Raw genomic sequence first — 55650 nt, 5'->3', positions numbered from 1 at the left:
ATCCGATACCAGAGACTGATATCGGATTTTGAAGCCTTAAAAAGATCGGTCAACCGATCATGAAAATTTTCTTAACTGATCGGCATTAGACGTTAAGTCGGCTTTTTTACCATTCTACTTTTTCCCAATGGTCTTCGACTTCTTCAAGACGAATTATTTTTGCAGCTTCTTCCGCTTGGGTATTTGCTAGTAAATCAAGAAAGTAACTTACGGGATTATTCTTCTCTTGGCTTTCCATGTATAAGGCTCTTAAGGCAGCATCTGTTGTCCGTGGAATTTTTGTTTGACCTTTCTCATAACGCGCAATGGTCTGTTCATCAACACCGAAACGATTCGCCAGCATTTTTTGAGAAACATTTAGTTCTACACGTAAGAATTTAAACTCATCATGAGCAAGAGGCTTGTTGGTATTAACAATTGTCTGTGCTATCGCACTATGAAGACCGTTCATATCGTCAATGCTTGTATATTCTTCACCGTCTACAACTTCAACGGTAACACCGTTTTTCAGGTATACATTTGATAACCCGCTTTCAGTGTAATGGTACATTTTACCCTCTCAACTTATCCATACAGTAATTAGAAATGACATTGGACTATCATGATGATTTTTAAGTGCAACAGTGAGTTCGATAACTTTGCCCGCAGCTAAACCTTTCAAATTAAATTTCCAATCTCCAGAAATATCAAGATATGGCCCCTCTCTAAATACTGAGTGCTTACTTTTTAATAAAGTGATCACCTGACCTGTAGTGATTCCTCGCTCATGCATGCGCTGTTTAACATGTTTAGTCCACCGAATCCGGTGAGTATAGTTTTCTGCGAGGTCATTCATTATTTTTCTGGCAGTTTCCTCTGTAAGAGGGAATTCATTAATTCCTTGGGGATTGTGATTAGCCATGAATGCCTTTTGAAATTCATCCTATCATATTGATAGGTTGTTGGGGTATTGTCAATGATTACGTAAAGGCTTCTAAACAATCGCAAATTTGTTTTGGAAACCCAATTAGCCTCTAAACGTCCTGCTTGCTACTACGAAGTCTTCACCAGCAGTGCTACCAATTTTTCTGTTATATCTAGACCGGTATCGTTCTCTACTTTTAGGAAGTAAGGGCTGGGGTTGGCCTCTAGAAAAAAGTATTTTCCCTTCGCACTTTTACGCCAGTCGATAGCACACCAGTGCATACCTAATGCTTTGCATATTTTGATAGCTAACTGCTTAACGTCGCTGGGGACTAGGATCACCGATACGCTCGCATTGTCGTCATTCCTGTAATCTAATTCACTTGAGTCGATTTGTACGCTGAGTACGTCATTGCCAAGCACATAGCTTCGTACATTCACGCCTGCAATATATTTTTGAAAGGTAACAGGGCGTTCACCTAAAAGCGCATTGAGTAACGGGCGCATGTTTGGTTGTTTATTCACAAACTGCGCAGTTCGACCGCCGCGTACGGGCTTGTAAATAACGTCTCGCATATTGTTACAAAACTGCGAAGCAACCTCGGGTGCATTGCCAACAAAGGTGTAGGGAATATGTGCTCCTAGTTTGCCAGCAATACGCGATTGATAAGGTTTACACTGGTGGCTTCGAACAGCGTCGATAGAGTTCACCCATTTAATGTCGCTATAGCTGAACCAGCAAAGTAGCGTACTTGCTCGCTCCTGCTCAACCCACCCTGCGTTTTCTAGCAAAGTAGATTCACCATCATGAGGTCTATCACCTTGTGTTTGAGCATCTGCACTGGCATCGTTTTTAGCATTATCACGAGGGGCTTTTAGCGGTATGCCAGGTAGGTACTCATGCCAATAAGCGGCCTGGGTATTCGAGAACGTAACTCTAGGTTGGTCGCAAAGTGAAGGCGAATTGAAATGAATTAGCCCGTCATCGAAGTCAGGGTCATAGCTGATCTTCCAAGTAGAACCAAAATGTTGCGTATTGGCGAAATAAAAGGGCGTGTTATTTTGGTGAAGTGCTTTGGCTATATGTTGAATTTGTGGGTCTTGCTCACTGCCTAGTAGTGCGACGTGCATTTGCGTTCCTTGCTAGCGTTTTAAGTGTTCATAGAATCTAGTAGCCCTTAAAGCAACACATGGGATACTGTCTAAACCGTATCCATGTGTTGACTTTGATAAGCGGTAAGTTACGACAAAATATCAGGTAGTTTGCCGCCGCCTTCACCAATAGCCATGGTTATGTAAACGGGCTCTTTAGGTGTTGGACCGACTACCGGCACACTTTCACTTAGGCGAGCTCGTAGTCCGCCGGATACCTCAAATAGCTGAGATTCAGCAACGGTAGCAAGCTTAGTATTTGCTGGTTGGTTCTGAGTTAATGGATGGTTTTTCATAATGTACGCTCCTTGTAGTGGCGTGGTGAGTAATGAAGTGGACACGCTTACAGCGAAGCCACTTCTTGGTAAAGGGTTCTAAAACAGCAGGCAATAAGCACAGAACGGTTGCTAATGTTGAGCTTTTTGTAAATGTTGGCGCAGTGAAATTTGACGGTCCTTTCACTGATGAATAGCTCTGAGGCAATAACCTTATTTGAGCGTCCTTCCATTATTTTGTGTGCAACTTGTAGTTCGCGTTTTGATAAACAGTCAATGGGGATAACGCTGTTCCGGGCGGTAATGCCGTTCGCATCTATTTGCATGCGTTCAGCTGCTGTCATCAATACTGCGGGTTCTCTGATTTCATGTGTTTTCATAGTGTTTCTCCGTGTTTACCTGATGTTGCGCTTCCTGTTACTTCAGTGGGAGGGCATAGATGTAAGTTGCCGTTTTCCAGACGATAAACCTTGTCTGCCATGGCAATTGATTGAGGCCGATGTGCCACAATAATTCGCGTCATATTTAGAGACTTAAGGTGATGATTTATCTGAGCCTCGTTTTCCATATCTAGGTGACTGCTTGCTTCGTCTAAAAATAAAATGTCTGGCTCTTGGTAAAGCGCTCTTGCAAGAAGCAGACGCTGTTTTTGACCACCACTTAAGCTGCTACCCATATCACCGACCAAGGAGTGGTATTGCATAGGCATCTGCATGATGTCTTCATGGATACAGGCAAGCTGAGCGACGTAAACCATTTTCTTGAGGTCGGGAGCTTCTTCAAAACAACAGATATTTTGCGCGATGGTGCCGCTTAAACAGGTATCCTCCTGAAGCACTGACGCGATGACTGGGTTTGTAGAGCTTGGGTGTTCGATATTGCCTTCAGAAACAGGGTACAGTCCCATCAGGCACTTAAGCATTGTGCTTTTTCCACAGCCGCTATCGCCAGTGATTGCGACGATCTCTCCGCTATGTACCGAGAAGATTAGATTTTTAAACACCCATGCATTGGTTTCACTGTAGCGATAACTGAGCGCCGTCGCTTTAAGCGCTATAGGGCGAGTTTTGGCATCAAGAAGCGAGGGCGTACTTGCGCCATCAGGCGTTAAAACGTTAGGTGCAAGTGAGTTGGACGTGGATGAGTTGGGAACGTCTGCATTGCTAAAATGAACGCTTTGTTTTTCAAATGTATCGTCCTTAGTTTTTAACGACAGAGGCTTCTGTTGTGATGATGTAAGTAAAATGTCGCTTAAGCGGTTGAAGTGAACACCTAACATACTAAGCTCAATCAGCTTGTTAACTACGCCATCTAATGCGCTGACAAAGCGAGCTTTGTACGCCATAAATGCCAGCAGCATCCCTATCGAAAGGGTTCCTTCCATAACCAGGCTGGCACCAATATACACAACGACCAAATTTTCAGCGCCAAACAATAGCTGATTGGTCAGTGCGCTGCCTATGTTGATCTTTCCAAGAGTGATGTCTTTGTTTAGCGTGGCGACAAGCTTGTTTTGCCACTGTCCGTGGCGCTGTACTTCTTGGCTGTATACGCGAATAGGTAGGATAGCGCGTACGCTTTCCATAAAGTGACTTTGTTCTAATGCTGCAAGCGCAATGCGTTCAGTGGTAAGACGTTTAATAAACGGCAGCAGTCCAAGACGAACGGCGAGGTAGGCAAGCATGATTGCCACTACAACCAGAGTGAGTTTGGGCGAATATAAAATCATTACTGCTAGTGTGATCACTGCCATGAGCCCGTCTAACAGCGCAGTAACCAGGCCGGTGGTTAGGAACTCACGAATACTCGCCAGTGAGCCAAAGCGGGATACCACATCGCCAATATGTCGCTTGTCGAAGTAGTCCAAGGGAAGCGATAATAAGTGCTTAAATACCGACGCCGACATTTGAAGCTGAAGGCGAGACGACACCGACAGAATAACGAACTTTCTTATCCCGCTAGTAAAAGTTTCTATTATTAGTAGCAGGGCAAACCCTATTGCCAGCGCTTTCAGTAATGCATCGTTGTTGTAAATCAATACATCATCTACGACTGTTTGCATGTAATAGGGTGAAGCAAGTGCAAATAACTGCAACACAATCGATAACGCAAAAAGGGTTAGAAGATTGCGCTTAAATCCTGTTGTTCGAGTGAAGAATTGACTAAGACCCAAACGTGGCGCGGACTTCTTGGGACTAAATGTGTCGCTAGGCGTGACTTCAAGTGCAATACCGGTAATGTACTTCGACGCCTCAGAATAAGTGAGTTTTCTTTCTCCAAGCGCGGGGTCGTGAATGGTAAGGGTTTTTCCCTTCACTTTAGTTAATACAACAAAGTGATTCATGTTCCAATGTAGAATTGCAGGGCAAGATAATTGCGCTAAGTGCTCCATTTCTATCTTGATGGCGCGGGTTTGGAAACCCAAATCACTGGCAATGTGCATTACGTCTTTTAACGTAGTGCCTCGTAGAGACACAGACATAGTCTGACGTAGAGCATTTAGATCACGTTTATCAGAATAGTACTGCGCAATCATAGTCATACAAGCAAGTCCACACTCAGCTGCTTCGCTTTGTAGTACAACGGGCACACGCTTTTTTGTATAAAGGCTTTGCGTTGAAAGTGGGTGCGTAATGTTCATCATGATTACAGCTTCCCAGTAATGCTATACAGTGGTTCCATTAACCACTCCATCAACGTACGTTGACTTAGATCTACGTCTGCAGAAAATGTCATCCCAGCTTTCAATGAAATATTGTTTCCATAAGCCATAATCTCATCGGTGGTGATCTTTGCAGTAACAAGATAGGCAGGTTCGCTTATTGAAATGGGCACATCCGTAAGCTCACCAGGTAGCACAAGCGAAGGAGAGATTTTTACTATCTCGCCAGACTGCACGCCAAACTTTTGATAGGGAAAAGCGTCATATCGAATATGTAAGGCCTGGCCCTTGCGTAAAAATCCTGCAGAACGCACCGGAACGGCGATGCGCGCTTGAATGTCGGCGTTTTTAGGAAGCAAAGTAAGAAGCGGGCGAGAACTATCAATGGTATATCCCGTCTTTACGTGAAGACCTGATATCACGCCACTATGAGGCGCATAAATTGTTTCCTCTGCGTTACTTTTATGGCTCACGATTTGTTGAGTAAGGTCGCTATAGGTGTTCTCCACGTTCGCGATTTCATTGGCCTGTTGCTGAGGCAAAGTGACAAGCTCATGATTAAGTGCTGTTATCTTTGCCCGTTCGTCATTTTGATCTTTTTGGGCTAACGTGAGTTGTTGCTCAGCGGTTAGTCGTTGGAGAGTACGGTTTTCAAAGTCTGCTTGGCTTAAGTGCCCTTGGCTTAATAAGGTTTGTGCTTTTTCCCACTGCTTAAAAGCCAATGCCCACTGAGCTTGAGACAGTTCAACAATTGCGTTTAAAGCTGATAATGTTTGCTTGGCTTGGACTAGCTGCTCTTCTAATCGTTGTTGCTGTGCATGATGTAACGCGCGAAGGCGTTGAATACTTTGATGCGTTCGACTTTGCTTCGCTTCAAGTTCCATAAGCAGTTGCGTACTAACTCTGTTACCTAATGCATCATCGCTGCTGTAGTTAATCGTTATTAACGGTGTTCCCTTATTAACTAACTGCCCTTCGCTGACTAACACCTCCAGCACTTTTCCACGTCTTGCATCTGCATAAAGCTTAAACACGCCGTGGCTTGGTTCTAGCCATCCACTTACTGACGTCTTGCGTGAATAGCTCTCGGTATTTAAATAAATTATGAGCGCCACAATCCAAACAACAAGCAATCCTGCAATGGCAGAATAAACAGGCTGCGGTGTCATCAAAAAACGCCCTTCAACTGCATTTGATTGCTCATCAATGACTTCCTTTCTAAACAGCCCTGTTCTCATTTCCATTCCTTGTGTTATTGACTTTTTTGTATTTATCTCGCTTTGGTTAAACCACGTTAAAGGTATCTGGCTGCCACTTCCGTTTAGGCTTTTTCTCCTTGGCATCACAGTCCATGACGCCTCCGTTTTGTTACTACCAGACACCTTGTGGTCAACATTACTGCGGTGACGGTGTTCACTTTAGGTGGGTTGGGAACTTGATGAATTACTGCTAAGGTCTATATTTCAGTAGCACACGGTTTCACTGGTGTTGGCGCATTTTTGAAAGCGGCTGGCTCAAATTTAGAAGTGATTCAGACACAAATAATTGCCAGTAAAATACAAAGAAGTCATAGAGCTGTATAAAGAATGTGCTATAAAAAACAAAGGAATATGAAAATAACACGGTAAAAACACACAGAAGGAAGCCTCATGTTTGTGCCCAGCATACTTTTAAAGCAACTCTATACACGCGCAAGTCTTACGAAGACAGATAAAGGCTTATCTTTTTCTCTGAAAAACAGATTGAAAGACGCAACCATTAAAGAAGTAAAGTGGATATCTCTTGATGGCGAAAAAATTCCAGAGCATAAAATTTCACTCCAGTTAACTCCCGACTCCAGTATTTCCGTAGAAGCATTAAATAAATCAGACGGAGAGCCCTTTGGCTTGCGTCAAACCATTACCGTGCATTTAGATATTGATGAAGCGCCGTGCCCAGAAAAGCGAAAACTGGGTATTTGCTTTTCTGCTTCGCCTTTTGGAAAGCTTAAATTTGAAGTGGAAGACAATATTACTGCGCCAGGACAACGCAGCGCTTTTATTCCTCGTGACGACATGGATGACTACGGCGAAAGTATTATAAAAACACGCCAAGAATATTTCGAAAGCGCCACCGGAAAGAAAATTGATCACGTAGGTAAGTACTCAATCGATCCGCAAGCACTTAAGGGGAATATTGAGCATTTTATTGGCGTGGCGCAGGTTCCTATCGGTATTGCAGGGCCGTTGAAGATAAACGGAGAGCATGCACAAGGGGAGTTTGTCGTGCCGTTAGCGACAACCGAAGGTACGCTGGTGGCATCGTATAACCGAGGCATGAAGCTGCTTAACATGAGCGGTGGCGTAACGGCAACGGTCGTCGACGATGCTATGCAGCGAGCCCCTGTATTTATTTTTGAAAATGCACGGGGTGCCCGAGATTTCGTTAAGTGGATTAAAGCAAACTTTGAGAAGATTAAAGAAGAAGCAGAAGCGACCTCAAGTATTGCTAAGCTGACGTATATCGACCATTTCCTATCGAACAAATTTGCGTTTTTGCGTTTTAACTTTAAGACCGGTGACGCAGCGGGTCAAAACATGGTTGGCCGTGCTACCTTCGCAGCATGCGGGTGGATACTCGATCATTATGAGGGGATAGAGAATTTCTACCTTGAGTCTAACTTTGCTACAGACAAAAAGGCCTCACAAATAAATATTATGCGTACCCGTGGTAAACGGGTGACAGCTGAAGCCACTATTAAACGCGAACATTTATTAGAAGTAATGCGCGTAGACCCCAAACAGATAGATTATCACGGCCGTGTAGCTGGCGTAGGATCTTTCTTGTCCGGTGTGAATAACACGGGTCTGCATTCACCAAACGGTATTACTGCTATGTTTATCGCCACAGGGCAGGATGTTGCAAATGTATCTGAATCGTCGGCGGCAATGATGTATTCAGAATTAACAGACGACGGTGACCTGTACGTGTCTATTACCATTCCATCGCTCATCGTAGCGACGTATGGCGGTGGTACAGGAATAGGTACACAGCGCGAGTGCTTAGAGTTGCTGGATTGCTACGGGCGAGATCGCGTGTATAAATTTGCAGAAATTGTGGCGTCTGTGGTGTTGGCTGGAGAGATATCACTAGCATCAGCCATAAGTTCGTCAGACTGGGTGTCGTCACACGAACAGTATGGCCGAAACAGATAAAACCTTGGCCAACGAGGCGATTCATCGGCCAATAGAGACTAAAAATATTGGCCGATGAAAGCGCCTCGGTTTCGCTTCGCTACCGCCTGCATAAATGCACTAAAGCGCTGTGCGTTTCCATTACTTCGGCTAAAGCCTACGCCGTGTATACGAATAACAGGCTGTCCATTGGCACCTTGGTTAGCTTGGGTAATCTGACTTACAATCTGATCTAAATTCGGCCTTTGATAATCATCACCAAACACGTAAAGACTCACGCGCCCTTTGGTGTTTTTATACAGCTTGATGGCTTTAAGGATCCCCGCTTCAGGCTGACTCGCCCCTCCTTTAAAGCTCTTCATTTGGCTCATTGCGGTATCTCTCATTGTTTGTCTGTCATCTAGCCATTGCCCAGCTCTACTGGAAAACATAAAGCTTCCGTCAGCAGACATAATCTGAAAACCTTTCATTTTAGGATGGTTTTTTAAAATGTCGTTTACGATGGTGATCACGCGATTCCAACCACTGCCAGAGGACATGGAACCCGAGTTATCGATAGCAAAAATAACGTACTCAGCATCGGTGGGAATTCCACCAACATCATCGTCAGGCGTATCTGTCGGATTCGGCGTATTTAACATAGCGGTTGCTTGGCGTATTTCGTTACGCAGCGACGAAGCTTTGTCCTTCAGTTGATTAATGGTTTGTTGTGCGCGTGGTATCGATGAGTCTAAATTGTCTTTCTGTTCCGTGACGGAAGCGGTTTTGCTTTGTGCTGCTTTCAGTTCTTGTAGCTTATCTGACAGTGCGCCTTTGAGCGTTTCAACATCAACTTGAGCCTGTAATACCTGGTCAATAAGAACGCTTACGTTACTAGGGCCGCGCTCGCTGTCTTCAGTACCATTTTTGGCCAGAAGCACCAGCATGACTACGGCGCCGAAAGCACAGGAAATTATGTCGAGAAAGGCAATGTTGAATACCTCAACGGGAGCTCGTTGAATTTTGCGCATTAAGGCCACTCCGGAGCAGGTGATAGGAAAGTGCCGCTTGTTGCGCGGGTCCATTCCCAGTACATAGGTGAAGCAAAAGGATCGCCCTCAATGGGCAGCAAAATCACATTGTAATGCACGCCTTTCTTAGCGCGCTTAACGGTTTCAACAAATAAGGTCTTACGGCAATCTGATGAAATTGATTTTTTACTACTAATGAAGCTTTTGCAGCTCATAGGTAGTCCGTCACCCAAGGTAGGAAGGCCATCGGTGACAATATACACATCGGTGATGTTTGGGTTAGCCTTAAATAAAATGCTTAAACCTTCTTGAAGGTTTGTTCCTCCATTGGGGACGACGGCACCGAGGTCTTTAACTATGGCGTTCATCGAGCCGCTGACTTTGGCACTATTTACATCACGAAGGCCTAGTGTGGTAGCGGTGTCTGAAAAAGTCACTACGGTGACTCTTGATTCTAAAGGGACTCGCGCGAGCATCCATTGAGCTACCCGTTTGGTGCGTATCCACTTCGGCGTAGAGACCTTCTGGTTATCACTCAACGCTAACTTGCCTAAAATATCCACCAAGTTATCGCCCATCATTGACGCACTTTTGTCAATTAGCAGACCTATTTCCGGGCCTTCTATTTTCATGCCAGTGATGTAATTCTGTTCGCCGGTACCTTGCATTTGAATGTTGGCTGACTTTTCTACTTCTTTAGACAATGCGGCTAGCTGGTTTTCAAGATCAGCCACTACTGCCATTTCTGTAGAGATATCTTGCAGTAGTTTTGACTGGTCTTGCGTTGTATCTGCTTGCGCTTGCTGAGCATCGTCTTGTTTCGCTGACTCAAGGGCAATTTTATCGTTTAACTCGTCAATCGACTTTTTGAGTTTTTGTTGTTCTTGCTCTGCTGCGGCGAGTTCCTGCTCTAATTTTTCTTTCTCTTCAGTTGGTGTAGGTGTAAACGCTTTAAAGTCGACCAGAATGAAAATAAGAATAACCGCGCCAAGGCCACAGGCCATAACGTCTAAAAACGCCAGGTTAAATCCGTCTTCGGCTTTACGCACTTTAGGCATTACTGTCTCGCCTAATTAGTTGTGAAGGTGTGACAGAAGGTGGTGTTCACAAGACTCTTGTGTGCGAATTACCATAGTGTCTTGGCGACCATTTAACAGGTGCATTAACAACATTAGAATAAGCGATATAAAAAGCGCGACGAGCGTAGAGTTGAACGCAACGCCCAGCGAAGCCGTCATTCCCGCGATATCACCATCCAGGGCTGCGTCTGCTTGCGCAAGGGCTGCGCCAATACCGCGAACAGTGCCAACGAAACCAATCGAAGGAATAGCCCAGATTATGTAGCGAATCACGTTATTACCACTTTCAAGCTGGGCAGCAATATTTTCTACCGAAGCGTGGATTGCATCGGCAGCATGCTGCACGTTCTGTGTGTTTTTAAAGCGTCTAATGCAGTTTATCCACGTGCTGTATGCGGGGGTGTCGCTATAAGATGAAGACGAAAGCTCATCTAACGCTTTATCTACATTTAGTGGCGTATCTTTGTTGTGCTCAGGCAGTAAGTCTCGTGAGTAAATCTCTTCTTCATCCAGCAGCTTCCAAAGTTTGTAAACCATTAGGAAAATGCAAAACAGCATCAGCGAGATACAAACCTGTTGCTCGATATCTTTAAGAATAACCCAGAAAGAGGATAGGGACGCTGTGCCAGCCGTTGCCATGACTTTTTCGGCCGCGGGGCGAATGACACCGGCAAATAGGAAATGTACCAAGGCAAATATAAATAGAAAGACCCCGCCACTTACAAGAAAGCTGGGGTTCATTGACAACGTATTCTCTTTATTCATCATCATTCCTTGATAGTTAAATGTTAGTTGGAAAGTCTTGCGGCGAATCTAACGATACAAAGTACGCACTTGCGGTGCCCGCAATGGCCAACAATACTGCAGCAATGATCAGTTTCTTTTTCATATTAATTCTCGTATCTCGCTATGCGAAAGCCTATATCGTCAGCAGGTTCAGTCTCACCGCTGCGCGCGCTTGCGCGAATATTTTTAAGCCGACCCGTTTGAAACGACGCGCCTTTTACTACGTGTTTACCTTGTCCAACAGGGCCTAGGTAGTCGTCAAAAGTACCAGACTGGTTTGATGGTGAATTCTGGTAAACATCGTGGACCCACTCACGCACATTGCCATCTAAATCGTAGAATCCACCGCGTTCAGCTTTGAACGAACCAACAGGGGCTTTGTCGACAAATCCGTCATCGTAGTCTTTTAAAATGAAGGTCTGTTTCCCACTTAGCGATGCATCAGCGAAGTTACCTTGTTTATCGCGAAGCCTAAACTGATTACCCCAAACAAAGATTGTTGGTGATGCTCGGCGATTCATTTTTGCAACGAATTCCCACTCGGCTTCCGTAGGTAAACGATAGCCTTTCGAGGTTTTATCAATACCCGTTACTCTGCCATTTTGAACAACATAAAACGGTGTTAGTCCTTCCTTCTCGCTTAGCCAATTTGTAAACGCAACCGCATCACTCCACGAAACATTCGTGATCGGTAGCTTGCTGCTAGGCCCTTTCCCTGCGAACGCGGCGAACTGCGCCTGAGTAACCTCGTGATTAGACATCCAGAATTTACGCGAAAAAGATACGTCTCTTTGCGTTTCATTGCGCTGGCGATCCTTTTCGTTTGCAGGAGAGCCCATAGTGAAGGCTTTGGGTGTAACAAGCGAAAGTTGAATACCCAGTGTATTTGCAAAAAGCGGCTTACCTTCACGCCGTCTTGCTTCAAACTCTGTAAGCATATCAGCGTGTACTTTCACCGGCTTGTTTGCACTAGGTGTAATAGTCTTGGTAACACTGCGATATCCTTCACGTTCGAATGTTACTGTGTGCGGTAAAGCTTGAAGCGTTAAATTAAGCGGCGTTTGACCTTTAGGTGAACCGTCGATGAAAACTTTTGCACTTAACGACGCGCTTATATTCACTTGTCCTCGCTCTTCTTGAAGGTTGAAGGTAAGCGCTTTGTTCTCGCCGGGAGCTAGCGTGATCCGCTGGCTTTGTGAAATGAATCCGGTTTTTTCATACTTGACGATATGTGGCGTATTCGCATCCACACGAGATCTTGTATCAGTCGGTTTATTATTTACTGTAAGTACGCCGCCTTGAGGGTCTGTCGAAACTGTTATCTGTGCTTGAAGGGGTTGAAGGTTATAGTTTCTTGTCGGGTTAGGGCGTTGGCTAGTGACTTCAATGGTGTCTTCCAATGGCTCTAGCCCTGACTTCGTCACGACAATTTCGTACTTACCGCCATTCATATTAATAGAAAGTGGCGTGACACCCATATCTTTACCGTCAAGGGAAACATTGGCACCAGAAGGGCTTGAGTTTATGCTAATTGCGCCCTTAACTGGAGAAAGTGAAATAACTTGTTCAATTTCCTGCGCGATATCTGCATCAAATTGGATCTCACCCGTTTCATAATGCGGATGACTGGCGCTCGCTCTGTAGCTGCCCTTTTTTAATTCCGTTACGTAGGTTCTCGATACCGCTACTTTCTCAGCGTTTAAATGCCAGGTTATTTCACTCAACGAAGGGGAGGTTGATAGGGTGATTTTTGCGGGTAAAGGAACGAGCGTAACATTAATAGTGCTTGGCGAGTTGTTGTTAATAACAACCGTGGCGTCTTGATATTTTGGGGCCGAAACCTGGACTTTGGCATGGCTACCAAACACGTAAAGCTTGTCACTGATGAACATCGCACTACCACTTAAAACAGCAAATTGCGGATTTTGTGCTGCACGTTCTGGAGAAACCGCAAAGGCATAACCTTTGGTTAGAAACAGCCAGCCAAAATAAACAACGAGAACGGCGGCCAGTCCTATTAATGAAGCTATAGCAACGCCCTTTCTTCGCTTCTTTCCTTTGGCAATGGCGTCATCAATACTGCTCACTAGATAGGTCCTTATACTTTTTCAGTACATACAACATGTACTGATAGGTTGGTGTCTGACGGTGAAACAACAATCTCTTGAATGGTTGAGCGATAACCTTCGCGGCTCCCTTCAATGCGATATGTACCAGGTTTCAGCTGAATGGTTTTTGTTTTTACTTCCCCCACGAGGCCTACTCCAAGTACCTTAATATAGGTATCGTTATCCGACGTTATTGTTACGGAACGGGGCTGATTGATATTGTCGATCACTTGCTCAAGTGAAGATATTTGGGCACGCAGTTTTGCGCTCTTTTCTGCATGTGAACCTGCTCGCGCAATGTCTTGCAGGGCTAGATTTCTGACGTTGTTATCCGATAAACGTTCTGGCCGCCTTTGGTAAGCGCTCAAGCTTTTTTCTGCATCGAGTATGGCTTCGGCATTTTGTTTTGCCTCAAGTAAAGCAGGGCTGGCTGGAAAGCTAGCGAGGCCTTTATTAGCTAGCAGCTTTACGGTTTGCCATTCATCTGCGCTGACAAACAAGGCGACTTGATTTTCAATTTTCTGCTGCTCTTGTGAAGCAATTAAAGACGCGAGCTTTTTACTAATGGTGGCAAGCTCACTGCTTGAAGCTTTTAGACTTTTGGCGTCATTGAGGAATTCTGCGGCAGCAGGGTAGTCACCTTGCTCGATAGCTCGATTTGCCTGAGCTAGCAGCGTATCAAATCGGCTGTCTTGCAATTGCCGGTTAATAGCATCAAGTGCTTGCTGTGCGTCTTTACGGGCAGGATCTAACTGTACTATTTTTGCGTACGCTTCGCGCTGTTTGCTGATGTTGTTCTCGACCTTACCAATGCGTGCCTGCTCGTAGGCGTCTTGCACCTCGTCAAATACATCAATGCGTTGCTGCAAAATGTTAGCTTTTTCGAAATCAGGGTTTATCGTTAACGACGTTTTGTTTAGGTTAAACGCGCTTGAAACATTCCCGTTATTGAAGGCAAGGAGGGCGTCTTCATAAGGTTGAGTATAGGCGTTTTCGTAGTCAGTATTTATTGTGTCAACTGAGCTCTTTATATCATCCAGTGCATTTATAACTGCGCTGTAGTTGGACGCGCCATATTCATTAAACGCAGTATTCAACTTGCGCTCAACTTCACTCGCTTTTTCTAAGAACATCTGGGAGTGTGAAACGCGACTAACCAAGTCGTTTACACTTTGTTTTGACTCGCTAAGCGCCATTTGAAGGGCTTTTCGTTCTTCTGCATTAACTTCCACAGCGGGTGTAGCTTTTGCGGTTTGGGGTACTGCTGTTGTGTCATCCGTGGCGTCCGTAACGTTCGATGTGACAGTAGGCATATATGAGATAAGGAGCACGCCTGCGACGCCTATCAACATGACCAGTGAAAAACCGAGCAGTGACTTTTTTATGAGTGCCTTTTTCTTTGCTCTGCTTTGCTCTATTTGTTGCTCAACGCTTGGCATGCGTAACCCTTTACTCTCTAACTTAACAATAGAATAGATATCTTATTTAATGGTTTTGATAACACCAACGACTGGGCTTATAGCGCAGTCATTGGTGTGGATTCCATGTCATAGATATCTTTAAGGCGAGCGCGAAGCTGGTAGTATTGTTCGCTTGCTGTGCCTTGAAGCTCAATTCGTTGATTGTCTATTTCAACAATTTGATCGGCTACCTGAATATCAAGGTTTTGACCCATTTCATCGAATAGATCCCGTTGGGCGTGAAGCTCTTTGTTAGTTTTGATTGCTTCGCTCAGTGTACCAATTGCGGCAATACCAGCACCTGCAGCGGCTACTTGACCAGCCGTTGAGCTAGAGTTAGAGCCTAAAAGCACTGACGCGACTGCGAATAACCCTGCCGTGACTTGTTGTGTGGTGCGCTCTGCTTCAAGTTCTCTGATTTTCTTGGCTTCAGGAAGTGTCTCTTTCTGGTACTTACGGTATGGCTCTTCAGTGGTTACCCAAAAAGAATCATAGGTTTCTTGAAGGCTATCTATAAATTGTTCATCTTTTGCCTGTATGGCGCGCACGCGACGAAGCATTGGATCGCTATCTGAAGGCGCACTTACTAGCTCAATCTCACCTCTTCTGCCTTGAGTAAGGTATTGGCTAAACGACTCAGGGCTATACATTTGTGCGTAGCGCAGGTCTGACACCATTTGCACTTCTTGCTTGTAGGCATCGGATTTCTTTATAAGCAAATCATAAACGAATTTTGCAATTTGCTCGAAAACTGGGCCGTTAGGGTTTTCGCCGCGAGACATGGCATCGCGATACCAGCCTTCACTTACGCGGTATTCAAATTCTTCTTCACCCCATACTGTGTTTTTAGCGTCCATCACTTTCACGCCAATTTCTACAGTTTCAGTATCTGAGTAATTAATTTTGCCCAGCACGTAAACATCGGCAAGTGCAGAAGCATCTGGCGTTACGTTAATGCTGCCGAAAGATTTGGTTTCACCTAGGGCTTCTTTGGTTGCTATCGCAAAGCGGTTAGCTTCTAAGCGACGCACTTGAGGCCAAATCCCTTCCTCTTCTATTTCATCGTAATCGATAGTGCCATCACGTTCTGTAGGAAAGCCCGGGTCAAACACAGGTATGGCAACATCCATATAAATTTCGGAGTTGTAGTTGTAGGTATTTTTTTGCGCGCCTAACGCCTGACCGCCCCCTGGGCCTACCATAGATGGTCCTACACTGGTGACATTAGTCTGCGTTGAGCCACATCCGCTCAAGAGTATAAACGATGCTGTTGCGACCACGGTAAACAGGGCCTTGGGTTTAAATGAAGACATATCCTTTCCTTCCTCTGATTTTTTATTTACAACCGTATTGCTCTTTTAATGCTTGGAAATGCGCCTTTTCAGACTCAGTTGTTGCTCCTTGCAAGCCGGCAATTACGGCGTCACATACCGCTGAACTTCCACCTTTCGCTTGTCCTCCAACAGACTGTTTTGAAGGATCTGAACTTGAAGTGGTTGTTTGTGTATCCGTCGATGATTCTTGAGACGCAGTGCTGCTTTGTGAGCTAGACTGCCCAGCGCCTGCCCCCGAAGATGATGTGCTCGAGGTATTACCCGCACCAGCGCCTTGCCCTGTACCTTGACCCGCCGCGCTAGCTACGCTTTGTGCGCTCGATTGCGCCGCTGAGTTCATGCATTCTTCGCTTTGGTTTAGCGCGCCAAATAAGGAGTCGTCTAACGCTTGTATTTTCTCCGCTTCTGTCATCGTAGATAGATCTTGTTCGCCAAAATCGAGAACGGCGCAATCTTGATAATAGGTAGGGGCTTCGCTCGTTTGAGCGCCAGCTGAAGCAAAAATGAGTGCGTTAAGCAGTAATGCTAGTGGCAAATAATACTGCATGGCAAATAAGTCCTTTTAATCTGATTTGGGGTGGTTCATATATTACCCTCCATCCTTAAAGCAGTTATACCACTCTTTTACTTAAGACTAAACTCAGTTTTAAACATGCACAGGTAAGTTTTCATATTCAGAAAATAAAAAGCCGACGAAACAGGAAGCTTTCGTCGGCTTTAGCGTTGGGTTAATTAAGGCCTACTAGTTTATGCTATTTATTACTACAGGCCTTTGGACGCAGAATTAATGCTCCCAATGATAGTGGTGCGCTTTCGCTTCCACATCATCTGCCGTTTGTTGCGGCATAAAGGTGGCATTGTCTTGTTCAAAGAAGAACGGTTTGCGTTTTTTCTTACTGCCCACTTCGTTCATGGTGGCCGACTCGTATACGCGTCCATTTAGTACAGTGTATTCTACGAATTCACTCTTTCTAATGTCGCTTAATACGTCGCCATCAATCACCACTAGGTCAGCAAGTTTACCTTTTTCGATACTGCCAAGATCTTTGCCCATACCTAGGTGTTTCGCGCCATCAATAGTACCGCCGCGTAGCGCTTCCCAAGGCGTGAAGCCGCCTTGTTCCATGATCCACAGCTCCCAGTGAGCAGCTAAGCCTTCACGCTGTCCGTGAGCACCAATATGTACACTGACCCCATTATCTCGGAGCTCTTTGGCGTAGCTTGCTACGTTTTGGTGGTTGTACTGATTTTCTGGCGCAGTAGGTCTGCGGATCGCACGGCTGTCTAGAATCGTCGACGGGGTATAGCGAAGAAGACGCGGGTTCTTCCACACTTCAGTTTTGTCGTACCAGTACTCTTCACCCATCATGCCGCCGTACGATACAACAAAGGTTGGCGTATAGCCGAACTCCGTGGCTTTCCATAGTTGAGTGACGTCGCTGTAGCCTTTTTCCACAGGAATGCTGTGCTCAAGACCCGTATGGCCATCTACCAACATAGTCAGATTCTGCTGAAGCTTACCGCCTCCTTCAGGCACTACCATCATCTCTTGATTTTTTGCTGCCCACAGCACTTGCTGACGCTGGTCACGACGCGGCTGATTGTAGCTTTTCACTGAAATAGCACCGGCTTCTTTCAAGCGCTCTACGTGGAAATAGGCATCTTCATAATTGTTGATAATCGCTTTGTAACCTAGTCCTTCTGCACCGTATAAAATCGTGCCGGTGGAGTAGATACGTGGCGCAACAATATCGCCTTTACGCTGTAATTCTGCCGCAGCAAAAATTTCTGTCGTGTCGTTTGAAGGATCATGAATGGTTGTTACGCCGAACGACACATTCGAGTACTGACTCCAGTTTTGCTGAGGAATAATCTCATTGCGGCCCTGCGAGCCGTGAGCGTGCGCATCAACAAGCCCTGGGATAATGGTTTTACCCGTTGTGTCTATTTTCATTGCATCATCAGGAATGGTCACATCGCCACGTTTACCCACTGCTTCAATGCGGTTGTCTTTAATCAGCACAACGCCATCTTCAATCACCTCTTGGGTGTTGTCGGCATCGCGCATGGTTACCACTTTACCGCCAACCAAAGCTTTGTAACCAGATGGCTTGTCAGCTTTAGTGGTAAACGACAAATCCATACCTTCAGCTACCGGCTCAGGCAGCGTTTCCGCTGCGCCATCAACAAAGGCAAAGGCTTCATCGAGTGAACGGCTAAATAGCGTAGGGCCGTTAAACCAGCTAAGGGTTCTATTGTCAGGCGACCACGTTAAGTATTCACCTGCACGGCTTGAGAGCTGCGTTACCGGCAGTGAGGTCATGTTCGGGCCTATGGTGATGCGCTTGCCATTTTCGACAAACGGCGCCACGTACGTTTTGAATTGGTAAACAAACGCAACCCATTTCTTATCGTGTGAAAGTTTGTACTCACTTACTTTATCTGCACCGTAAAGGTGAGTTCGCTTGTCGTTACCCTTAAGGTTAACGCTTGAAAGCTGGGTTTCGTAGTAAGCTTCGCCGCCCGCTGATTCGGTGAAATACACTCGGTCGTCGTTACCCGCGAAATGCGCGTTGTAGCCGCCCTCAGAGACTTTTTCTACGGTGTCTTCTTCAAGATCTGCTACGTAAATTCCTGGCTCAACCGAGTATTTGGGGTCTAATAAGTAGCCGCCCGTAAACTTGCGGAAGACGACTTTCTCGCCATCGGCAGAGAACGACGGCTCAATGTAGTGACCTGGCTGCTGGGTAATAACCTTTCCTTTCCCGCCACGAGCAGAAACCACGCGAACGGTGCCTAGGTCTTGGTCATTCCATGTCGTATAAACAATCGACTTTCCGTCGTTAGAGAAGCGCGGATAGTATTCGTCATGGTCGTTTTGTTTCGTTAAACGCTTAATTTTGCCAGATTTAACGTCGCGCACATAAAGTTTACCTAACGCTTGGAAGAGTACGGATTTACCGTTGGGCGACATTTGAGACCAGCGGATCATGCAAACGTCAAATTCATCAGGTGCGACATCTACGTCAAAACGTAACGCATCGGCAAATTTCACCGTGCCTTCAACGGTCACGTCCATGGTGCTGGTGGTTTTACCTTTCACGTTGATAATGTGGAACTTACCGCCTGTCCAATATACGATTTCGCTGCTGTCTGGCATCCAGTCGAAGTAGGCAAAGTAACCTTCCGAACCAAAGCCTTCCTGCATATCTCGCTCTAGTTCTAACGTCAGTGGTGTTTCTACACCTGTCTTGATGTCTTTAATGAAAAGCGCGGTTCTATCTTTAACGCGACGCACAAAAGCGATGTATTTACCGTCAGGTGAAGGCGTAGGAACCACAGCGCCGCCCGTACCGCTAATATAGCGGCTCTCTTCGCCGGTTTCGCGGTCGTAACGAGTGATAGCAAAAATGCCTTCTAACGGGTCGCGGTTATATTCAAAGCGGGCGCCCGGAACCGTATTTTCGGTAAAGTAAATATACTTGCCGTCATGAGAGAATACAGGGTCAGCAATGTTTTGTTGGTCGCGCTTTCCGCTGTTACGAGCTTTAATTTGTAGGCCGTCACCACCTGATTTGTGGTACATCCAAATCTCGCCCGCAGGAATACTACGGCTAGACATGATGCCTTTGGTTACCACTAGGTATTCGCCGTCTGGGCTCCATTTAGGAGAGTGGATAAGATTGCTTTTCTCTTTGGTTACCTGACGAAGATTACTGCCGTCAATGTCCATAACCCATACGTTACTTAACCCATCTTTATCCGAGATAAATGCGATCTGTTTACCGTCTGGAGAAATTGAAGGGTGAATATTCCATGCGAAGTCTTGGGTCAGCGGGGTCGCATCGCCACCACTCATGCTCACTTTGTACAAGTCGCCCAGCATGTCAAAAACCATAAACTCGCCGTTTGGTGCAACGTCTAAGCTAGACCACGTGGTTTCGTTTGTTTTGATAGTGACTTCGTTTAACGCATAAGGTGGGTTGCTGACTTCCCACGTTTCAAGCTCGGATTCTGTTTTTTCTTCACTGTCGTTTTGGGCGTATAAAGTAGGTGCGACGCCCAAGCCCAGGGCGCTTACTAGCGTGATGGCCAGTAAACTTTTCTTTGTCGTTATCATAATTGTGTTTCCAACCGCTTGTTATTTATTTTCTGTCTACATCAGAGTACATGACTTAACATGAAGATACGTACTCTTGAATTGTAAAACTAAGGTTAATCTTACTGCAAAGTAGGATAGATTCATTTAGCTTATGCGATTGTAAGCACGATTTTAGCGTTTAACTTTCATTGACCAATTTTCGAGAATCGTTACTATTCGCGTTTATTTCGCAATTTGTGAGCGCTGTTTTGAAACTTTGGGTACGACGACTGCACCTTCTATTAGCGCTGGTATGTGGGTTATTTATTATTTGCCTTAGCATCACCGGTGCATTGCTAATTTATGCAAAAGATATCCAAACCTTTGTCCAACCAGAGAAGTGGACCATAGAATCTCACGAATCGCCCTTACCCCTTTCTTACATAGTGAATGCGCTGGAAGACGAGACGGGTCAGAAAGTCGAGCTTTTAATGCCCGAGTCAGACCCTGAACTCGCTTGGCAAGGGAAGCTCAACAATGGCGAATACGTAAGCGTAAACCCCAACTCTACCGAAATACTTCATAGATACGATTATTACAGCACGTTTTATGGGTTCACCATGGCTATCCATCGATGGCTGTTGTATCAAGATGGTGACAACGAAAGGCCACTTAGAAATTGGGTGTCTGTTAGTGCCTTAGTTCTACTTCTTGAAGTAATTGTGGGTTTTTACCTTTGGGTAAAGCCAAAAAATAGAATAAAACGCCTTGCGATTAAACGCCGCGCCAAGTTTCGAATTCTCATGTATCAACTTCATACAGTGCTGGGCGTTTATTTGGCTATACCACTAATACTCATCGCTTTTAGTGGCATGGCGTTTAATTGGAAAAGCGCTACGCAGCAGGTGGTGGAAACCGTTACTTTTTCAAAAGTTGAGAAAAGGCCAGTACCTGAACCGTTATCCCACGATGCTAGTAGTGCTTCAGTGGCTATCGATACATCTTATCAAAACGCCATAGCGGTGTTTCCCAATGCGTCACTATTTCGCATTTACTTCCCAAAAAATTCAGGCGAACACATAGGTTTCAGAATGCAAAACCCCGGCGAGTCTCACGCCTACAGCTGGGTTTGGACAAACCCTCAAAATGGAGAAATAACGGGTTATTACGATGCATCAAAAGCGAATGTAGCGACGCAGGTTTGGAACTTCAAATACAAGTTTCACATTGGTGATTTCGCGGGCCCATTGCTTGAATTTATCTGGTTATTAATCGCATTACTCCCTGCGTTTTTTACGACAACAGGGTTTTACTTTTGGTATAAACGCCACTTTAGATAATGAGAATAATTTTCATTATCTTTACATTGTTCTTCTACACCTTTAGTATAACGCGCCTTTCGTAACCTTATTTTCTTAAAAGAGTTTTCATGTTTAGACCATCGCTTACGCTCATTGCCTTAGCCGTTAGTGCGCCTTCTTTTGCTAATGATGCCCAAAAGGATATGGAACGTATTATCGTTTCTGGAAGTCGTGTTATTGAAAGTATTGATGAAGTACCAGCGTCAATCACCGTTATTTCAAGAAAGCAGATTGAAGATCACCTAAAGGTAAATCCCGAGTTACAGAGCTTGTTAGCGCAGATGGTGCCGGGCTTAGCTCCAGATACAGGTAGTTCGAGCAATACTGGCCAGTCTTTGCGCGGACGAGCTCCGCTTGTGATGATTGACGGTGTGCCTCAGTCCACGCCGCTTAGAAATGGCTCGTTAGGTGTGAAAACGATTGACCCTAGCGCGCTTGCTAGAATTGAGGTAATTAAGGGCGCTACGTCTGTTTATGGCAATGGAGCGTCAGGCGGTATTATCAACTACATTACCAAACAAGCAACAGCGCAAGACACGCATGAGGGCCAAGTGAGTTTGTCTTCACGTTTTAGCGCAGTGAAGCTTGAAGAGTCAGCCGGTGCGCGTATTTCAGCTGCGATTAACGGCAAGGTGGAGAATTTCGATTACCTTGTTACCGCCAGTTACGAGGAAAACGGCGTTCAGCGCGATGCAGAAGGCGACATCTTAGGTTTGCAGTACGGCCTGTCAGACGCTGAAACACAGAACTACTTTACCAAATTTGGTTACGATTTCGATCAAGAGAAACGCCTTCAATTTAGCTACAACTACTTTAGCTCTCAACAAAAAACTGATTTGGGAGATGTTCCCGGAGACATCAACGAAGGCGTGAAAACCTACGCTATTCACGTACCTGAAGCTCTGCAAAAACGCGGTAAACCTCAGGGGCCTGACGGAAATGAGAACATCACCTTGAAATACACAGAAAGCAATATCTTTGCAAACAGTGAAATGACGCTTGATGTGTACTCGCAAGATATTGAGAACGTATTCTTCTTTTCGCCTAACTTAGCTAACCCCGATGAAGGCTACGACGGCGGCCAGTCTATTATTCGCTCTGAAAAGCGCGGCGCTCGCGCGACGTTTAATACTGCCATTGATTTCGATGGCGTAGAAGCCACGTTTATCTATGGTATCGACGCACTGAAAGACACTACCTCACAACCGCTGGTTGATGGGCGCGTGTGGGTTCCTGAAATGGAAATGGACAGCTTAGCTGGCTTTTTACAAACAAAATGGGTAATTCACGACGACGTTATTGTAAAGGCAGGTGTGAGAAGGGAGAGTATCGATTTATCGGTTGATGACTACGAAACACTGAAGCTGTGTCGCTCTGAAACTCAATGCTCTGTTCCTCTTCAAGTTAAGGGGGACACTATAGATTACGACGCAACCACTTATAACATTGCAATTAAGTATAACTGGAGCGACAGCTTTAGCCCGTTTTTCAATTACTCGCAAGGTTCAGATATCGCTGACATTGGCCGCCTACTGCGCGCTGCAACGGTAGATGATATTGGTCTTATTCAAACGGAAGCTTCTATCATCGATAACTACGAAGTGGGTTTCACTTCTCTTTTCGACCAGGTACGCCTTGAAGTTGCGGCTTACAGAAGTACATCTGAACTTGGTACGACCAATAGTTTCAACGAAGTGACAGGTGTGTATGAGCCTGTACGCGCACCACAGGAAATTTGGGGTTATGAAGGCTTAGTAGACTATCGAATCTCTGAAACGCTCAATGTGATAGCCACATATAGTTACGTTGAAGGGAAAAATACCGAAGCTGATGTGTACCTTGGCTCTCGCCAAATTAGTCCACCCAAAGCAACGGCAAACGTAAACTGGAAGCCATCAGACACTTTATCGTTAACAGTTAGCTATCTGTATGTGGGTGATCGTAAACGCTTCTCGCCAAATGCTGACGGCGACTATGTGGGCGATCAAGGACCTATATCGAGCTATAATATTGTTAACCTAAGTGGACAGTACCAGTTCGCTGAAAACTGGAACGCGTTTATGGGTGTCGAAAACCTGTTTAACAGCGACTACTATCCTGCGCGCGCTCAGTCATACACCTACGGTGGCTACAATATTAAAGGCTTAGGCACCACGGCAACCCTTGGTGTGACTTACTCTTTCTAACCAATAGCACCTCGTCTAATTGTGGCGAGGTGCCTTCTCTCTACCATCACTTTCAGTGATGCTTGTCTATTACAGCAATAATCGCTAATTTCGTAACAACTCATTAACAATGAATTGTGTAGGAATTACCGTGAGCAACGCTGAACAACAATTGCATTATTCTACTTGTACGCTTTGTGAAGCAATGTGTGGTATTGAGGTAGCGACGAAAGGCCGTCAAATACTGTCAATAAAAGGGGATAAAGAAAACCCATTTAGCCAAGGTCATATCTGCCCGAAAGCGAGTGCGTTAAAAGACTTGTACGACGATCCTGACCGCTTGAAGCGCCCGGTAAAAAGGGTACGAATTGACGGCGAGGCGAGTGCATTGGAAGACTGCACCTGGGAAGAGATTTCGTGGGATGAAGCCTTTGATTTGGTCGCAAACAATTTACACCACATCCAGCAGGCACACGGCAATAATGCGGTAGGTGTGTATTTAGGAAATCCCAATGCGCACAATATGGGCTCAATATTATTCGGACCGTATTTCTATCGTGCCCTCAAGTCGCACAACCGCTATTCCGCTACCTCCGTTGACCAGTTGCCCCATCATATTGTTAGTCGACGACTGTTTGGTCATATCTCCCAAATTCCCATTCCTGACATTGATCACACGCAGCACTTTATGATCATCGGCGGGAATCCGCTGGCCTCTAATGGCAGCATTATGACCGTGCCAAACGTGAAAAAGCGTTTAAAGGGCATTCAAAAACGTGGAGGGAAGGTCGTCGTTATCGACCCTAAACGCAGCGAAACTGCCGATATCAGCTGTGAACATCACTTTATTCGTCCAGGCAGTGACGCGCTGTTACTGCTAGCTATGCTGCATGTATTGTTTGAAAAGCAGTTATACAAGGCGGATGAAATTTTACCTTATGCCGAGGATATAAAAGCGGTCGAAAAATACGTTCGCGATTATTCACCACAAAAGGTGAGCGAGCTTACCGGTATTACAGCTTCACAAATCACTCAGCTTGTTTTGGACTTCTGCAATGCTGAGTCTGCAGTTTGTTATGGAAGGATGGGGGCTAGCGTACAAGCGTTTGGTACGCTCACTCAGTATCTCATCATGCTGTTTAATATGCTCACCGGAAACCTAGATAAGCGGGGTGGCATGATGTTTACTCAGCCAGCCGCCGACGTATTACCTGTATCAGGCAAGGGCAGCATGGGCGGATTTACCTCTCGCGTAAGAGGGCTTCCGGCGTTTGCTGGTGAGTATCCGGTGGCGTGTTTAGCCGAGGAAATCTTAACCCTGGGAGAAGGACAAATTAAGGCCATGGTAATTGGTGCAGGTAATCCCGTGGTCACTACACCAAATGCAGAACAGCTTGATAAAGCATTTCCTCAACTCGATTTTATGGTTGCGGTGGATTTTTACGTTACCGAAACCTCCCGACATGCAGATGTGATCCTTCCTCCGGTAACCGCGCTAGAACGCGACCACTACGACATTGTTTTTCACAACTTTGCCGTGCGAAATTTCGCTAAGTATTCGGAAGCGGTGGTGGACATTGACGAATACCAGCTTAGCGACTGGCAAATATACCTTTCGTTAGCAGAAAGGCTCGATGCGCTAAACGGAAAAAACACCGCACACTATGCTGCGCTTTGGGACAAGCAGCCTAAAGGTGTGGTCGATGATTTGTTGCAAGCAGGTCTTTATGGTCGAGCAGCAAGTAAAAAAGAGGGCGCTGATGCTAACTTAAGCGAAACTTCAACCGCTATCCCGGAAGGCGGGTTGTCGATTGATACGCTTAAAGCACACCCACACGGTATCGACTTGGGGCCGCTACAGCCGTCTTTGCCTCATGCCTTGTTCCATGAAGATAAGAAGATTCACTTAGATTTTGATTACTTCATGGCTGATTTAGACAGGGTTAACACGCATTTTTTTGGAAAAGCGAACCATGGTACGCCGCAAAATCAGCCCGTTGTTTTGATAGGGCGCCGGCATATTAAAACTAATAATTCGTGGCTGCATAACAGCCCTCGTATGGTGAAAGGTAATAACCGCTGTACGCTGCAGCTTCACCCTGATGACGGGGCTAAATATGGCATTACAGATGGCGATGAGGTAAGTGTGAAATCGCGGGTTGGCCGGCTAACCATAGAGGCTGAAATCACAGATGCAATTATGCCTGGCGTGGTATCTATTCCCCATGGATGGGGGCACAACAAAAAAGGCATAAAGTTGTCTGTGGCAAGTCAGCACCCTGGGGTAAACACCAATATTCTTACTGACGATTTACAGGTAGACGAATTATCGGGAAATGCGGTGCTAAATGGCGTGCCCGTGGAGCTAGAAAAAGTAAGTTAAACACATAAAAAAAGCCGGCATTAACTACTAAGCTAATGCCGGCTTTTGTGAGAAAGCGCTCAATTGAGCGCGTCTCTCTAGGTCATCGTAACAAACTCTTCTGCACTGGTAGGGTGAATAGCTACACACGCATCAAAGTCAGCTTTAGTCGCCCCCATTTTTATGGCAACGGCGAAGCCTTGCAGAATTTCATCCATGCCGTGCCCAATACCGTGAAGGCCTACCACTTTTTCGTCTTTACCCGTACATACAAGCTTCATCTTTGTCATTTGACGATGGCGGGTTACCGCGGTGTACATAGACGCAAAACTAGAGGTGTACACTTTAACGTTGTCTTCACCGTATTCTTCAATAGCTTCTGGCTCTGTAAGGCCAATAGTGCCAATGGGTGGATGACTAAACACAACGGTTGGAATAAGCGAGTAATCCATGTGAGCATCTTTTTGGCCGTTGAATAAGCGTTCGCTTAGCAAGCGACCCGCTTTAACTGCCACCGGAGTAAGCTCTGCTTCACCAGTAATATCACCAACTGCGTAGACATTCTTTGCCGTGGTGTTTTGATATTTATCTACCTTAACCGTGCCGTTGTCGTTCAGTTCAACGTCGGTATTTTCAATATCAATTTTGTCGGTAGAGGGTTTACGGCCAATCGCCCAAATCAAGCAGTCAGCTTTTAACACTTCGCCATTGGTTAAGTGTACTGATAGCTCGCCATCGTCAGCTTTTTCCACTTTCTCTACGCTAGCATGGTCATGTAATTTGCAACCTTCAGCGTGGATCATATCCACTAAGGTTTCGTGAATAATAGGGTCGAAATTTCTAAGCGGAGCGTGTTTGCGAACTACCAGATGCGATTCTGTACCAAGGGCGTGAAGAACGCCGGCCAGTTCAACTCCAATGTAGCCTGCGCCAACCACGACAGCGCGCTTCGGCTGCTCTTTTAAGGCAAAGAAACCATCAGAATCAATACCGTACTCAGCACCTTCAATATCTGGGATGATTGGGCGGCCGCCTACAGCAATCGTAATATGGTCAGCCGTGTACTTTTCGCCGTTGACTTCTACCGTGTTGTTATCGATAAACTTCGCGAAACCGCGAATTAAGGTAACGTCATTTGCGGTAAGAGCGCGGTCGTAAGAAGCATGAATACGCTCAATATAAGCCTGGCGGCTGGCAATTAGGCTGTCCCAGCTAAAGTGATTTACCGACAAATCGAACCCGTATTCAGGTGCATAGCGATGTATGGCTTCAGCCACCTGTGCTCCGTACCACATGGCTTTTTTAGGCACGCAGCCAACGTTCACGCAAGTACCGCCAATATCTTTCGCTTCAATGATGGCGGCCTTCTTTCCGTGTTTAGCTGCACGGTTTGCAGATGCGATACCACCGCTGCCACCGCCAATACATATATAATCAAAATGTGTCATTCAAAAAGCCTTCTTTGTCGGTTAGGCGAACATAAACGATAAGCATAGATGCCTTCGGTAGGTTCGCACAGCAAATCACTCTCTATCGGTCTTGTCATAAAGAGTGATTAAAAGACCGAGATTTGCTTTAGGGAATTTCATTTAGTTTATCAATGGGGACAGTGCAGCCTAATTAAAAGGCTAAGACAAAGCGAAGCATATTATGCATCGCTCATCCTGCTTTCAGCACGAAACCTTTAAAGCTTATTCACTTATAGTAGCAGAAAGCTCTTCTGGTTCTATTCGAATACTAAACGCTTTTCCACGTTCTTCTTCAAAGTGTACGAGTTTTTGAATGGTGGCATCACTAAACACATGTCCCTCAGGAAGGATAAGGATGTGACTATCGTTATACAAATTTTGGGCTAGTACCATGCCTGCTTTGAGCTGCGAGGCTTTCAATGATGTAGAAAGCAGTTTAGATGTCGTTACATCTTCTGCTTCGAGTAACAGGTCCAAAAATTCACCGTCATAGCGGGTGTTTCTGTGCTTTTTCATTTCTAGTTTGGCATCGCGAGGGCTCATTTCGATACCGCTCATTCTGCCGGTTACTAAGCGCCAGTAATCTCGGGCTATGGCCAAGATACGCGCGCCAGCAGGAATTTCTTTTGCAACTTTGTTATACAAGCCTGAGCCATTATAGTGCTCGAACTGAAATTCAATAATGTCAGAAACTTGATGTAGTTCATGAGCCGGAGCAAGTATTAACGCAGCCTGCTTGGTTTGTGATAGATAGTTTTGCTGCTGTTGATATTTAAGCTTTGAAAATGGCGCCTTAAAATCTTCGCTTTCAAGCCCTAGTAACCCAAGCTCGCAGATAAGGCCAGCATAACGCACCTGTTTGATTTCTTCTTTCTCTAACCGAGCAATACGCGCCAGTTTTGATGCCAACTCGCTAACCTCAATGGCAAACTTACCATTGATGTCAGGGTTAATGCTTATCACGTTGAACAGCACCTGCTCCATTGCAAGGTTGTGTTTTTCGATTTTATTTAGCGCCGCTTTTATCTGGCGCGTGCGCTTTTGAACCACTTGTTCTAGTGAGGCATTTACGTCGCGTAGCTTTTTATTTTGCAGTCGTGTTAGTTTTTGTAGACGAAGGTTTTCCGCCTTTAACTTAACGCGTTCTAAGCCTTCTTCTACAACAGCGATAAGCTCTTGGTTGTCCCATGGCTTTTGCAGGTAACGGTGTATCTTGCCTTGGTTTACGGCTTTAATTGTTGACTCAATGTCGGCATAGCCAGTAAGCACAACTCTAAATGTCTCGGGATAATTGATAGCGACCTGTTCGAGTAATTCCGCACCTGACATCTGCGGCATTTTCATGTCAGAAATAACTACGTGAACATCGTGTTTACTCATTAAATCTAACGCTTTGGCACCACTATCAGCAAGCAGTAAGGTGATGTCCATAGTGAACAGCGCACGCTTGATAGCGCGAAGGATATTCGGCTCGTCGTCGACAAATAGAACCGTGTAGGTCGTGGCTTGTTCTGTAGTAGGCTCTGTCATAAATTATTATCCTTATAAGCGACGTTACAACTATTACACGCAATGCTGCTTGATAACACTATTAGTTGATTCATCCTTCGCTCTCTAATGTTTTATCTGAGTGTGAAACAAGGGGGAGCGCTAATGTAAATATGCTTCCTTCTCCCTCTTTACTGGTGGCTGAGAGCGTGCCGCCATGCTCCTGAGCAATGCCAAACGAAATTGAAAGACCTAAGCCAGTGCCTTGCCCTTCAGGTTTAGTTGTAAAAAATGGATTGAAGAGTTTGTCTAAATGACTTGATGGAATACCGCAGCCAGTGTCTTCTACACGAAGCTCCACAAACTTGCCCGCAGTACAGGTGGTAATAGTTATCTTACCGTTCTTACCCGTGCTCTCTATCGCTTGTCCCGCGTTAATGAGTAAGTTGGTAACAACTTGAGAAACCTTGCCTACATTCATGGCAACGTCAGGGACTTTGCCTAAATGCGTTTCAACAGTGCAAATATACTTTAATTGGTTGTTCACCATGGCAAGGGTAGTGCGTACACAATCATTAATGTTGTGCTGCTGCATGTGGTCACTGTCTACACGAGAGAATAGCTTTAACCCTTTTACAATTTCAGCAACCCGACTTAAACCGTCTCTCGAATCGCTGAGAAGGTCGGTGATATCTTCATTGATAAACGCCATATCCTGATTAGCTAACATTTTTTCTAGTTCTGACAAGGCAGAAGCACGCTTACCCTCGTCTTGCTCATTAAGGACCGCGTTAATTTGTGAAAATATCATTTGGTAGGTAGCAACGTACTCGCTTAAGGTGGATATGTTGCTGCTGACAAAACCGACAGGATTGTTAATTTCATGGGCGACACCCGCTGCTAGCTGGCCAACTGACGCCATCTTCTCAGCTTGAAGTAGTTGTACCTGGGTCTCTTTTAGATCTTTATTGGCCTCTTGGAGTTGATAGTTTTTCTGATGCAGCAATGCGGTTCTATCCTGAACCTTTTCTTCAAGTAGCGTGTTAAGCTCTTTAAGCTCATCTTGCGCGTATTGACGCTGCGCATGTTCTTCTTTTAAACGCTCAACCAGTTGATTAAATGCCTCTGCCAGTTCGCTTAACTCATCAGTGCCGCGCACGGGAACAAAAACATCTTGATAGCTGTTGTTTTTCACTGCATCACCTAAACGTTTAGCGCCTTCGTGTAATTGATGAAGCTGCGACATCAGGTAAGAACCAAGTAAGTAAGAGCACAATCCGACCAAAATAAATTCTAGAAAAGCCAGTGTAACTGTCCAGTTTCTCACCCTCGATACTGATTCAGTTACTGAAGCAATGTTAAGCCCAATCTCTACATAGCCGTACAAAGTCCTGTTCACCATGATGGGGGCTCGGGTGTCGTAAATACCATCATCAGCGTCCGAAACACTTGTGTCGGCAGTAAAAGGGCGGTTTAGTGCGTTGGTGTTACCCTTTTCTACGAAAACTCTGCCTAATTTGTCTTTAACTTTGACGTAAGCAATATTGGGGTTGGTAAGAATTTCTGAGACGTCGGCATCTAGAGCTGCAAGGTCATAACTTAAAAAGGCATTTTTTGTCGTCGAAACAAAAAGGGCAACTGTGGTGTCGGCTGACTTCTTTATATTACTGTCGACAAGGTCATTAAGTAGCTGAAACACCGTCACAATGAGCACTAGCAGCAAAAGCGCTGCTATTGATGCGATGCCTGTTATTGTTTTTATACGCAACGACAGTTTCATACGAGTCTACTCATAAATGCGGCCTCGATAGCGATGCTATTCCCAATGCTCTCACGTCGTCCCAATCACTGTCGTTTGACGCTATAAAGCCGTTAAATCCAATACCTTTTAAAATCCAAGACTTACTTGTGTCATTCGACAAAGCAAGTAATGCATTAAGAATAGCTTGTCTGTCAGCGAGTGCCATATTTGGATGGGTTGCGATAGCATGAGGCGTATAACCTTTGCTCTTCCAAAGGACACGTAATTCTTGTTTAACGTCGTCAGGTGAACTGTTAAGCGTACGGACAATGCCACCCCCAGCATTGAAAAAGCCCCTTTGTACTGCGAGGTACACAGAGTCATGAGAATTGACGTAGCGCGGTACAAAAGCAATGCTTTTCATCCGCAAGTGAGCGCTTGTGATAATTGTGGCAGCAAACGCAGCTAGCGCTGGGAAGGCTACTTCGGTACCGCTTAAGTCATCCAGAGAGCGTATGGGGCTGTCTTTATGTACAACAAGTAAGCCGCGAATTTCTTTATCGCGTTGGCGCGCAAGCGCGCGGTATCCCGCAGATTCATTAAAGACCACAAAGTGGTAGGGGTTCATGTAGGCAATATCATATTTGCCGTCGGCGAGATTAGCCTCGAAGGTGGGAATGTCTTTTGCAGTTTTAAAATCAATCTTAAAACCGGTGTAATTGCTCACATAGTCGATTAAGGGTTGCCATGTTTCAGCCATTTTCTTGGCAGACTGCTGCGGTACAACAGCAAAAGTAAGGGGTTTAGCATTTGTCGGTAATGCGCAAACACCTACAAGCAAACTTAAAAGAGCGAATCGCGATAACCAAGCCATAATGTCACTCCCTTTAAATCGATTTACATCGACATAAACTGCTCAAGGACCATTGTTAAGTCATGATTTGAGAACGGCTTTTGTAAGGTGGCATCAGCCCCTATCTCAAGCGCGCGCTCCAGGCTAATTTCATCGAGTGCCGATATGACCACAATTTTGAGATCTTTATATTTACTTTGATCTCGCGTGAATTCGATAACGCTGTAACCGTCCATGCCTGGCATACTTAAATCAAGGGTCATGACTTTGGGCTCGTATTGGCTCAGCATAATCCCCGCTTGGAAGCCGCCTGTAGCGATATACGACTCATAACCCGCCCGTCTGGCCACGCGCTGAATAGACTTGGCAACTGGCATTTCATCGTCAACAATTAATATTGAGGGCGTGGCAATGCCTTTCAATGAATCGGGAATTGGCATGTCGTGTCGTTCAAGAAAGGCGACAAAATCTTCTACTAATACTCTGTTGTTTCCACGCCCAGGAAGTTTGAAGCCTTTCAGCTTGCCGCTTTCGATCCATCGAATTACGGTGCGCAGATTTACATCGCAATATGAGGCTATTTCGCCTGAGGTCAACGTTTTCATATCTATGCCTTGTAGATTTATTAATCGAAATTATAGACGCTGAACAGCGAAGGGACAAAGTAGACAAAAGGATGAAATGTGACATTTGTGACAGAGCTTGGCGGAGCTGACTGTGTTGTTCAGTTTTTATGAGGGGCATTAAGAAAAACGGTGCAGCGGCATTCATTGAATTCGTAAATATAGGCAATAATCATGATCCATGCACGTTAACGGCAAGTAAGTTCAAAATAGGTCAACAGTGGCTAAAACAATAGCTTGCTTTTAATCAGCGAAGCCCCATCATTATTCTATCAACGTGTTAAGAGTGAAAAAGATTATGACAACCCCTGCAATTGAAATGGTAGATGGTCTACCAATTTTTTCTGCTATTGAACCTGCCTCTATTAAGCCTGCAATTGAAAAAGCCATTGCGGCGTGCAAAAGCGAAATAGAAGAGGTCGTGGCGTCGAAAGATTACTCTTACCAGAATTTAGTGCTGCGCCTTGAAGAGGCCGATGATCGTTTAAGTAAAATATTTTCACCCGTTTCGCATATGAATAGTGTAGTGAGCAGCGATGAATTGCGTGAAGCTCACGATGCGTGTTTGCCATTACTATCTGAATATGGAACTTGGGTAGGCCAGCACGAAGGCCTTTACAATGCTTACGCTTCCCTTAAAGCGTCTGACGAATTTGCGACCTTAAGCGAAGAGCAGCAGAAAGTGATTGAAAACGCCGTTCGCGATTTCACATTGTCAGGCGTAGCGCTTCCCGCAGAGCAAAAGAAGCGTTTTGCAGAGATCCAGGCAAAGCTTAGCGAGCTATCGTCAACCTTTTCCAATAATGTGATGGACGCCACTATGGGCTGGACTAAACACATTACCGATGAGGCTGAACTTGCCGGTATGCCAGAGTCAGCCCTTGAAGCAGCGGCGCAAGCTGCGCACCAAAAAGACTTACAAGGCTGGTTGTTTACATTAGACATTCCGTCTTATTTGCCAGTCATGCTTTACGCCGATAATCGCGAACTTCGCGAAGAAATGTATCGCGCCTATGCAACAAAAGCGTCTGATCAAGGCCCTAATGCGGGTAAGTGGGATAACACCGATATAATCAAAGAAACCTTAACGCTGCGTACTGAACTGGCTGAATTGTTAGGTTTTTCAAGTTATGCAGAGCGTTCACTAGCGACTAAAATGGCGGATTCTACCGATCAGGTCATCGGTTTCTTGCGTGATTTGGCGGCTAAGTCTAAGCCTCAGGCAGAGAAAGAGCTTGAAGAAGTACGAGCGTACGCGAAAGACAAGCATGGTGTCAGCGAGCTAGCGTCATGGGATTTACCGTATTACAGCGAGAAACTGAAACAGGAAAAGTACACGATTTCTGATGAAATGCTTCGGCCTTATTTCCCTGAAGATAAAGTGCTGTCTGGTTTATTCGAAGTTGTACATCGCCTGTACGGCTTAAAAATTATTGAGCAGCCTGGCATTGATACGTGGCATAAAGATGTACGTTACTTCACCATTACTGACGATGCTGATGTGATGCGCGGCAGCTTTTACCTAGACTTATACGCACGAGCTAAAAAGCGTGGCGGCGCGTGGATGGATGAATGTCGAGTTCGTCGTGAAAAAATGAATGGCGAATTGCAGCTACCCGTTGCGTACCTTACCTGTAATTTCAACGCACCTGTAGGGGATAAGCCAGCGCTATTCACCCACGATGAAGTGGTGACCATGTTCCATGAGTTTGGTCATGGGATCCATCACATGCTTACTAAAATGCGCGTAGCGGGTGTATCCGGTATTAACGGTGTGCCATGGGATGCGGTTGAACTGCCAAGTCAGTTTTTAGAAAACTGGTGCTGGGAAGAAGACGCACTTAACTTTATCTCTGGTCACTATGAAACTGGCGAACCGCTTCCTGCTGATTTACTGGAGCGTATGCTTGCTGCACGGGATTACCAGTCAGCGATGCAGATGGTACGCCAGCTTGAATTCAGTCTTTTCGACTTCTTACTGCATAGCGAAAAAGGCAGTGAGGTAGACGTACAGGGCACATTGGATAAAGTGCGTGAAGAGGTGGCCGTGGTCATTCCTCCATCGTTTAACCGTTTCCAAAACGGCTTTGGTCACATATTTGCTGGTGGATACGCAGCGGGCTATTACAGCTATAAGTGGGCCGAGGTGCTTTCTGCCGACGCGTACAGCAAGTTTGAAGAGGATGGCATCTTTAACCGCGATACGGGCAAAGCGTTCTTAGAAAACATTTTAGAAATGGGCGGTAGTAAGCCTCCTATGGACTTGTTTGTTGCTTTTAGAGGGCGCGAGCCCCAAGTTGACGCTTTGCTTCGTCACAGCGGTATTAAAGGCTAGGCACACATGAAAGAGTCTAAGTTAGAGTCTTTTCAATCTATCTACCGCCGAGCGTGCGAGCGCAAAGGCGGTGAAAGGGTGCTTGAAGCCATGCTCCAAGCGCCACTTTCTAAAGCGCAAATTGAAGCAATTCCTGACGACCGCTTTTTAGCGGCGATGACCAAAAAAGTGTTCCAGTCAGGCTTCGTGTGGCGAGTTATCGAGCAAAAATGGCCCGACTTTGAAACCGTATTTTTCGGGTTCGACATTGATAAAGTGTTGTTGATGCCCGATGAAATGCTAGAGCAAAAAGCGTCAGATAAGCGCATTGTTCGCAACTATAAAAAAGTGATGACAGTGCGTGACAATGCCATGATGATCAAAGACGTAGCCCTGGAGCACGGTAGCTTTGGTAAGTTCGTAGCAGGCTTTGAAAAAGACAATATCACTGAGCTTTGGGCGTTTTTGAAAAAACGCGGTGCGCGATTAGGTGGCAACACCGGCCCCTACATGCTTCGTGCACTAGGCATAGACACGTTTTTATTCTCTCGTGACGTGGAAGATTACTTGCGAAAGAATGAAATTATCGACGGTGGCTTGACCTCGAAAAAGTCGCTGTCGGCGGCCAATGCGGCATTTGCGCAATGGCATGAGGAAAGCGGCCGTTCTTTGCAAGAGATCAGTGCCATTGTTGCCTATAGTTGGGGCACAAACAATCAGGTAGCGTAGAGCAAGCTGCTCTAGTCTTATAAACAAGCGAGCTTGTGCCTTGCAGGCTCCGCTTTTGTAAAGGTCCAAGGCTTGATTTACATCAGGAGACAGTCAGGCATAAAGCTTTTGCTTGAGCACACAATCCTATACACTTCGGCATTAATAAAAATATTCAAATTACAGGACTGTCATGAGCGACAATCAAACTCCCGCTACGCAAGCAGACTCTGCAATCGACAATGCTACTGAGCATACAACGCACTTTGGTTTCAAACAGGTGGATAAAGGGCAAAAAGCCTCTTTAGTTGCTAATGTTTTTGACTCTGTTGCAGCAAAGTACGACGTAATGAACGACCTTATGTCGATGGGAGTGCATCGTTTATGGAAGCGTTTCACAATAGACTGCAGCGGTGTTCGTACGGGCAATAAAGTATTGGATATTGCCGGTGGTACTGGCGATTTAACCGCTAAGTTTTCACGTTTGGTAGGGCCGACAGGACGCGTAACCCTTGCAGATATCAACTTGTCTATGCTGAAAGTAGGCCGTGATAAGCTGCGCGACCGCGGCTTGGTAAGCAATATCGACTATGTGCAAGCTGACGCGGAAGCACTGCCTTTCCCCGACAACCATTTTGATGTGGTGACCATGGCGTTCGGCCTTCGCAACGTAACGGAAAAGCAAAACGCGCTTAATTCTATTTTTCGCGTGTTAAAACCAGGCGGCCGTTTACTGGTATTAGAATTTTCTGAGCCTACGTCAGAGCAGCTCAGCAAACTTTACGATATGTACTCGTTTCACATTTTGCCAAAAATGGGTCAGCTAGTGGCGAACGATGCAGAAAGCTACCAATACCTTGCGGAAAGCATACGTATGCACCCAGATCAAGAAACCTTGAAGGGGATGTTCGAGCAGGCTGGCTTTGAGCAATGTGATTACCAAAACCTGACTGGCGGTATTGTAGCGCTACATAGAGGTTATAAGTTTTAATGCCTACTTCTGCGCTGGTTACCGCAACGGCTGAATCGGTTTTAAACAAGTTGCTGTCTTTAGACGAAGACAGCGAAGTAAGGCTAAAAGCGCTTGCTGGCGCCAGGCTTACCGCGTTCATTTCGCCGCTTCCTTATGGTATTACGCTGTCGTTTTCTGACCGTATTGACGTACTCAGCGAACAAGGCTCGTTTGAAGACGCCGTCGCGTCCCTTGGGCCGAAAGACTGTTGTATTAAAGCGTCGCTACAAACCTTGCCAGAGTTAAAAGAAACCAGCCAGTTGACTCGTCTTATTCAGCAAAAGGCCCTCTTTTTGGAAGGAGAGCTCAATGTTGCTCAGCAGGTCAGTGCCTTGTTTCAGCAGCTCGATATCGACATTGAAGAGTTGCTGGCACAAAAGACCAACGATGTTATTGCCCATCAGACCGTGAAAACGGTGAAAACCGTGCATGAGAAGTCGATGTCAGCACTAGCGTCCATGGCGAAGGTATTCGGCAACGCCGTAGTAGAAGAAAAGCAGCTTGCTGCACACAAGCTGGCGGTTATGCACTTTAGTGACGAAGTTAATGCGCTTCGCGATCGAGCAGAAAGTGCCGATGCGAGACTGCGCCGCCTAGAAGAAAAATTTAAGTAAGATTGAGAGAAACAGGCTCATAAATGCGTATTGTTAGGTTATACCGAATTAACAAGGTATTGTTGGAACACGGCTTAGACGAACTTATTCCAGCAAAGTGGTTACCCTGGTACGCGCGGGCTATGCGTCATACCATTTTTTGGGTGCGAAACAAGCACAAGGGCAAGTCAGCCGGCGAGCGTATTACCCTTGCACTACAAAACCTTGGGCCTGTTTTTATTAAATTCGGCCAAATGCTCTCTACCCGCCGAGACTTGCTTCCTCCTGCCATTGCTAACGAACTTGCTCGTTTGCAAGACAAAGTTCCGCCGTTTTCATCTGACGCTGCACAAGACATTATCAAGCAAGCGCTAGGGCTTTCTGATTTAAGCGAGTTATTCAGTGAATTTGAAAAAGCGCCGCTGGCGTCTGCCTCTATAGCCCAAGTTCACGCGGCAAAGTTGAAGCATAACAACGAAGACGTCGTGGTAAAGGTATTGCGCCCAGATATTCGCGATACCATCGTGGCGGACATGGAGCTTTTATTTAGCTTGGCTAACGTGCTTCAACGCTGGCTTCCTGACGGCAAACGTCTGCGTCCTGTCGAAGTGGTTGTGGAATACCGCAAGACCATTGTTGATGAGCTTGATTTACTGCGTGAATCTGCAAATGGTATTCAGTTAGGGCGGAACTTTGAAGGCTCAGACGCCTTATACGTACCTAAAATTTACAGTGACTACTGTCGCAGCAATGTGTTGGTTATGGAGCGTATTTACGGTCTGCCAATCTCAAATATAGACGCATTACTTACCCAAAATACCAATATGAAAAAATTGGCCGAGCGCGGTGTGGAAGTTTTCTTCACTCAGGTATTTCGCGACAGTTTTTTCCATGCAGACATGCACCCGGGCAATATCTTTGTTTCTACCGAACACCCTGAAAACCCCAAATATATCGCCATCGATTTTGGCATTGTGGGTACGCTCAATCGTGAAGATAAGCGCTATCTGGCTGAGAACTTTATTGCCTTCTTCAACCGCGACTATCGCAAAGTCGCGCAGCTTCACGCCGACTCAGGTTGGGTACCGCAAGATACCAATATCGATGAATTCGAGATGGCCATTCGAACCGTATGTGAGCCGATATTTCAAAAGCCACTTGCTGAAATTTCCTTTGGCAACGTGCTGCTGCAGCTTTTTAATACGGCACGACGTTTCAATATGGTGGTTCAGCCACAGCTTGTGCTACTGCAAAAAACATTGCTGTATATCGAAGGATTAGGCCGTCAGTTGTATCCTCAGCTCGACCTTTGGAAAACCGCTAAGCCGTTTCTTGAAAACTGGATGAAAGAGCAGATTGGCTTTACCGCCATGATGGGGAAGGTGAAAGACAACTTACCTTTCTGGTCTGAAAAACTACCTGAAATGCCAGATCTGCTGTACGACAGTTTACAGCAGATGAAGCGCTTGCCATTGCAACAACAAAGGGCACATTTGGCACTGCTCCAAGAGCAAAAGAAAACAACTCAGACCACTCATTTAAGCGTAGTGGGCGCCACTTTTGTGTTAATGACAGCAATACTGCCAATGTACGATTTATCATGGTATTTCCCTGCAAGTACAGGTGTAATTGGCGCAATTTGCTGGTATTTGGCCTGGCGGAAAGGGCATTAATTTTTGTTACGCTGCGGTGAAATATTTATGAAATCCGTAGTTTATCAATTAATTTGTATAGTAATCGTCCCGAAGAGTGTTATAGTGGCTATGGCTCTAAGCCAAAGTCTTTAAATAGACGCGATTTTGTATTATTTGCTATATGTTAAACCACTCGAGTTACCCGGTAATTTGTTGTAAGTTGTTTGTCCATTCGTAAGTAAGACCCAATACTCCGCCAATTTAAAGACTCTAAAGAACTTAGTTACACGCGCTTATGCGCAATTTAATACGATATTTGAGGTCTATACGACATGTCTAAAGTTACAGGCACAGTTAAGTGGTTCAACGCTGATAAAGGTTACGGTTTTCTAACTCAAGATAACGGCGGTAAGGACGTATTCGTTCATTTCCGTGCGATCATCTCTGACGGTTACAAAACGCTTCCAGAAGGTCAGCGAGTAGAATTTGAAGTTGAAGAAGGTCAAAAAGGTCTTCAAGCTGCTAACGTGCAAGCTATCTAAGAATTCAAAAACGGCGGTCATTTGACCGCTGTTTTTCTTTCTAATGTCTGTATTTCCACACTCACGCTTAATGCGCGACAAAGCTTTTAGTCCATACCACTTTGGTATATATCATTTTTAACGAATAACGCTTTTCATCCAAAGCTAGTCTACTGCGTAGCTAATGCTATCGCTTTCCTCTCTCGGCTACACCACATAAGCACTCGTTCACCCCAATAAATTTGAAGCTCGCAGCATATTCCTAATATCTATACGCCACGGTATTGCGTAGTCATAGCGTTTAATGCTTTACTCATTACAACGTCCATTTGGGTAATACCAGTCCGCACAGTTAATTACTTACTCGGCGAGACTCAGAGTGTTGGTAATCGCGGCGATAAATACGTCTACAGGGAGTGCTTAATGCGCAAGACATCAACTATTCGATCTTCATTGGCCACCGCGCTACTTATTCTTTGTTCAAACCTTGCTTATGCTGCTCAGGCAAATGGACAAGTCGATGAGCAGGGGGTTTTAGCAATGGTGCTTAATACTGAAATCCGAATGGCAGACGTCGTGCCTAGTGAAGAAGAACGTAAAAACTTGAAGCAGCAAGCGAAAGACAATTACGCAGGTATGCTTGATTATGTGGTCCGGGTAAATGCGTCTAACAGAATTTATGAGCTTGTTTTAGAGGACTATGCAAAACAAAAAGGCATAACTGTTAATCAAACACTGGTAAGCAAGTTTATCGAGAAGTTTGAAGGTCAGGTTTCAAGTGAAACGACCACGAAACCCATTAAAGAGATAGCGACCAAGCAGGTTATGCAGTTTCAAACAGAAAAAGCGATGTATGAAGAGTTTGGAGGGCGTGTTATCTTTCGCCAGTCTAACCCGCAAATGCCGATTGACGCCTACAATACACTGCTATCTCGCTATCGCGATGCAGGTAAACTTAGCATAATAGACGAGGACTTGCGGGATGCATTTTGGGATGTATTCACGCCTCCCTTTCAGTACGAAATTACACCAGAAAATGTTGACTTTAATCAGCCTTGGTGGCTTTAAATAGCCTCCATAAAAGTAAAGCGCCTGACGTAATTCGCTGAAAAACTAAGAACATGGAAATAAAGGGCAACATCTCACTATGCGTAGTGAAAAAATAAGCGGTATAGACACAATAGATAAAGCCATTTTGGCCATGCTACAGAATAACGCTGACACGCCTGTCGCAGAAATCGCTGAGCAAGTTGGGCTTACGGTAACGCCCTGCTGGCGACGTATTCAAAAGCTAGAAGAGAAGGGCATAATCTCTAGGCGAGTAGCGCTGTTGCAAGCAAAACACCTGGGGCTGGCCATGACCGTTTTCGTGCAAGTAAAAGCGGGCAGACATGATGGAAAGTGGCTGGCAAGTTTCGCTAAACACGCCGCATCATTTGATGAAGTTGTTGAATGTTATCGTATGTCTGGCGAATACGATTACCTGCTAAAAGTCCTCGTTACCGATATGGATTGCTTTGATCATTTTTATAAGCGATTGGTTAACGGTATAGAATTTTCCGACGTCACTTCAAGCTTTGCAATGGAGCAGATTAAGTACACAACCTCGGTACCGTTAAACCACATTTAAAATCCAAAAAAAAGGGGCCGGTTTGATGGGCCCCATATAAATTAATGATTTTGGTCTTCAACGTGCTGGTCGGCAAATATCTTGGATTTCTTTTTGATTTTACATCCTAAGATACGCTGCGCATTTTTACGGCCGATATAGTGAGCGACTGTGTAGGGGTGCGCGCGCTTGAAGAACCGTGAGAACGAATGGAATACATTTTCCATGGTATTGGCTCCTTCTATTAAAAATTGCCCCAAATAAAATATAGTAATATTACAGTTTGATGTCAACAAAATATTTAACGGTAAGTAACGTTTAAATTTTGATCACACCTAAAGGGTAGACTAGCTAACGCTAAACACCCTCTAGTCATTGGTATACATTGTTCGAGGGAAAGGATCATATTTTGATCGCAAGTTTTCAGATCGAGTTCGTGGGTAGGTGATACTGGTCACCGCAAATGCCCCAAGCACAGGAAAGGCCGCGGGAACCGCAAGAAACTCGCAATGTAAAGCGTTTAGTATAGCGCTGAATAGAAAGTGAACACCATTGAATTTCAATGATGTTCACTATTGTTTTAAGTAATTGGGATCTGTTGCGATCCCATCAACAAAGGCTAGTAGTAAGAAAGCTTCTCTGATTTACCGGAGAATATTTTATATACCATGGCCGTATAAGCCAAAATAATAGGTACAACAATAACTACGCCAACAAGCAAGAAGCGTAGAGAGCTTGCATCACTAAGCGCATCCATCACTGTCACCTGTCCAGGGATAATAAACGGATAGTAGCTTATGCCAAATGCGGTGAAACAAAGTAAAAATACTAGAAGTGCAATAAAGAACGGAAGCCATTCGCCTTTCCCTTGTGCATCGGGTAGTTTTTTAAGCAACACACCGCATAGTGCTAAAAGCGCAAAACACGCTACTGGAATAGCGAAAAGCACATAACCCCAAGGAGCAGACAACCATAAGTCTCGCACGTCATCGTGTAAGGTTAGGTTCGCGATACTTACCGCGACAATCCCTACCGCCAATACCCCTAAACCTCTTCTGGCCCAGTAATACGCTTTTTGTTGAAGCTCACCTTCGCCTTTAAGTATTAACCAGCACGAGCCAATAAACGCATAGGCAGCCGTAACACCAAATGCAGCCAGAAGTGCAAAGCCTTGCGCCCAAATATCTGTGCGAAGCCCCGTCACGTATATACCCAACATATACCCTTGAGCTAATGTGGTTAACAGCGAACCGTATTTGAATACCATGTCCCACTTACGCTTTTTCACCTGCACAACCTTAGCGCGAAAATCAAACGCTACGCCGCGCAAAATAAGCCCTAATAACATGAAGGTGGCAGGCAAGTACAAGGTTTGTAAAAACTCACTATGGGCTTCAGGGAAGGCAACAAGCAGTAGACCTATGGCGAGCACAAGCCACGTCTCATTAGCATCCCAGTAAGGCCCTATGGAGGCTATCATGTCATCGCGAAACGCTTCTGTTCTTGGCGGGATAAGTACACCCACACCCAAGTCGTAGCCATCTAAAATGGCGTACAGCAATACAGATAGACCAAGTAAACCCACATAAATATTTCCGAGCATTTCTGCTGATACATTTTCAAACATGTTTGCTCTCCTTAAACCGTGCTTGGGTCTGGGTCAGTAGGTTGCATTTTTGCCTTGGCAACTTCGCGCTCTTCCGTCGTTATCTCTTCAATTTCAACGGCTCTTCTGCACATCAACATAAGTGTTCCCATGTATGCGATTAGAAGCACCGTATAGATAACAAGATAGAGCGTGAACGACAGAGCAATATTCGCCGGTGGTAACTGGGTAACGGCATCAGCGGTTCTTAATACACCACTTACCAAATAGGGCTGACGGCCTATTTCCGTTACGTACCAGCCTGCTAACGTAGCAATCCAGCCGCTAAACGCCATGCCTGCAAACGTGCGTTTAAGCCAAATTGGGAAGTCTTTGTTACGCATAAGATAAAGACTGCCAAGCCATGACACAGCGAGCATCAACATGCCCATACCCACCATAACCCTAAAACCGAAGAAAACAGGAGCAACGGGCGGATGCTCTCCTTCAAACTCATTTAACCCCTTAATCTCGCCCTTAAGTTCGTGAGTAAGAATTAAACTTGCACCATAGGGAATGGGAATTTCAAAATGATTCTCTTTGCTTTCTTCGTCAGGAATTGCAAAAAGCAACAAAGGTGCGCCTTCAGTGGTTTCCCAAAGTCCTTCCATCGCCGCTACTTTCTGAGGCTGATGCTCAAGCGTATTTAAACCATGCATGTCACCAGCAAAAATTTGTAGCGGGATTAACACTGCCGCCGTATAGGTGGCGGTTTTAAGCGCGAGCTTAGGTGCAAGCTTGTCGTCGCCTTTAAGCATGCGGTAGGCCGAAAGCCCAGCTATCAGGAAGCTGGCCGTCAGTCCAGACGCTAACATCATATGTACAAAGCGGTAAGGGAAAGACGGGTTAAAGATAATTTCTTTCCAGTTTGTGGCATACACCACACCGTCGACCACTTCAAAACCCTGCGGGGTTTGCATCCAGCTATTTAAGGCTAATATCCAGAACGCAGAAGTAGTGGTGCCAAGTGCAACAATAAGGGTTGAAGCCGTATGCAGCCAGTTCGGAACACGGCGTATGCCAAACAGCATGATGCCTAAAAACGTGGCTTCTAAGAAAAAGGCGGTAAGTACCTCATAACCGAGTAGTGGCCCCGCCACATTACCTACTTTCTCCATAAATCCAGGCCAGTTAGTACCAAACTGAAATGACATGGTGACGCCGCTTACTACACCCAAGGCGAAGCTTAGGGCAAAGACACGTACCCAAAAGCGATACATACGCATCCACACAGGGTGACCTGAAATATTAGAGCGCAGCTTAAAGTAAAATAGAAACCAGCCCATCGCCATGGTGATGGTTGGAAACAAAATATGAAAACTAATATTTAACGCAAATTGTAAACGAGACAGCAAGAATGCATCCACAGAAGGCCCCCTTAGTTAACGCTGTTTTTCCCCGGAAGTAGCTTGTCCTTAAGCTCAAGCATACGGCCCACGCCAGAACCCAACTTCATCAACGTGTTTAACTTTTCAGGTCCAAGATTTTGAAGCTCTTCAGACCATGCCGTAATTGATTCGAGTAAATCGTGAATTTCGTTCAGTTTATGTTGTGCATTCGCCTCTTTTTCATTGGCAGGTGCGTCAAGCAACAAATCACGCAGTAGACTCATTGTTGGGTCTATCTCGCGCTTTCTTCGTTCTTCAAACACTCTATTGGCCAGTGTCCAAATATCGCCAGCCGGAATAAAGAACTCTTTTCTCTCACCAGGAACAAGATGCTGTTTAACTAAGCGCCATGACTGAAGCTCTTTTAAACCCATGCTGGTATTGCCTCTGGATATGTTGAGCGCATCCGCAATTTCCTGCGCCGAAATGGGCTCTTCGTTTAAAACAATAAGCGCTAGAATTTGCCCAACTGTTCTGTTGAAACCCCAACGACTTCCCATTTCACCAAAGTGCATAACCGCAGATGTAATTAAAGGCGTCATTTTCATTTTTGCCTTCCAGAAGTTTCAGAAATTACTGAAAGTTTATTGCTTAGGATCAATAAACACAAGTTTTATTCGTGATATTGCGTACGAATTTTTGAAAATTTAATATTCTTCTTATTAAGCGCTGCAGTGATTTGACATGCTTCTTCAATAGAAAATTGGTATCTTATAGAGTAAGTCTAGGAACACACTGCGAAAATTCGCTTTATTGATATTTGGCGCAAAGTAATGCAAACAATTGACCATACCCCTACAACGCTTCAAAACTGTGAAGATGAAGCAATTCACTTGATTGAAAGCGTGCAGAGTTTTGGGTATGTCATTGCCATCAATCCTAGTACTAAAAAAATTCAGGTAGTGAGCGAGAACATTAATGACATGTTCAAAGTAGACGTCGTTCCCGGTGAAACACTTATCACTGAACTAATTGACATTCCCACTCCTGAAGCGCGCACATTCCAGACTATTTATGATGCTGTAAAAGGCGGAAATGTACGCCACGCCTACCAGTGGAAGTTTGCTGAAAATGCGCTCCATCTCAAAGATTGGGAGAAAGAAGGGAGTGGCGTTGCCTTCGATTCTAATGGGCTGTTAGTTATTGAGCTTGAGCCAACCCCTCAACTAAGCTTTGAGGCGGCGCAGCAATGGGTGCCAATGGATGTAGATATTCGCGCATTGTTACCCAATGTCGATGACCGCGACTCCATAGGCGATGTTGCCGATGCTATCGCTCAGGTATTTAAGCAATACATAGGTTTCGACTCGGTCATGGTTTATCAGTTTGACAAAACCTACTGTGGTGAAGTAATTGGTGAAGCCGCAAGTACAGATTCTCGCTCATTCAAAGGGTTGAAGTTTCCGGCTTCGGACATCCCCAGTCAGGCCCGTGAACTGTATCTAAAAAATCGAGTGCGCTGTGTCTACGATGTAGAAGAGCAAGTTATAGGCCTTAAGCCTTCGGTTAAAGAGGCAGAACGTCCGCCATTGGATTTATCAATGTCAATGGTTCGCTCTGTTTCGCCTATGCACATTGCCTACCTTAAAAATATGGGGATCCGCTCTTCATTTTCAGTTTCGCTTGTTTTTGAGGGTAAGCTGTGGGGATTGTTAGCATGCCACAACAGTGAACCTGCTTACATCGACCAGAAGAAACGTTTAGTTTGCGAATCATTAGGTCACCTTTATGCCTGGCAGCTTCACACGAAAGCACTGCATAAAAAGAAAGAGCAATTTCAAATTCGCCAACGCAAGCTGAACTATATTGTTCATCAGCTTACTTCATTCACGAACCCGCTTGAGGCCATCACGCAGAAAGAAGGAGACTTACTGGATGTTGCTGATTCGTGCGGTATGGCGGTGGTTACCCCTACGGGCAACTATCTGGTTGGTAAGACTCCCACAGAGAAAACCTTGGCAAAATTACTCGAAAAATTTGCCATTAGCGGCTCTGAGCAGTCCATTGCTATAAACCGATTAACAAACGAAATTTTAGATAGTGGCGACCTAAACGGCATTCGAGGCATGTATATTTCCTGCGTGTCTTCAAAACTGGGCTACTACACGGTTTGGTTTAGGGAGCAGAAAGACAAGACCATTCGTTGGGCGGGTCGCGATGCAGCCAGAAAAGATATTGGAAAGTCTCTTACTCCTCGTAATTCGTTTGATATGTATTTGCAAAGTGTCGCTGATGAATCGGTAGAGTGGACCGAAGATGACCAACTAATCATTGAAGGTTTTGATCATCTGTTTATACCTTACGCGCTAAGCTTAAAAGCGTCGCTCGATAAGCAAATTAGTAAATTAGAAGAGCTGGATAAAGCGAAAGATCAGTTTCTTGCCAGCATTTCTCACGAGCTACGTTCACCACTTAACTCCATTGTGGGGTGGACCGATTTAGCGCTTATGGATGTCGGCAATGTGGACAGAATGACTGATGCCCTTGGCGTGATAAAGCGCGCGGCATCAACTCAGGCAGCACTGATCAACGACATTCTCGATTTATCCCGTATTATTTCAGGTACGATGAAGCTCAGTACCCATTCGCTTAATATCGCAGGGTCCATATCTGAAGTTGCCAAATCTTTTGAGGCTGGGTTTGCGAGCAAGAATATTCAGCTATCGATAAATTGCGAAGACGATCACACGCAAATTCTGGGTGACAATCTCCGTATAAAACAGGTTATCAATAACCTGTTGAGCAATGCGCTTAAGTTCACGTCGAAAGGCGGTACTGTGCATGTAAGAGGTCGAAGAGAGCATTCAAACTACCTTTTCCGCGTTAAAGACAATGGCAAAGGTATGACGCGCGAGCAGCTATCTCATGTTTTCGAACGTTTTTATCAAGGTAAAAACGAGCACAACAAACATGGGTTGGGCTTAGGCCTGTCTATTGTGAAAAGTTTAGTGGAGATGCACGGTGGTGAAATTTATGCTGAAAGCGACGGACCTAACACGGGAACAACGTTTTACGTAACGCTGCCCATTGCGCCGCTTAATTTGCACGACGACATTATTGAAACTAAGAACTCTGAAATTAGCGACCTGACTGAGTCTTTGCGTTTGAACGGCTTACGGATTTTAGTCGCAGAAGATGAGCAAGACGCCCGTGATTTTATAAAGCTGTTTCTAGAATCTAACGGCGCGCGAGTTAATGTTGTAAAGAACGGCCTGTTAGCATGGAAAGAAATTAACGATATGCCAGAAGCCTTCGATCTTCTGCTATCGGATATTGGTATGCCGGAAATCGACGGGCTGGGTTTAGTTCTAAAAATAAGAGCCAGTGAAATACCAGAAATTGCAAAGCTTAATGCCGTAGCACTGACCGCTTATGCCTATACATCTGATCGCGTTAAAGCACTTAAAGCTGGCTTTAACAACTATGTGTCAAAGCCAGTCGATGGCGAAGAATTGCTGACAATTCTGGAAATGTACTTACCAGAAACGTCACACTAACTCTGACGACTCCCCGTCTTCTTTGCAACCTTTGATCAGCGGTATTACGAAGATAGAGCGCGAAGATAGAGCGCGAAGATAGAACGTTAACAAAGCTGACGCATATCTTTGAATAGGTCGTTTAGTTTAAGCAACGACAGGTATGCTTTGTAGTGTAGAAGTCGCGTAGTCGACTTCGTGCTTCTCTACCTAATTTAATGCCTTTCAACGCTCATTGCTTTCAAAGTTCACCGAAGTCAAAATTCATCTACCAGCGGCGGAGTAATAGCTGGTAGGTGGTTTTATCTAACAGCGACTCGCGGGGCGACGAACTTTCTTTATCGGGAAGGGCAGCACGCGCTTCCTCAAGCGATGCATATCTATCCCCGTCAATATAAAACGCGCTGGCTTCAGATGTAGGTTTACCGTCAAGGGAATAGGTGGTGTTTAACAAGTCTGACGTGGTAGTTATGTTGCTGTGCCCGATAAAGTCGGCAACGCCATCGCCATTCACATCTTTGGTGAGCCAAGCTAGCTCAAGTGGCTGATTCAATTCCCCCGAATTCTGCATTGTCGACACAGCTTGATTGAATTGCGCAATAATCCTTTCAGCGTTAGCAACATTTTTGCTGATAGCTATTTGAAATCCGGTTTTTGCTAATGGTTTTGCTGAAAAGTGCAGGGTTTCTTCATTATCGTTAGCCAGCAGTATGTTTAGCTCTCGCGCAAGCAGCTGGGTGGTAATTAAGTAAGGCGCTCTATCGTCGGCAAGTTGGCGAAATGCATCAAACGTAGTGGGGTTGCGTGACCACTTTATATCTTTCAGCAGTCTGAATGAGGGCGTATTCGCAAAGCGATTTTCAATAGCGACCCGGTTGTCTTTTAAATGAGGAAAAAGCTTTATTGCCTCAACGTCCGCCTCTTTACTTACCGCGTAAAGGTAAATGGGTAAGTAGATATCGGATAGTACATAGTTGCTGCTATCCTCACCCAAATTAACATAGGCAAATTCACCGTCTAGCTTACCTGTCAGTACAGAACTGCCCAAAAAAGCTTGTCGCATAACCTGAAGTTGGATATCCAACTCCGCCTTCTGAAACACCTTTTCGAGCAGTGTGTTAACTCGAGCAGGCTCCCCATCGTCGCTTATGTAGGTCTCGAAGGAAGCTGCACCTAATTTGGTAGGGGCGGCATGTAATTGCGAAACATTAAAACAACAAAGGGCTAGGCTTATGCCTAATAAAGAAAGACGTTGAGTGAAAATAGAGAGCGAGAACGCGCTGAATCTTACCAAAGGTGAACTCCGAACTGCCGTCATACATTTACTACACTGTAATGCAGTTAGTCGCTTAATTCCAATAAACACATACTGGCTTAAATTAACAAAATGTAAGCGACATCAATATATTGAGTGTAGTGTCCACGTTTATACTAGCTTTTATTAAGTAAAGTCATTCGCGACGATAAGCCGGTTTCACTACCAGCTTAACGTCACGAACTTGATTGCATGCGTAATTGGGGGGGCAATTGGATGCGTATAAGCGCGCTCAATATAGGCGCTCAACATAAACGCTTATTCTCCAAAGCTTCCCGCAGGACCTGGATAAACGACAACGCTTTCAACACCGTCCTTGTTCACGCTGGCTACGCCAAAGAAGTAGTTGTCGATAACAACGTTCTCAAGCATGGCTTCGGTGACGTTACCCACATATTTACTGTATTCCCATTGCGGAGCATCAGTATGGCGCCAGTATACTTTGTACCCTTTAAGTTGAGGGTTCTCTTCAGCGTCTAGGGCATCCCACTTTAAAAATGTTGAAGGTTGAACTGCACCGGCAATTTCTACATTTGCAGGTGGGTTCGGTGCCCACGCCATCGCAGCAAGAGAAACAGCATTAAGGCCAGTAAGTTTGGCTGCGTAATCAAAGTCGACGCCATCCAAGGTGTCACCATAGGCAACACCGTCTTCTACGCGAAGATCTTGATGCTGGCGGGTGTAGTTTTCGTTAGTTTCCATAATACGAATACCCGGGTAGCCCAAGTCGTTGAACGGGCGGTGATGGCCGCCACGACCAAAACGGTCCAAGCGATAAATCACCATCGTGTCTAGGTTCTCAATATACTGATCGGCAATTTTATCGATGTAACGGGCAAGGTTACGGCTTGGTGAGTCAACTTCACCCCCGGTGAAACGTCGCATGCGTGCTTCTTTATCCGTTTCGGTTACGCGTGTACCTTCAGCAAACAAGCGAGCGGTGGTGTTGTTAATCACACCGTTAACCCCTTCGATATTGCCTATCATATCATTATTGAGCACGGCTTTAATTCGCCAGCCGTCTTCCTTGGCTTGGTTTGCCATAATACGCCCGCCGAAAAGCCCTTGCTCTTCACCAGATAAAGCAGCATACACGATACTGCCGTTAAACTTGTATTTGGATAGTACTCGCGCAGCTTCAAGGGTACCGGCAACACCAGAGGCGTTGTCGTTTGCCCCTGGTGAGTCAGAGGTGAAGTCCATTACATCAGACACCCGTGAATCGATGTCGCCTGACATGATGACGTAACGGTCTGGATCGGTGGTACCGCGTTGTATCGCGATAACGCTAACCACTTCTACTGGGTCGGGAATACGTTTTTCTCCGCTGATGACTTCCGACTGGTAGTACACTTCTAAGCAGCCACCACACTCGGCTGAAATTTTATCAAATTCAGATTTAATCCAACGTCGCGCAGCACCGATACCACGAGTATCAGACTCGGTTTCAGAAAGGGTATGGCGTGTACCAAAGTTCACCAGCGTAGTAATGTCTTTTTCAATGTTTTCAGCGGAAACATTTTTGGCAATATCATAAAGTGCTTGCTGCTGCTCGCTTTGTGCGTGAGCGGCGAATGACGCTGTGCTACTTACCAATACAGCTGATGCCAGTACTTTCATTAATTCAGTTCTTATTTTTGCGCTTATACTCGCTAGTGCGGGTCGGTTTTTTATCATTGTTATCTCCTGTTTTTATTTTTTCACCATAACGAATACGTGGCAAAGCTACAATTGGAGTAAACGTGTTTAATGGTTGGTCATCGCAAGGCATCGCGATTGAAAAACGGAGTAAGGCGCTGGGAATGAAAAATGACTTTAAAAAAAACAAAAAAGCCGGCATTCGCCGGCTTTCAGAATATGGGTTTACGCTAGCGCTTAAATAAACGCAAACGCGTCGCCAAATAGGTTCTCAACTTTTAAGCCGCGTTGTGTAAAATCATCGCGTACAACTTTGGCCATTTCAAAACGACCTGCAACGTAAACCTGAATATTGGCAAAGTCAGCGTGGTCTGCCATTACCGCATGGTGTACCCAGCCCGTTCTGCCTTTCCATTCGTCGCATGCAAACTCTACAACCGGCACAAAAGTGAAGTGTTCGTTAGCTTCAGCGAGCTCAGTTAGCTTGTCAGCTAAATACAAATCAGCCGCGTGTTTTCCACCCCAATAAAGGGTAAGTGGTGTCTTGTCGCCGCTATTAAGATGCTCTTGCAGAATAGAGTAGGTATATGAGAAGCCAGTACCACCAGCAATAAGCACCATAGGCAGGCCATTACTTTGCAAAAAGGCATTACCATTACCTACGTTTACGGTAATTTCGCCATCCGCACGCATGCGCTCTAGCACTTCACCAGCGTAGCTGTTGCCAGGCTCTGCGCCAATGTGTAATTCAATGCGGCTATTATCAAATGCGGCATTGGCAATAGAAAATGGACGCATATCTTTTTCGCCCATTACCACCATGGCGTACTGACCCGCCTTAAACTCAACAGGGCTTTCTGGCGTTAATTCAACTTTTTGAACCACTTCGGTTAAAGGCGTGATGCTTGCAACCTTACACTTAATTTCTGACATGTATTCTCTTCTAACCTTCTTGCTTAGCGTGTCGCCTTTGCATGCGCTTAAAAAAAAGCGCATGCTTCAATACAAAATAAATAGCGCTAAAAATAGTCGCTACATAATACCAAGACTGTCCCAAATATCATCAACGCGTTTTTTAACGTCTTCGTCCATCACAATAGGTACGCCCCATTCTCGGTCGGTTTCGCCCGGCATCTTGTTTGTTGCATCCATGCCCATTTTAGAGCCTAGCCCTGAAACCGGTGATGCAAAATCCAAGTAGTCGATAGGCGTATTTTCTATCATTACCGTGTCGCGGGCTGGGTCCATACGGGTAGTGATGGCCCAAATAACATCGTTCCAGTCACGCGCGTTGACGTCGTCATCGCACACTATCACAAATTTGGTGTACATGAACTGGCGCAAGAACGACCACACACCCATCATCACCCGTTTCGCATGCCCAGGGTATTGTTTCTTCATCGTCACTACTGCCATACGATAAGAGCATCCTTCAGGCGGTAAGTAGAAGTCGACAATTTCAGGGAACTGCTTTTGCAAAATAGGCACAAACACTTCGTTTAGCGCAACACCTAAAATAGCTGGCTCATCGGGTGGACGGCCTGTATAGGTTGAATGATAGATAGGATCTTTACGGTGGGTAATATGCGTTACCGTAAACACAGGGAAGTCATCGACTTCATTGTAATACCCGGTGTGATCGCCGTATGGACCTTCAGGTGCTGTTTCATCTTGTGCGATATAGCCTTCAAGCACAATCTCGGCACTGGCAGGTACTTGTAAGTCGTTACTAATAGACTTAACTACTTCAGTTTTGTCACCACGCAGTAGGCCCGCAAAAGCATATTCAGAAAGGGTATCTGGAACAGGAGTAACCGCACCCAATATAGTAGCGGGGTCTGCGCCAAGTGCCACAGATACCGGGTAGGGTTCGCCCGGGTGTGTTTGACACCACTCACGAAAATCAAGGGCGCCCCCACGGTGTGACAACCAGCGCATAATAAGTTTGTTTTTGCCGATAACCTGCTGACGGTAAATGCCCAGATTCTGACGCTTCTTATGCGGCCCTTTAGTAACACTCAAACCCCATGTTACCAAAGGCGCAGCGTCACCCGGCCAGCAGCGCTGTACCGGAATTTTTGATAAATCTACGTCGTCACCGGTAAGCACCACTTCCTGACAAGGGGCTTTTTTAAGGACTTTGGCAGGCATATTAAGCACCTGCTTAAATACTGGCAGCTTCTCCCAAAGATCTTTCAGCCCTTTAGGCGGCTCTGGCTCTTTCAAATAAGCCAGTAGCTTGCCTACTTCACGCAGTGCTTCAACAGACTCTTGACCCATGCCCATAGCTACGCGCTCTGGTGTACCAAATAAATTTGCCAATACGGGCATGTCGTGATTTTTAGGGTTTTCAAATAGCAGTGCAGGGCCGCCGGCACGCAACGTCCTGTCGGCAATTTCTGTCATTTCAAGGTCGGTATCAATGGGCTGGGTAATGCGTACCAATTCACCTTTAGCTTCTAGCTGGCGAATAAAGTCGCGTAAATCTTTGTACTTCATCAGTGCAGGTGCATCCACAAACTCAATTTATGGCAAGAATATACTATTTAGCGCCAAAGTCCGATCAGTAAGCGCTGTGTTTACACGATTAAACGTTTTACAGATAAATTACGCTTTACAGAGGTGCCATTTGGGTGTGATATAAGAAAGCGTTAAAAATATTAACAAATCTAGGGCTAATAGTGCTTTGGTGTGTGCGCTTCGGTATAGGTTGTTACCATAGTGCTTTGCTGAGGTGTTTTACAGTGGCCAGCGTGCTAAATCCCTACTAACCCTTTTGCCTAAGGTGGTTACATGAGTTCATTCGATCAGGACATGTTAGACGAATTAAATTTGTTACTGAAGTTTCCAACAGACAGCCTACTTCAAGGTTTAAAAATTCATCACGATGCAAGCCAAAGCATGGTGAACGCAGCATCCAGGCTATACTCCAAAGGCCTAATCACCCAGCCAGACGGTGGTTACCTAACTGATTTAGGTATTGACCTAGCAGATCACGCCCGCCATATCCAATCGGCCATGTGCCCACGAAAAAGTAGTCACTAAAAGCAAGATGCTGGCGTACGGTTAAATGCAGGTGGTCAACGTAAAGTTGAAAGCAGATATGAGCTGGCCGCAGACGCTCATGTGTCCATTCGTAAAGAAAAGCATGTCTTGGTTAAGATAATCTATAATTAGTCGATACCTTAACTAAGACATTGTAATCAACACATACTCTTTTGCTATGAAACGTATTCTACACACAGCCTTATTTATCTGCGCGACTGTCACCGGCTTTTCCGCTCATGCTCTTGAAGGGGAAACGATTGAAGAGCTTCGCGCAGTTCAGCTTTACAGCCAAGATGCCTTAATCGATATGATTAATGCTAATACGCATTTAGACAAAGTAGTGGCTGATCGATGCCAATTAGTGCAAGACATTGAAGCGCGTGCAAACGTGTTGAAAGTACCGGCCTACCAGTTTTTATGGGGAGATATGCTGGCATGGGGCGTGTGCGTAGACGCTGAACCTGCCCGTGGTATTGGCTACATGGAAGATGCCGCGAATCAAGGTTTGCCAGCAGCACTAGAGCAACTTGGGCGTTACTATGCCAAAGGCACACTCGTACAGCAGGATAAATCTCGCGCCGTAGTGTATTTACGTGAAGCCGCTGCGCTTAAAAATCTAAAAGCGCAAATTCACTTGGTTGAGTTGTTTTTGGACGGTTATGGCAGTCCTTACGATTATGAAGACGCATACCACTGGCTTTATAACTCGGTGACCAACGATAAAAAGCAGCATCAGCAAATTGCGTCTTACCTCGCTCGCTTAGAAAAATTAATGCACCCGAAAGCCGTGCGAGAGGCAAAGCGGCCTTTGGATAGTTAAAAGCCACAAGCGGCGAGGTGATAACGAACACCTGCGGGCAACTAAAATCTTATTGGCAGAAAGGCTGGCAAACACAACAAGCCAGCTTCGGCAAAAGTGAATTTATGTCCGTAGCACATCTATGTCTTTACGTAGGCTTAACGCTTACGCCAGCCAGTAAGCATAGGGCGAACTAACTGAATATTACCCATTCGTTGTACAGCAAACACGGAAGCAATATGCACCAACACACAGCCGTACAATACATCAGCCATAATACTGTGTATCCATTCCAGCGTGCTATTTCCAAACAGTGCGTCTATTTCTTCCATCATAAAACCGGTAATACCTAACCCAAGAAAAAGGGCAATAACTGCCATCACCATAAGCCAGCCAAAAGGATTGTGACCATGAGTACGTGGGATTTGTTTATGCTTTAAGTGCTGAAGATGTTCTCTAAAGGCCTGCTTGCTTAGCGAAATAGTGGAGAAGCTAGCGTAATCTGCGGAGCCCTTCTTGTTGGGATTAGCTGAACGTAAGCCCCAAGCAACGCGTATAGATATAAGCGCTACGCCCACATAGCCCGCGATTTCATGAAAAAGCCGACCTGGCTCCACAATAAAATAATTGGTCACAAAGGTAGCAACAAGGCCCCAGTGGCATAGGCGCACTACCCAGTCCCAAATATAAATATCCGAAGGCGTATCAGTAGGTCTGTACATTAAATAACTATCTCAGAATAAAACAAAAACGCTGCAATAGTTTGCAGCGTTTTTATCAAGTGTTAAAGCAAACGAACGATGAATCGTTCGTTAAAACACACTTAGTGCATTTCTTTCTTAACAATGCTGCCATCAACAGGGTTAAAGTAAATTTCTACTTTGTTTTCTTCTTTGTCGAAGCCGTAGATTTCGTAACAGTTGCCACCCGTTACTTTGAACTCGTTAATTTTGTAACCTTGCGCTAATAGCTGAGCCTGAAACGCATCTTGGTTTTGCCATTCAGCTTCCGGCGCAGTAGTGCACTGCGTAGTGCCATGCTCTGCACTACACGCACTTAATAGGGTTGCAGCGCCAATAGCCGTAGCCATCATTAATTTCTTCATTGCAGTCTCCATTTCGCTTTTTAGTTAAAAGTTATTTTTGTCCTACGTGGAATGAGTGTACTTAGTTTGCTCTATGATTCAAAGGGGTGTTTTTTGTTATGCCATTTATCGCGGCGTAGACTTTTCTTATTGTCGATAAATGAAGTCATCAGGATATATTTTTAAAAATTAGCGCGGTAAAGAACAATCGTTAGCGCGAGATGTGGCTTTCTTTTTTATGAAGGGTAATCGAAAGTTCGAACCCACAGACATTCGCATATTTGAGTAGAGTCTTCCAACTAGGGTTGCTATTCTCTTTTTCCAATCGGCTAATATTACTCTTGTGTGTTTGCATTTTTTGCGCAAGCTGTTCTTGAGTTAGCCCTGCCTCTTTCCTCATAGCTATCAGCTGCTCTATAAGTGTGAACTCGCTCTCTAGGCGATCATACTCCTGTTTTACATCTTTATTCTTCAATGCTTCATGCTTAAGGCTTTGTAAAGTCATGGCTAGTTAACCTCTTTCATTCTCAATCTGGCGATCTGTATTATTTCTTTCGGCGTTTTCTGAGACTTTTTCATGAATGCATATAAAATATGTATCTGCTTTACTTTTGTATAGCAGAACAGCGCCCTACCGATTCCTTCTTTTGCTTTAGCTCTGACCTCGAACAACCCGTTATGTTTATACCATATATGGACCCTCTCCGATTGCAAGACACCGTGTTGATTTAATAACGTGATTCATTGCTGCCATATATTCGGCTTTTTCGTGAAGTCAATT

General features: G+C 45.2%; 47 protein-coding genes. 15 read left to right on the top strand and 32 right to left on the bottom strand.

Annotated features, from left to right (window positions below):
* Positions 1 to 106 precede the first annotated feature (106 nt).
* From BIZ39_RS09940 to BIZ39_RS09910, 7 genes are all read right to left on the bottom strand, one after another.
* Positions 107 to 550, bottom strand: coding sequence for a helix-turn-helix domain-containing protein (locus BIZ39_RS09940; RefSeq protein ID WP_014950967.1), 444 nt, complete (start codon positions 548 to 550; stop codon positions 107 to 109).
* A 9-nt stretch (positions 551 to 559) separates the two neighbouring features.
* Complete coding sequence (locus tag BIZ39_RS09935) at positions 560 to 901, bottom strand: DUF4258 domain-containing protein (protein WP_061096005.1); 342 nt, start codon at positions 899 to 901, stop codon at positions 560 to 562.
* Between the two features lie 131 nt (positions 902 to 1032).
* Positions 1033 to 2034 carry a RimK family alpha-L-glutamate ligase gene (locus tag BIZ39_RS09930; protein ID WP_014977571.1) on the bottom strand — a complete coding sequence of 334 codons (1002 nt, stop codon included), beginning with the start codon at positions 2032 to 2034 and terminating at the stop codon, positions 1033 to 1035.
* A gap of 110 nt (positions 2035 to 2144) precedes the next feature.
* Positions 2145 to 2351 (bottom strand): hypothetical protein, encoded by a 207-nt coding sequence (locus BIZ39_RS09925; RefSeq protein ID WP_014977570.1) that lies wholly within the window; start codon positions 2349 to 2351, stop codon positions 2145 to 2147.
* A gap of 47 nt (positions 2352 to 2398) precedes the next feature.
* Positions 2399 to 2710 carry a helix-turn-helix domain-containing protein gene (locus BIZ39_RS09920; RefSeq protein ID WP_014950963.1) on the bottom strand — a complete coding sequence of 104 codons (312 nt, stop codon included), beginning with the start codon at positions 2708 to 2710 and terminating at the stop codon, positions 2399 to 2401.
* Positions 2707 to 4974, bottom strand: coding sequence for a peptidase domain-containing ABC transporter (locus tag BIZ39_RS09915; protein ID WP_187446886.1), 2268 nt, complete (start codon positions 4972 to 4974; stop codon positions 2707 to 2709). The genes BIZ39_RS09920 and BIZ39_RS09915 overlap by 4 nt, the downstream gene beginning before the upstream one ends.
* Before the next feature lie 2 nt (positions 4975 to 4976).
* Positions 4977 to 6230, bottom strand: a complete 1254-nt coding sequence (locus BIZ39_RS09910; protein ID WP_187446885.1) for an HlyD family secretion protein — start codon at positions 6228 to 6230, stop codon at positions 4977 to 4979.
* A 411-nt stretch (positions 6231 to 6641) separates the two neighbouring features.
* On the opposite strand from BIZ39_RS09910, the gene BIZ39_RS09905 reads away from it, so the two are divergent.
* Positions 6642 to 8186 carry a hydroxymethylglutaryl-CoA reductase gene (locus BIZ39_RS09905; RefSeq protein ID WP_039226763.1) on the top strand — a complete coding sequence of 515 codons (1545 nt, stop codon included), beginning with the start codon at positions 6642 to 6644 and terminating at the stop codon, positions 8184 to 8186.
* A 38-nt stretch (positions 8187 to 8224) separates the two neighbouring features.
* Here the strand turns inward: BIZ39_RS09905 and BIZ39_RS09900 are convergent, their stop codons facing one another.
* The 8 genes from BIZ39_RS09900 to BIZ39_RS09865 form a co-directional block, all read right to left on the bottom strand.
* Complete coding sequence (locus BIZ39_RS09900; protein ID WP_187446884.1) at positions 8225 to 9175, bottom strand: VWA domain-containing protein; 951 nt, start codon at positions 9173 to 9175, stop codon at positions 8225 to 8227.
* The gene (locus BIZ39_RS09895) at positions 9175 to 10233 is read right to left on the bottom strand and encodes a VWA domain-containing protein (RefSeq protein WP_187446883.1); all 1059 of its coding nucleotides are present in this window, start codon (positions 10231 to 10233) and stop codon (positions 9175 to 9177) included. The genes BIZ39_RS09900 and BIZ39_RS09895 overlap by 1 nt, the downstream gene beginning before the upstream one ends.
* Positions 10234 to 10248: 15 nt before the next feature.
* A complete protein-coding gene (locus BIZ39_RS09890; RefSeq protein WP_014977564.1) occupies positions 10249 to 11019 on the bottom strand; it encodes a MotA/TolQ/ExbB proton channel family protein in 771 nt (256 codons plus the stop codon).
* A 125-nt stretch (positions 11020 to 11144) separates the two neighbouring features.
* Positions 11145 to 13127, bottom strand: coding sequence for an SUMF1/EgtB/PvdO family nonheme iron enzyme (locus tag BIZ39_RS09885; protein WP_168463403.1), 1983 nt, complete (start codon positions 13125 to 13127; stop codon positions 11145 to 11147).
* 11 nt (positions 13128 to 13138) lie between these two features.
* Positions 13139 to 14587 carry a hypothetical protein gene (locus BIZ39_RS09880; RefSeq protein WP_069945062.1) on the bottom strand — a complete coding sequence of 483 codons (1449 nt, stop codon included), beginning with the start codon at positions 14585 to 14587 and terminating at the stop codon, positions 13139 to 13141.
* Between the two features lie 77 nt (positions 14588 to 14664).
* Positions 14665 to 15921 (bottom strand): hypothetical protein, encoded by a 1257-nt coding sequence (locus BIZ39_RS09875; RefSeq protein WP_014950954.1) that lies wholly within the window; start codon positions 15919 to 15921, stop codon positions 14665 to 14667.
* Between the two features lie 22 nt (positions 15922 to 15943).
* Positions 15944 to 16489: a hypothetical protein gene (locus BIZ39_RS09870; protein ID WP_187446882.1), complete on the bottom strand. Its 546-nt coding sequence runs from the start codon at positions 16487 to 16489 to the stop codon at positions 15944 to 15946.
* Between the two features lie 237 nt (positions 16490 to 16726).
* Positions 16727 to 20062: an amidohydrolase family protein gene (locus tag BIZ39_RS09865; protein ID WP_187446881.1), complete on the bottom strand. Its 3336-nt coding sequence runs from the start codon at positions 20060 to 20062 to the stop codon at positions 16727 to 16729.
* Positions 20063 to 20232: 170 nt separating this feature from the next.
* Here BIZ39_RS09865 and BIZ39_RS09860 point away from each other — a divergent pair, with 170 nt between their 5' ends.
* The 3 genes from BIZ39_RS09860 (at position 20233) to BIZ39_RS09850 (ending at position 25932) form a co-directional block, all read left to right on the top strand.
* Entirely contained in the window at positions 20233 to 21363 is a 1131-nt protein-coding gene (locus BIZ39_RS09860; RefSeq protein WP_187446880.1) for a PepSY-associated TM helix domain-containing protein, read from the top strand.
* Between the two features lie 89 nt (positions 21364 to 21452).
* Positions 21453 to 23570 carry a TonB-dependent receptor gene (locus BIZ39_RS09855; RefSeq protein WP_187446879.1) on the top strand — a complete coding sequence of 706 codons (2118 nt, stop codon included), beginning with the start codon at positions 21453 to 21455 and terminating at the stop codon, positions 23568 to 23570.
* A gap of 130 nt (positions 23571 to 23700) precedes the next feature.
* Positions 23701 to 25932 carry a molybdopterin oxidoreductase family protein gene (locus BIZ39_RS09850; RefSeq protein WP_187446878.1) on the top strand — a complete coding sequence of 744 codons (2232 nt, stop codon included), beginning with the start codon at positions 23701 to 23703 and terminating at the stop codon, positions 25930 to 25932.
* A gap of 77 nt (positions 25933 to 26009) precedes the next feature.
* On the opposite strand, the gene gorA is transcribed toward BIZ39_RS09850, so the two are convergent.
* The 5 genes from gorA to BIZ39_RS09825 all read right to left on the bottom strand — a co-directional run bounded on the left by gorA (position 26010) and on the right by BIZ39_RS09825 (position 32067).
* Positions 26010 to 27359 carry a glutathione-disulfide reductase gene (gorA, locus tag BIZ39_RS09845; RefSeq protein ID WP_039226736.1) on the bottom strand — a complete coding sequence of 450 codons (1350 nt, stop codon included), beginning with the start codon at positions 27357 to 27359 and terminating at the stop codon, positions 26010 to 26012.
* Between the two features lie 243 nt (positions 27360 to 27602).
* Complete coding sequence (locus BIZ39_RS09840) at positions 27603 to 28910, bottom strand: response regulator (protein WP_187446877.1); 1308 nt, start codon at positions 28908 to 28910, stop codon at positions 27603 to 27605.
* 70 nt (positions 28911 to 28980) lie between these two features.
* The gene (locus BIZ39_RS09835; protein WP_014950946.1) at positions 28981 to 30648 is read right to left on the bottom strand and encodes an ATP-binding protein; all 1668 of its coding nucleotides are present in this window, start codon (positions 30646 to 30648) and stop codon (positions 28981 to 28983) included.
* Positions 30649 to 30658: 10 nt separating this feature from the next.
* The gene (locus BIZ39_RS09830) at positions 30659 to 31483 is read right to left on the bottom strand and encodes a phosphate/phosphite/phosphonate ABC transporter substrate-binding protein (RefSeq protein ID WP_168533330.1); all 825 of its coding nucleotides are present in this window, start codon (positions 31481 to 31483) and stop codon (positions 30659 to 30661) included.
* A gap of 23 nt (positions 31484 to 31506) precedes the next feature.
* Positions 31507 to 32067 (bottom strand): response regulator, encoded by a 561-nt coding sequence (locus tag BIZ39_RS09825; RefSeq protein ID WP_014977552.1) that lies wholly within the window; start codon positions 32065 to 32067, stop codon positions 31507 to 31509.
* A gap of 316 nt (positions 32068 to 32383) precedes the next feature.
* Here BIZ39_RS09825 and prlC point away from each other — a divergent pair, with 316 nt between their 5' ends.
* From prlC to BIZ39_RS09785, 8 genes are all read left to right on the top strand, one after another.
* A complete protein-coding gene (gene prlC, locus BIZ39_RS09820) occupies positions 32384 to 34420 on the top strand; it encodes an oligopeptidase A (RefSeq protein ID WP_187446876.1) in 2037 nt (678 codons plus the stop codon).
* A 6-nt stretch (positions 34421 to 34426) separates the two neighbouring features.
* Positions 34427 to 35128, top strand: coding sequence for a DNA-3-methyladenine glycosylase I (locus tag BIZ39_RS09815; protein ID WP_014977550.1), 702 nt, complete (start codon positions 34427 to 34429; stop codon positions 35126 to 35128).
* 172 nt (positions 35129 to 35300) lie between these two features.
* Positions 35301 to 36098, top strand: coding sequence for a bifunctional demethylmenaquinone methyltransferase/2-methoxy-6-polyprenyl-1,4-benzoquinol methylase UbiE (ubiE, locus tag BIZ39_RS09810; RefSeq protein ID WP_187446875.1), 798 nt, complete (start codon positions 35301 to 35303; stop codon positions 36096 to 36098).
* Positions 36098 to 36733 (top strand): SCP2 domain-containing protein, encoded by a 636-nt coding sequence (locus BIZ39_RS09805; RefSeq protein WP_156086994.1) that lies wholly within the window; start codon positions 36098 to 36100, stop codon positions 36731 to 36733. The genes ubiE and BIZ39_RS09805 overlap by 1 nt, the downstream gene beginning before the upstream one ends.
* Positions 36734 to 36756: 23 nt before the next feature.
* Complete coding sequence (gene ubiB, locus BIZ39_RS09800; protein ID WP_014950939.1) at positions 36757 to 38385, top strand: ubiquinone biosynthesis regulatory protein kinase UbiB; 1629 nt, start codon at positions 36757 to 36759, stop codon at positions 38383 to 38385.
* A gap of 293 nt (positions 38386 to 38678) precedes the next feature.
* A complete protein-coding gene (locus tag BIZ39_RS09795) occupies positions 38679 to 38888 on the top strand; it encodes a cold-shock protein (protein WP_012519905.1) in 210 nt (69 codons plus the stop codon).
* A 402-nt stretch (positions 38889 to 39290) separates the two neighbouring features.
* On the top strand, positions 39291 to 39935 hold the full coding sequence (locus tag BIZ39_RS09790; protein WP_187446874.1) for a hypothetical protein: 645 nt from the start codon (positions 39291 to 39293) through the stop codon (positions 39933 to 39935).
* A gap of 79 nt (positions 39936 to 40014) precedes the next feature.
* Positions 40015 to 40497: an Lrp/AsnC family transcriptional regulator gene (locus BIZ39_RS09785; RefSeq protein ID WP_080752387.1), complete on the top strand. Its 483-nt coding sequence runs from the start codon at positions 40015 to 40017 to the stop codon at positions 40495 to 40497.
* A 41-nt stretch (positions 40498 to 40538) separates the two neighbouring features.
* On the opposite strand, the gene BIZ39_RS09780 is transcribed toward BIZ39_RS09785, so the two are convergent.
* The 4 genes from BIZ39_RS09780 to BIZ39_RS09765 form a co-directional block, all read right to left on the bottom strand.
* The gene (locus BIZ39_RS09780; RefSeq protein WP_014950935.1) at positions 40539 to 40703 is read right to left on the bottom strand and encodes a hypothetical protein; all 165 of its coding nucleotides are present in this window, start codon (positions 40701 to 40703) and stop codon (positions 40539 to 40541) included.
* A gap of 392 nt (positions 40704 to 41095) precedes the next feature.
* Positions 41096 to 42103, bottom strand: coding sequence for a cytochrome d ubiquinol oxidase subunit II (locus BIZ39_RS09775; protein WP_187446873.1), 1008 nt, complete (start codon positions 42101 to 42103; stop codon positions 41096 to 41098).
* An 11-nt stretch (positions 42104 to 42114) separates the two neighbouring features.
* Entirely contained in the window at positions 42115 to 43488 is a 1374-nt protein-coding gene (locus tag BIZ39_RS09770; protein ID WP_014980453.1) for a cytochrome ubiquinol oxidase subunit I, read from the bottom strand.
* A gap of 11 nt (positions 43489 to 43499) precedes the next feature.
* On the bottom strand, positions 43500 to 44057 hold the full coding sequence (locus BIZ39_RS09765; protein ID WP_014999724.1) for a GbsR/MarR family transcriptional regulator: 558 nt from the start codon (positions 44055 to 44057) through the stop codon (positions 43500 to 43502).
* 225 nt (positions 44058 to 44282) lie between these two features.
* On the opposite strand from BIZ39_RS09765, the gene BIZ39_RS09760 reads away from it, so the two are divergent.
* A complete protein-coding gene (locus BIZ39_RS09760; protein WP_187446872.1) occupies positions 44283 to 47006 on the top strand; it encodes an ATP-binding protein in 2724 nt (907 codons plus the stop codon).
* Between the two features lie 247 nt (positions 47007 to 47253).
* Here BIZ39_RS09760 and BIZ39_RS09755 read toward each other — a convergent pair whose 3' ends face one another.
* The 4 genes from BIZ39_RS09755 to ubiD form a co-directional block, all read right to left on the bottom strand.
* Positions 47254 to 48279: a substrate-binding periplasmic protein gene (locus BIZ39_RS09755; RefSeq protein WP_039226834.1), complete on the bottom strand. Its 1026-nt coding sequence runs from the start codon at positions 48277 to 48279 to the stop codon at positions 47254 to 47256.
* Between the two features lie 279 nt (positions 48280 to 48558).
* Positions 48559 to 49920: a M28 family metallopeptidase gene (locus BIZ39_RS09750; RefSeq protein ID WP_187446888.1), complete on the bottom strand. Its 1362-nt coding sequence runs from the start codon at positions 49918 to 49920 to the stop codon at positions 48559 to 48561.
* 255 nt (positions 49921 to 50175) lie between these two features.
* Entirely contained in the window at positions 50176 to 50871 is a 696-nt protein-coding gene (fre, locus tag BIZ39_RS09745; RefSeq protein WP_049586742.1) for an NAD(P)H-flavin reductase, read from the bottom strand.
* A gap of 99 nt (positions 50872 to 50970) precedes the next feature.
* A complete protein-coding gene (ubiD, locus tag BIZ39_RS09740; protein ID WP_014950926.1) occupies positions 50971 to 52437 on the bottom strand; it encodes a 4-hydroxy-3-polyprenylbenzoate decarboxylase in 1467 nt (488 codons plus the stop codon).
* A gap of 294 nt (positions 52438 to 52731) precedes the next feature.
* Between ubiD and BIZ39_RS09735 the strand changes: the two genes are divergently transcribed.
* Both BIZ39_RS09735 and BIZ39_RS09730 read left to right on the top strand, forming a co-directional pair.
* Positions 52732 to 52983: a TIGR02647 family protein gene (locus BIZ39_RS09735; protein ID WP_014950925.1), complete on the top strand. Its 252-nt coding sequence runs from the start codon at positions 52732 to 52734 to the stop codon at positions 52981 to 52983.
* A gap of 178 nt (positions 52984 to 53161) precedes the next feature.
* Positions 53162 to 53806, top strand: a complete 645-nt coding sequence (locus BIZ39_RS09730; RefSeq protein WP_014977534.1) for a tetratricopeptide repeat protein — start codon at positions 53162 to 53164, stop codon at positions 53804 to 53806.
* Between the two features lie 137 nt (positions 53807 to 53943).
* On the opposite strand, the gene BIZ39_RS09725 is transcribed toward BIZ39_RS09730, so the two are convergent.
* From BIZ39_RS09725 to BIZ39_RS09710, 4 genes are all read right to left on the bottom strand, one after another.
* Positions 53944 to 54507, bottom strand: a complete 564-nt coding sequence (locus BIZ39_RS09725) for a cytochrome b/b6 domain-containing protein (protein ID WP_187446871.1) — start codon at positions 54505 to 54507, stop codon at positions 53944 to 53946.
* A 101-nt stretch (positions 54508 to 54608) separates the two neighbouring features.
* Complete coding sequence (locus tag BIZ39_RS09720) at positions 54609 to 54890, bottom strand: PepSY domain-containing protein (RefSeq protein WP_014950922.1); 282 nt, start codon at positions 54888 to 54890, stop codon at positions 54609 to 54611.
* 190 nt (positions 54891 to 55080) lie between these two features.
* Complete coding sequence (locus BIZ39_RS09715) at positions 55081 to 55374, bottom strand: helix-turn-helix domain-containing protein (RefSeq protein WP_187446870.1); 294 nt, start codon at positions 55372 to 55374, stop codon at positions 55081 to 55083.
* A gap of 2 nt (positions 55375 to 55376) precedes the next feature.
* Entirely contained in the window at positions 55377 to 55610 is a 234-nt protein-coding gene (locus tag BIZ39_RS09710; protein ID WP_187446887.1) for a type II toxin-antitoxin system RelE/ParE family toxin, read from the bottom strand.
* Positions 55611 to 55650: the final 40 nt, after the last annotated feature.

This window comes from Alteromonas sp. BZK5 (assembly GCF_014349115.1).
In the GTDB taxonomy this organism is placed as follows: domain Bacteria; phylum Pseudomonadota; class Gammaproteobacteria; order Enterobacterales; family Alteromonadaceae; genus Alteromonas; species Alteromonas macleodii.
This window is presented reverse-complemented; position numbering and strand designations above follow the sequence as displayed.

What these genes read in the sequence shown, in the direction of transcription:
- BIZ39_RS09940 (WP_014950967.1), bottom strand. Translation starts at nt 550, where the DNA reads ATGTACCATTACACTGAAAGCGGGTTATCAAATGTATACCTGAAAAAC.
- BIZ39_RS09935 (WP_061096005.1), bottom strand. Translation starts at nt 901, where the DNA reads ATGGCTAATCACAATCCCCAAGGAATTAATGAATTCCCTCTTACAGAG.
- BIZ39_RS09930 (WP_014977571.1), bottom strand. Translation starts at nt 2,034, where the DNA reads ATGCACGTCGCACTACTAGGCAGTGAGCAAGACCCACAAATTCAACAT.
- BIZ39_RS09925 (WP_014977570.1), bottom strand. Translation starts at nt 2,351, where the DNA reads ATGAAAAACCATCCATTAACTCAGAACCAACCAGCAAATACTAAGCTT.
- BIZ39_RS09920 (WP_014950963.1), bottom strand. Translation starts at nt 2,710, where the DNA reads ATGAAAACACATGAAATCAGAGAACCCGCAGTATTGATGACAGCAGCT.
- BIZ39_RS09915 (WP_187446886.1), bottom strand. Translation starts at nt 4,974, where the DNA reads ATGATGAACATTACGCACCCACTTTCAACGCAAAGCCTTTATACAAAA.
- BIZ39_RS09910 (WP_187446885.1), bottom strand. Translation starts at nt 6,230, where the DNA reads ATGAGAACAGGGCTGTTTAGAAAGGAAGTCATTGATGAGCAATCAAAT.
- BIZ39_RS09905 (WP_039226763.1), top strand. Translation starts at nt 6,642, where the DNA reads ATGTTTGTGCCCAGCATACTTTTAAAGCAACTCTATACACGCGCAAGT.
- BIZ39_RS09900 (WP_187446884.1), bottom strand. Translation starts at nt 9,175, where the DNA reads ATGCGCAAAATTCAACGAGCTCCCGTTGAGGTATTCAACATTGCCTTT.
- BIZ39_RS09895 (WP_187446883.1), bottom strand. Translation starts at nt 10,233, where the DNA reads ATGCCTAAAGTGCGTAAAGCCGAAGACGGATTTAACCTGGCGTTTTTA.
- BIZ39_RS09890 (WP_014977564.1), bottom strand. Translation starts at nt 11,019, where the DNA reads ATGAATAAAGAGAATACGTTGTCAATGAACCCCAGCTTTCTTGTAAGT.
- BIZ39_RS09880 (WP_069945062.1), bottom strand. Translation starts at nt 14,587, where the DNA reads ATGCCAAGCGTTGAGCAACAAATAGAGCAAAGCAGAGCAAAGAAAAAG.
- BIZ39_RS09875 (WP_014950954.1), bottom strand. Translation starts at nt 15,921, where the DNA reads ATGTCTTCATTTAAACCCAAGGCCCTGTTTACCGTGGTCGCAACAGCA.
- BIZ39_RS09870 (WP_187446882.1), bottom strand. Translation starts at nt 16,489, where the DNA reads ATGCAGTATTATTTGCCACTAGCATTACTGCTTAACGCACTCATTTTT.
- BIZ39_RS09865 (WP_187446881.1), bottom strand. Translation starts at nt 20,062, where the DNA reads ATGATAACGACAAAGAAAAGTTTACTGGCCATCACGCTAGTAAGCGCC.
- BIZ39_RS09855 (WP_187446879.1), top strand. Translation starts at nt 21,453, where the DNA reads ATGTTTAGACCATCGCTTACGCTCATTGCCTTAGCCGTTAGTGCGCCT.
- gorA (WP_039226736.1), bottom strand. Translation starts at nt 27,359, where the DNA reads ATGACACATTTTGATTATATATGTATTGGCGGTGGCAGCGGTGGTATC.
- BIZ39_RS09840 (WP_187446877.1), bottom strand. Translation starts at nt 28,910, where the DNA reads ATGACAGAGCCTACTACAGAACAAGCCACGACCTACACGGTTCTATTT.
- BIZ39_RS09835 (WP_014950946.1), bottom strand. Translation starts at nt 30,648, where the DNA reads ATGAAACTGTCGTTGCGTATAAAAACAATAACAGGCATCGCATCAATA.
- BIZ39_RS09830 (WP_168533330.1), bottom strand. Translation starts at nt 31,483, where the DNA reads ATGGCTTGGTTATCGCGATTCGCTCTTTTAAGTTTGCTTGTAGGTGTT.
- BIZ39_RS09825 (WP_014977552.1), bottom strand. Translation starts at nt 32,067, where the DNA reads ATGAAAACGTTGACCTCAGGCGAAATAGCCTCATATTGCGATGTAAAT.
- prlC (WP_187446876.1), top strand. Translation starts at nt 32,384, where the DNA reads ATGACAACCCCTGCAATTGAAATGGTAGATGGTCTACCAATTTTTTCT.
- BIZ39_RS09815 (WP_014977550.1), top strand. Translation starts at nt 34,427, where the DNA reads ATGAAAGAGTCTAAGTTAGAGTCTTTTCAATCTATCTACCGCCGAGCG.
- ubiE (WP_187446875.1), top strand. Translation starts at nt 35,301, where the DNA reads ATGAGCGACAATCAAACTCCCGCTACGCAAGCAGACTCTGCAATCGAC.
- BIZ39_RS09805 (WP_156086994.1), top strand. Translation starts at nt 36,098, where the DNA reads ATGCCTACTTCTGCGCTGGTTACCGCAACGGCTGAATCGGTTTTAAAC.
- ubiB (WP_014950939.1), top strand. Translation starts at nt 36,757, where the DNA reads ATGCGTATTGTTAGGTTATACCGAATTAACAAGGTATTGTTGGAACAC.
- BIZ39_RS09795 (WP_012519905.1), top strand. Translation starts at nt 38,679, where the DNA reads ATGTCTAAAGTTACAGGCACAGTTAAGTGGTTCAACGCTGATAAAGGT.
- BIZ39_RS09790 (WP_187446874.1), top strand. Translation starts at nt 39,291, where the DNA reads ATGCGCAAGACATCAACTATTCGATCTTCATTGGCCACCGCGCTACTT.
- BIZ39_RS09785 (WP_080752387.1), top strand. Translation starts at nt 40,015, where the DNA reads ATGCGTAGTGAAAAAATAAGCGGTATAGACACAATAGATAAAGCCATT.
- BIZ39_RS09780 (WP_014950935.1), bottom strand. Translation starts at nt 40,703, where the DNA reads ATGGAAAATGTATTCCATTCGTTCTCACGGTTCTTCAAGCGCGCGCAC.
- BIZ39_RS09775 (WP_187446873.1), bottom strand. Translation starts at nt 42,103, where the DNA reads ATGTTTGAAAATGTATCAGCAGAAATGCTCGGAAATATTTATGTGGGT.
- BIZ39_RS09765 (WP_014999724.1), bottom strand. Translation starts at nt 44,057, where the DNA reads ATGAAAATGACGCCTTTAATTACATCTGCGGTTATGCACTTTGGTGAA.
- BIZ39_RS09760 (WP_187446872.1), top strand. Translation starts at nt 44,283, where the DNA reads ATGCAAACAATTGACCATACCCCTACAACGCTTCAAAACTGTGAAGAT.
- BIZ39_RS09750 (WP_187446888.1), bottom strand. Translation starts at nt 49,920, where the DNA reads ATGAAAGTACTGGCATCAGCTGTATTGGTAAGTAGCACAGCGTCATTC.
- fre (WP_049586742.1), bottom strand. Translation starts at nt 50,871, where the DNA reads ATGTCAGAAATTAAGTGTAAGGTTGCAAGCATCACGCCTTTAACCGAA.
- ubiD (WP_014950926.1), bottom strand. Translation starts at nt 52,437, where the DNA reads ATGAAGTACAAAGATTTACGCGACTTTATTCGCCAGCTAGAAGCTAAA.
- BIZ39_RS09735 (WP_014950925.1), top strand. Translation starts at nt 52,732, where the DNA reads ATGAGTTCATTCGATCAGGACATGTTAGACGAATTAAATTTGTTACTG.
- BIZ39_RS09730 (WP_014977534.1), top strand. Translation starts at nt 53,162, where the DNA reads ATGAAACGTATTCTACACACAGCCTTATTTATCTGCGCGACTGTCACC.
- BIZ39_RS09725 (WP_187446871.1), bottom strand. Translation starts at nt 54,507, where the DNA reads ATGTACAGACCTACTGATACGCCTTCGGATATTTATATTTGGGACTGG.
- BIZ39_RS09720 (WP_014950922.1), bottom strand. Translation starts at nt 54,890, where the DNA reads ATGAAGAAATTAATGATGGCTACGGCTATTGGCGCTGCAACCCTATTA.
- BIZ39_RS09715 (WP_187446870.1), bottom strand. Translation starts at nt 55,374, where the DNA reads ATGACTTTACAAAGCCTTAAGCATGAAGCATTGAAGAATAAAGATGTA.